Here is a 57671-nt window from a genome sequence, read left to right as displayed (position 1 = left end):
TGCTGCTCGACGTCGTCCACATCGGCGCCGTCGCCGACCCGATGTGGACGCTGTCGTACGAGATGGTGTTCTACCTGCTGGTGACCGCGTTGTTCGCGGGCGGGATGCACCGGCGCAGCGGGACGCTGGCGATCGTTTTCGGGGTGATCGCGGTCGCCGCCGGGCTGGTGCTCTCGGCGCCGCTGCTGCCCGGCCACTGGCCGGCCGTCGCGGCCAGTGTGGTGTTCGTCGCGGGCCTCGCCTGCCTGATCACGGGCCGGTTCCGCACGGTCGCGGCGTACGCGCTGGGCCTGATGGCGCTCGTGCTGCTGCTGTTCGGCAGCTTCGTGCCGTGGTTCGGCGCGGCCATCCTCGCGGTGATGTTCACGGGGACGGCGCTGTACCGGTGGGAGCGGGGCACGGCCGGGCTCGGCCCGGTCGTGGCCGCGGCGGTCCTCGTGGCCGCCGCGCCCGTGTGGTCGGCGCAGGCCGGCTGGTGGTGGGTGCAGCCCGACGTCTGGATCACGACGATCGTGCTCGCCGGGGTGACGTTCGCGATCGGCATGGCGCTGCGCGGCAGGCGCGTCCCCGGCGTGCTGACCTGGCTCGGCCTGATCAGCTATTCGGTGTACCTGCTGCACCATCCGCTGCTGAAGTATCTCAACGCGCTCGTCGGCGACCTGAAGTCGGTGACGGACACCGGCCGGGCGGCCCTCGCGCTCGGCTACCTCGCGGGGATGCTCACGCTGAGCTGGCTGACCTACCGCTTCGTGGAGTCGCCGGCCCAGCGTCTGGGCCGGCGGATCACTCGACGGTCATCGTCATCGAGTCACGCGTCGGGTCGGGATATACCTGTCCCGGGATGAGCTCCTCGCCCTCCAGCAGGGTGGACACGGTGACGAAGTGGTAGCCCTGGGCGGTCAGCTCCTTGAGCACCTTCGGCATCGAGTCCACGGTCTCCTTGACCGTCTCGTGCATCAGGACGACCTCGCCCTCCCCGGCCACCTCCAGGGCCCGTGAGGTGAGGAGGTCCACGTCCCGGTAGTCCTTGATGTAGTCCTTCGTGGCGGACGTGCCCGGGATCTGGACGAGCCCGAACTTGGCGGTGATCTCCTCCACGCCGCCGTTGCGCAGCCCGCCGGGCGCGCGGAAGACCACCGGCGCCTTCCCGGTCGTCTTCGTGATCAGCCGCTGGGTGTCGCCGATCTTCTTGTTGATCTCGGCGTATGTGAGCTCGGTCAGATACCTGCCGTCCCACGAGTGGTTGCCGATCTCGTGGCCGGCCTTGGCGATGGCCTGGGTGAGCTTCGGGTGCTTCTTCACCTCGGAGCCGATGAGGAAGAACGTGGCCTTCGCCTTGTACTTGGCGAGGGTCTTCAGCAGCGCCTGGTTGTACTGGCCCGGACCATCGTCGAAGGTCAGGGCGATGCACTTGTGGGTCGCGCAGAACGGCTCACGGGCCGCGCGAGCATGGGCGGGGGCAGGGAGGGCGGTCGTCGCGAGGGCGCACGCGACCGCGAGAGGGATCAGACGACGTACGGCCATGGGGGGTACTCCTCGGAAATCTACAAGGCGGCATCGTAACGCGTCCGCCGCCACTTCATCCCCTCCAGTCCGGTTCGGGCATGCAAATCCGGCATGGACATCCGGCGTCGAGTCAGGGCCGGGAGCCGGCAAACCTTCGGCCAAGGAAGGGACTAAGGCGACTCCCGCGCGGGTGCGGTTCGCGATGCTGGGCCGGTCGGATGAGGAACCACGCAGCGTGAGGAGGGCGGGTGAGGCGAACCGCCACCCGGTCGGCGTGGGGGACGTGGATCGGCTTCGAATCCTGTCCGTCGCTGCTCGGCCGCCTCGTCGAGGGCTTCTCCGGCCCGTGGACACCGCTGGAGGACCTTCCCGTCCCCGCGCCCGCGCAGGAGACCGCCCCTGTGCGGGAGACCGGTCTTGTGCCGGAGACTGCGCACTCGCGGGAGACCGGTCCCGTGGAGAAGCCCGCGCTTTCGTGGGAGGCCGCAGTGGCGGAGACCGCGTCCGTGCTGGAGACGGGGTGCGTGCTGGAGACCGCGTCTGTGTTGGAGACGGGGTGCGTGGTGCTCGCGGCACGGTCCCCGGCCGACCTTCGTAGGGCCGTACCGCTGAGGGCCCTGCTGCCGCGGGCGCCGCGCGTGCGGATCGCCGTCGCGGACGTGCCGCCCTGGGCGGGCCGGCCGCTCCCGGCCACCGGGCAGGCGTCCTGCTGGCGCCTGCTGACCGGGCTACGGGTCGCCCGCCGCGGGCGCGGCTGGCACCTGGATGCCGCCTTCAGCGAGCCCGTCGCCGCCGGGGAGATCCTGGCCCACGTCGCGTACGGCCTCTTCGGCACGGCCGGGACCACCACGCCCGTGGCCGGGCTGGCGGGTATGGGCGCGGCCGAGTGGCGGCCCGGCGACGCCAACGCCACCCTCGCGCCCGCGGACGGCCCGGTGCCGGACCGCCGCGACGCCCCCGGCTGCGACCTGCGCGTGCGAGCCGGCGCCTCCCGCGTCCCGCCGGTGGACGAGGCCGTCGTCAACCCGATCGGGTTCCGGCCGCACCCGGAGGAGGGGGTCGCGGAACTCGTACCGCACCGGGACGGGTTCGCCCTCACCTGCGGCTCCACGACTCTCGTACGGCTGCCGCCGAGCGGGCGCGTCACGGATGTGGACGTCGCCCGCCTGCGCGACATCCGCGGAGTCGCGGTGCCCACGTCTGCCGGGTTGGCTTCCGCTGGGTCTGCGGCCGCTGGGTTCGCGTCTGCTGCGCCCATGTTTGCCGGGTCCGCGCCGGTCGTGGCGCGTGTCGTGGCCGCGCTGGCGGCCGCCGGGGTCCCGGTGCTGGCCGAGCCCGACCCGGCGCGGGACGAGGCGCTCGGCTCCGCGCTCGCCGCCGTCCTCGCCACCGTGACCACCGAGGCGCTCGCGTGCGACCTGCGCCGCGAGGAAATCAGCATCCGGCTGCGCAGGACCGCGCTGCGCGAGCACGGCTCCGCCGCGTGCTGGCGGCGGCTCGCCGCGGAAGCCGGCCTGTCCGCACCGCCGCCACCACGGGTGTCGATCCTGCTGTGCACCCGCCGCCCGGAGATGCTTCCGTTCGCGTTGGAGCAGATGGAGCGCCAGCGCGGCGTGACGGCCGAACTGATCGTGGGGCTCCACGGCTTCACCGCGCGGGAGGCGCCGCTTCCGCGCACGTCGTTGCCGGTCACCGTGATCGAGGCGCCCGGGACGACGCCGTTCGGCGAGGTCCTGAACCGGATGGCGGCCGCCGCGTCCGGGTCGTACCTCGCGAAGGTGGACGACGACGACTGGTACGGCCCCGACCACCTCGCCGATCTCCTGCTCGCCCGGCTCTACAGCGGAGCCGACCTGGTCGGGTCGGCCGCGGAGTTCGTCTACCTGGAGCAACTCGACGTGACGATCAGGCGGTGCATCGGCACCGAGCGCTTCGCGCCGCTGGTGGCCGGGGGGACGATGCTGGTCACCCGGGCCGCGTTCGAGGCGGCCGGCGGCTTCCGGCCGCTGCCGAGGACGGTCGACGGCCAGCTTCTGCAGGCCGTCGAGACGGCGGGCGGCCGGATCTACCGCACCCACGGGTTCGGCTACCTGCTGCGCCGCCGCAGCGCGTACGGCCACACCTGGCGGCAGCCGGTGCAGTCGTTCCTCGCGTCCTACCAGGAGCAGTGGCGCGGGCTGGTCTTCAACGGTCTGATGAAGGACGGTGCCCCATGGCGGGCGGAGGTGAGGACGTGACGGGGGGCGTGCGCATCCCGCTCAACGACTACGGGGTGCTCGGGCAGCCGCCGGCGCCGGGGGAGTGGACCCCCACGCTCACAGTGAGCGTGGTCATCCCCGCCCACCGCGCGGAGCACACGCTGCCGCTGACGCTGGCGAGCCTGGCCCGGCAGACCTACCCGGCCCACCTGATGGAGGTCGTGGTGGTGGACGACGGCGAGCGGCCCGCGCCGCCACCCTCCGCGTGGCCGGTGCCGGAACGGCTGCGCGTGGTCCGTCCGCGCGCCGGCTCGTGGGGGAGGGCGAGCGCCTGCGCGGCCGGGGCGGAGGCGGCCGAGGGCCAGGTGATCCTCTTTCTCGACGCCGACCTCGTGCTGTTCCCCGAACACGTCGAGGCCCAGATGCGCTGGCACCACCTCGCGGACCACCTGGTCGTGCTCGGGCACCTGAGGTTCGTGCCGGGCCTGGACGAGATCCCGGCGAGCGAGGTGCTCGCCGCCGTCGAGGCGGGCGCGGTGGACAAGCTGTTCGCCGAGGAGGACGCCACCCCGCAGTGGACCGAGGGGCGCTGGGACCAGACCGACGACCTGCGCGCGGCGGGCTTCACCGCGTTCTCCGTCATGGTGGGGGCGACGGCGTCGCTGCCCGCGTCGTTGCTGCGGGCCGCCGGGGGCCTGGACGCGTCGCTCGTCCTCGGCGAGGACACCGAACTGGGCTACCGGCTCGCCCAGGCGGGGGCCGTCTTCGTGCCCGACCGCGGCGCCCGCTGCTGGCATCTCGGCCGCTCGACCGTGATGCGCCGTGAGCCGGAGGTGAAGCGGCACAACTGGCCCTACCTCGCCGAACGCGTGCCCGTCTTCCGCTGGCTGCGCAGGCACCCGCACCGCACCTACCTCGTGCCGTACGTCGAGGTCGTGGTCGACGTGGGGGACGCGTCGTTCGAGGAGGTCAGGGCGACGGTCGACGGCGTGCTCGCGGGGCGCCTGCCGGACGTGCGGGTGACCGTAACCGGGCCGTGGGGGCGGCTCCGCGGCGGACGGCGGGACCCCCTCGGCGATTCGTCGCTCGACCTGCGCCTGATGCTGGCCTGCTACGAGGGCGAGCCCAGGGTCCGGTTCCGCGAGACCGTGCCGGACGACTGCTTCCCGGTGCCGTTCCGATTCCACTGCCCGCCGGGCTGGGTCCCGTCGCGCGGCACCATCGGGGCGGTCGTCAAGCACGCCGACCGGCAGCGGCTGGGGATCGTCTCCCTCGCACTCGACGAACGGGAGGACGGCGAGGTCGTCCACGCCCGGCTGGAGCGGACGGCCGCCGTCACCCGCGCCCGCCGCTGCGCCCGGCCCGGAGACGACCTCGACGACCTGATCCACGAGATGTTCGGCACGGTGTGGGACGCCGGCGACAAGTGGGGACTCCTGCCCGCCGGGAGCGCGGAGAGTGCAGGCAGTGCCGGGGGCGCCGGGGGTGCCGGGGGCGCCGCCCCGCCTGGCCCCGGCCGCGCCTGGACGGGTGGTTCCGGTGCCACGCCGGGCGCCGGGAGCGAGTCCGCCCGTTCCGGGGCACGGCCGTTGCGCCGCACCGCCCGCCTGCTGCGCCGGCGCCTGCGCGCCCTCGTGCGAAAGGACCGCCCGTGCCCCGCATCAGTGTGATCGTCCCGATCTACGACGTGGAACCGTACCTCGCCGCCTGTCTGGCCTCGGTCGCCGCGCAGACCTGGGAGGACGTCGAGGTCGTCATGGTCGACGACGGATCGCCCGACGGCAGCGCCGGCATCGCCGCCGAGTTCGCCGAGAAGGACGCGCGCTTCAGGTTGATCCGCCAGGCCAACGCGGGGCTCGGTGCGGCACGCAACACGGGGGTGCGTCACGCGACCGGGGACCACCTCATGTTCCTCGACAGCGACGACCTGCTGCCCGCGCACGCCCTCGAATACCTCCTGGCCGCCCTGGAGCGGACCGGGTCCGACCTCGCCACCGGCAACGTGCTGCGGCTGGACGGCCGGGGCGCCCGCCAGTCGGCCATGCACCGGCCCGTCTTCGCCGACGCGGCGGACGCCACCCACATCACCCGCAGGCACGCGCTGCTGCGCGACCGCCTGGTCACCAACAAGCTTTGGCGTCGTTCGTTCTGGGACGCCCACGGCTTCGCCTTCCCTGAGGGCGTCCTGTACGAGGACATCGCGGTGGCGCTGCGCGCCCACTTCCTGGCGCGGTCGGCCGACGTGCTGCCCGCCCCGGTCTACCTCTGGCGGCGGCGCGAGGGCGGCGGTCCCTCGGCGACTCCCTCGGTCACCCCTTCGGCCGTTCCTTCGATCGCCCCTTCGATCACGCAGGACAAGACGCGGGCCGGGCATCTGGAGGGCCGGTTCGCCGCCGTCACCGAAGTGCGCCGTTTCCTGAGCGAGCACAACTTCACCGCGCACATCCACGCCTGGGACCACGCCGTTCTCGACGCCGACCTGACGAACTTCCTCGACGTGCTCGACCAGGGGTCCCCCGCCTTCCAGGACCGCTTCCTCGACCTCGCCGGCCGCTATCTCGACGAGGTGGCGTCATGCGTACTCGACGACCTGCCCGCCCTGCGGCGGGTGGAGTGGCACCTGGTGCGGGAACGCCGCCTCGCCGACCTGCTGGACGTCCTCGCCTGGGACCGGGAGGTGGAGCCAGACCGGCGGCTCGTCCGCAGGATGGGAGGCCACCACCTGAACGTCCCCCTCGCGCGCGACTCCCAGCGTGACCCCGAGCGCGACTCTGTACGCGACATCCCGGCCGCCGTCACCAGGGCCAGGGACGAACTCGTCCCCCGGCACCGCATCGACGCGATCCGGTGGGAGGACGGCGTGCTCGTGGTCGAGGGCCGGACGGCTCCGCCGTACCTCCGCCCGACCCGGCGCATCCACCAGCAGGTCTTCGCCGCGCTCGTCCACGAGCGGACCGGACGCCGGATCCGGGTCCCGGCCGCCGTCACCAGGGCCCGGGTGACGGCGAAGGGCGCGGAACGGGACTGGGGCGGCTTCCGGCTCGCGATCGACCCAGGGGTGCTCGCCCGGCCGGGCAGGCTCGGGCGGTGGCACGTCGAGCTTCGAGTCCTCCACCGGGGGGTCGTCCGACGCGGGCGGTTGTCCGATCCGCGCGCCGCCGCCGCGTCCGTGGTGGAGGCGGGCTACCGGAGCGTGGGCCCCGACCACTACGTCGCGCCGCTGCTCGGCGAGACGGGTGACCTGGTCCTGCGCGCCGTTCGGGAGACCGCGCGGGTGGTCACCGGCGAGGTGCGCGACGGCCGCCTGCGACTCGTGGGCCACGTCGTCAACGACCTCGGTCCATGCCCGGTGCTCCAGGTCACCCGGCGTCCCGGCGGGATTCCCCGTACGTACCCCGTGAACGTCGACCGGCGCACGTTCGAGGCCGTGGTCGATCTGCGCGACCTGCTGCCCGCGTCCCGGCACACGGTGCCGGCGGAGGTCGCCGTGCCGTACACGTGCTGGGAGGTCGAGGTGCGGGCCGCGGGCGGGGAGGCGACGCCGGTGACCGTCGCCGACGACGTGCCGCTCGGCCGGTACGGGCTGGGCGGACCGGCCGGCCGGGAGATCGTCGTGTTCCGCGACCGGACCGGCGGCCTGGTCCTGCGCGACCAGCCCATGGCGGCGTACGCCGACCTCGCCGAGTGGCTTCCCGGCGGTGAACTGCTCATCGAGGGTGGTCTCGCCGTGCCGCACGAGGTGTCCGCGCTGGTGGTGACCGCGCTCGACCCCGTCGTCACCGGGTACGGCGAGTGGTCGCTGCCGATCGAGGGCTCCGGCACCCGGTTCCGGGCGCGGCTCACGCCCGAAGAGGTTGCCGGCCCCGCCGGGCGGCTGTCGCTGCCCCGCGGGCGGTATGCGCTCTCGGTGCGCGCCCGTCCGGTCCCGGATCCCCGCGCGCTGGACCCGCGCGCGCCGGGTTCGCAGGCGCCGGGTTCGCAGGCGTCGGCCGGGGCCGCCGGAAGGCCGGAACCACCCGTCCGGCCGGAACCGCTGGGGCCGTTGGAGCCGGTCGTGCCGTTCGCGCCGCTGACACCGATCGTGCCCGTCGAACCGACTGTGCCTCTGGAGCCTCTGGGGGCGATCGAGCGGGCCAAGCCGGTGGACCTGCCGTTGGAGTTCGACACCGACGTGCCGGCGATCCACCAGACGGCCCGCCGTACGTTCGGGATCGTCGTGCCGGGCCCGGGTCGTGCCGTGCTGACGGTGAGCGGCGACCTGACCGCCGACGAGCGCGGAAAGAAGGCCCAGCGGACGCTGCGCACGCGGACATACCCGCAGATGCGGGGACGGCCACTGCGGGACGCCGTCCTGTTCGACGGGGGAGGCGGCACCCGTTTCGGCGGCAGCCCGAGGGCGGTGTGCGAGGAACTGCGCCGCCGGGGGACCGACGTGCCGTTGCTGTGGAACGTGCGGGACGGCCAGGTCGCCCTGCCCGGCGACATCGAACCGGTGCGCACATTGGGGCGGGAGCACTATGAGGCCCTCGCCCGGTGCCGCTACATCGTCACCGACGCGCCGCTGCCACCGTGGTTCGAGCGCAGGCCCGGCCAGGTGGTCGTACAGACCTGGCAGGGGCCTGTGCTCACCTGGCAGTGGCCTGCGCCCACCGAGCCTGTGTCCACCGAGCCTGGGTCTGCCGAGTCTGTGCCCACTGAGCCCGGGCGTACGTCCACGGACGCGGCCGGCGTCCCCGGGGCGGGTCAGTGGACCCATCTCGTGTCCGCGGGCCCGTGGTGGACGCCGCTGCTGCGGCGGACGCCCGGCTTCGAGGGAGAGGTGCCGGAGACCGGCCTGCCGTGCGACGACCTGCTGACCGGCCCCGACGCCCGCGACCGCGCCGCGGAGGTGCGGTGCCGCCTCGGCCTGCCGGAGCACGCCCGCGTGCTGCTGTACGCCGCAGGGGAGCACGACACGCTCGACGCCGGGCGCCTGGCGGCCGGGCTTCCGGAAGGCCACGTCCTGCTAGTCCGCCATCCGGCGGCCGCCGGGCCGGATGCCGTCCGCCTGCGGGACGTCAGCGGCCATCCGGACCCGCACGAGCTGTACCTCGCCGCCGACATCCTGGTCACCGGGGACGTGGCGGCGGTGTTCGACTTCGCCGTGACGGGACGCCCGGTGCTCCTGCATGCCGGGCGGCCGCGGGATCTGTGGCTTCTGCCCGAGGCGCCGGGGCCGGTGCTGCGCGGTGGCGCCGGGGCGGAGGACGCGGTGCTCGACGCGCTCACGCACCTGGACGAGGTGGCGGACAAGCACCGGGACGCGTACGCCGCGTTCCTGGCGAGGTATCGCCCGATGGCCGACGGACAGGCCGCCCGCCGCCTGGTGGACGCCCTGTTCGGCTGACCACCTGTTCGGCTGGCCACCGCGATACGCGTGCCGCTCTTCGACGATCAGGGGTCGAAGACGTCGGTCGCGCCCCTGGCGATCGTGGGGCCGGCTCGCGGGTCAAGAGCGCGTAAAGCGATCGCAAAGCAATGGGGATGGGCCGGGTGGCGTGCCGCCGCGCATCGGCATCCTGACGGCGTGACGGAGCCTCCCAGGCTCTCGGTGGTCGTCCCGCTGCACGGCGGGGAGGAACACGCCGAGGAGTGCCTCAAGTCCCTGCACGCCCAGACTCTCGACGACATCGAGGTGATCCTCGCCGGACGGCTGGAGGGTCTGCGGCCGCCCGGCCCGGGGTTCACGCTGCTCGCGCTCGGCGACGGCGGTGACGATCCCGGCGCGGCCCGGAACGCGGGCGCGGCCTTCGCCACCGGCCGCTACCTCGCCTTCGCCGACCCCGGTTCGGTCGTCCCCGCCGACGCCTACCGCATGCTGGTCGACGCCCTCGACCACACCGGCTCGGACCTCGCCTGCGGCAGGATCCGCCGCTGGAGCCCGTACGCCTCCGGCGGGACCACCACGGAAACGGGACGTACGTCGGGGGCGGGATCGAGAGCCGGGGCGGCGGCGCGGTTGCGTACGCACATCACCCGGCACCCGAAGCTGCTGGACGACCCACGGGCGGGCGGCACGGTGTTCCGCCGGGAGTTCTGGAACAAGCACGGGTTCGCCTTCCCCGCGGGGCTGGGCGAGGACTTCCCGGTGACGATCCCCGCGCACGTGCTGTCCACCTCGGCCGACGTGCTCGGCGACGTGGTCTGCCTCACGCGCGGGTCCCGGCCGCCGGCCGATCCGCTGCGCCGCCTGCGGGCCATGCTGGAGGTGTCGGACCTGCTCGGTCGGCACGCGCCGCGACTGCGTGCGGCCTACGACCTGCGCCTCACCGAGGGGCCCGACCTCGAAGCGGTGCTGGACGCCGTACGCGACCGGGTCCCGGACGGGCTCGCCGAGGCCCTGGGCCGCCTGGACCCCGGCGCGGTCGAACGGCTGCCGGTCCTCGCGCGGCTCCGCATCCACTTCGCGGCGCACGGTATGACCGGCGAGCTGGCGGAGCTGCGGATGTTCGCCGAGTCGGAGATCAGGCACAGGGGAGTGCTCCGGCGCGGGCTGGTCCACCGCCGCTGGTATCTCGACTATCCCTTCCGCCGCGACCCCCGGCTCCCGCGTTCGCTGTTCGACGCGACCCGCGACCTGCGGCTGGTCGCCCGCGCCGACGACGTACGGCCGTCAGGCGGCAAACTCCTGCTGACCGGCCACGCGTACATCGCCCACCTGGACAGCGGACGCGGCCGGTTCGAGGTGTGGCTGCAGCGGGAGGAGGAGCGGATCGCCCTGCCGGTGCGGCGGATCCACAGGCCCGACGTGACCGCCGACTCCCGGCAGTCGGTCGTGTGCCACGACGACTCCGGCTTCGAGGCCGTCATCGCCCTCGACACCCTGCCTCCCGGCCGGTGGGCGCTGCACGCGCGGGTCCGGGCGCGGGGCGTGACCCGGGCGGGCCGGGCGACCGGGGCGCCGGGCGAGCGCGTCTTCGACGTCGCGGGCGTGCGGGTCTCCCTCACGCACGAGCGAGGCCTCACACTCACGGTCGGTGCCGCCGACGGCCCGCTCACCAAATCCGACGTCGGGCACGTCGGCGCTGTGCGCTGGACGGACGCGGGGGAGCTGGTCCTGGAGGGGCCGGGCCGGTTCCCCGGTGACCGGATCGCTTTGGAGCGCGGCGCCGAACGCCACTCCTGGCCGGTCCGTCAGGACGAGAACGGATGGACGGCCGTGATCGGCAGGACGGCCGACGGGCTGCCGCTCGCCGCCGGCACCTGGCGGGTGCTCGCCGGGGACGAGCGCGTCCGGCTCGGCCCGGCCCTGATCGCCGACCCGCCCCGGCCGCATGTCGCCGGGCTGCACGAGGTCTCCTTCCGTACGGCCCGCGACGGCGCGCTCAGCCTCGCGGTGCGGCCGGCTCTCGGCCCGCACGAACGGGGGCCGTACGCCACGCGCAGGCGCCTGGCCGCGGCCCGGTCCCGCACGAGCGGCCGCACCGGGCGACGGACGGCGTTGCGGAACGCGGCCGTCTTCGACAGTTACGGCGGCGGCCAGTATTCGTGCAACCCCCGGGCCGTGTCGGAGGAACTGGCGCGCCGTCACCCCGATGTCGAGATCGTCTGGGTCACCCGGGACGGGCAGTTCACGGTGCCCCCGGGCGTGCGCCTGGTCCTGCACGGCTCACGCGAGCACCAGGAGGCGCTGAGCACCAGCCGCTTCGTCGTGGCCAACCGGCGCACGCAGCCGGGCTGGTATCACAAGCCGCGCGGCCAGACCGTCGTGCAGACGTGGCACGGCACGCCGCTCAAGCGTCTGGGGCTCGACCTGGAGGGCATGCCGTACGCGCGGCAGGCGCCGCGGGCGGAGCTGACGCGGCAGGTGGCGACCTGGGACCTGCTGCTGTCGCCGAGCCCGTTCGCGACCTCCGCGTTGCGCCGCGCGTTCGGCTACGCGGGTGAGGTCCTGGAGTCGGGCTATCCCCGCAACGACGTGCTGTTCGACCCCGCACGCGCCCGGGCGGTACGGCGGCGGCTGGGCGTGCCGGACGACCGGCGGGTCGTCCTCTACGCCCCCACCTGGCGGGACGACGAGCCGGAGGGCGCGGGCCGGCTCGCCCTGGACCTCACCCGGGCGGCCCGGGCGCTGGACGACGACGACCTGCTGCTCGTACGAGCCCACTATCTGGTGGCGCGGCATCTGGCGATCCCCGAGGGACTCGGCCACCGGGTCCGCGACATCTCGAAATTTCCGGATATGGCCGACCTGCTGGCGGCCGCGGACGTGCTGGTCACCGACTACTCGTCGGCGATGTTCGACTTCGCCTGCACCGGGAGGCCGATGGTGTTCTTCGCCCCCGATCTGGAGCGCTACCGGGACGAGGTGCGCGGCTTCTATCTCGACTTCGAGGCCGTGGCCCCCGGGCCGGTCGTCAGGACCGGCGACGACCTGCTCGACGTGCTGCGGTACGGCGACCTCGGGCCCTTCGCGGCGCGTTACGAGGAGTTCGCCCGAAGGTTCTGCCCCTGGGACGACGGGCACGCCTCGGCGCGCGTGGTCACGCGCATGCTGCCGTGAGCGAGCGCGCCGGCGGCCGCGCCGCCGCTCCCGACGCCTCCAGCCCCACACCCCCACGATCAGCGCGGGCGCGGGCGGGCCGGGCGCGGGCGTTCCTCGGGAGGGCCGGCGTGCCGACGGGTGGGGTGGACGCGTTTCGCGCGAGGGCCGATGCGCGGGCGGGCCGGGTACGGACGTTCCTTGTGAGGGCCGGTGCGGTGGCGGGCCGGGTGCGAAGGCCGTCGGCCGTCACCGCCGTTCCGGCCGTGCTCGCGCTTGCCGCCGGGCTGTGGGACCTCGGCGGCCCGCCGCTGTGGCGCGATGAGGCCGCCACCGTGAGCGCGGCCGTACGCACCCTCCCGCAGACGGCCCACCTGCTGCGGTCGGTCGACGCCGTCCACGGCCTCTACTACGCGCTGATGCACATGGTCGCCGGTGTCTTCGGCACGGCCGAGGTGGCGCTGCGGCTGCCGTCGGTCCTCGCGGGGGCGCTGGCCGCCGCCGGGACCGGCGCACTCGGCCGCGCGCTCGGCCATCCCCGGGCGGGCCTGTACGGCGGGACGCTCCTGGCCCTCATGCCCATCTTCTCCAGGTATGTCCAGGAAGCGCGGCCGTACGCGATGACGACGGCCGCGGCCGTCGGTGTGACGCTGCTGCTCCTGCGCGTGCTGCGGTCGCCCACCCCGGCGGCGCTGGCCGGATACGCGGTGGCGCTGACCGTCCTCGCCTACCTCAACCTCTTCGCGTTCCTGGTCGCGGGGGCCCACGGCGTGGTCGTGGTCCTGTCACGGGGGCCGCTCGCGCGCTGGGCCTGTGCGACGGCGGCGTCGTCGGCGGCCGTGGCGCCGCTGGCCTGGCTCGGCTCCGGGCAGGGCGCGCAGGTGAGCTGGATCCGCCGGCCGGAGGCGGCCGACGTCGGACGGCTCGCCGTCCAGATGTTCGGGGATCTCGGTGCGACGACCCCGCCGCGCTGGCCGGGGCTCGCTCCACCGGGGCCGCTCGGCGTCGCCGCGCTCACGGCCCTCGGGGTCGCCCCGCTGGCTTGGGGTCTCGCCCTCCTCGGTCTCCTCCTCGGTCTGGTCAACGGCATCCGCGCCACACGGGCCGCCCGCGCCGCGAGCCCCGCATGCCGGGCCAAGGTGGGGGCGGGCGAGTGGGGCGACCCGTTCGAGGCGGGGTGGCGGGGCGCCGGGGGGCACGCGGCCCTGGTGCGGGTGACCGTGCCGTGGCTGCTCATTCCCGTGGCGGTGCTGTTGGTGGCGTCGTGGGCCGCGCATCCCGTGTACGTCTTCCGGTACGTCCTCTGCTGCGTCCCGGCGGCGGCGCTGCTGGCCGGTGCGGGTCTCGCCGCGCTGCCCACCGGCGTTGCCGTCGCCGCGCTGGCCGCCTGGATCGGGCTGTCGGTGCCGGGGCAGCTCGCCACACGCGGGCCGGACGGCAGGCAGGACGACCCGCGTCCGGTCCTGGCGCTGCTGGCCTCCGCCGCGCGGCCGGGGGACGGGGTGATGTTCGTGCCCGCGAAGGTCCGGAAATACGTCACGGTCTATCCGTCGGTCTTCGGCAGGCTGAGTGACGTCGCGCTGGTGCGGTCACCGGAACGGGACGGCAGCTTCGCGGGCCGCGAGGCCGGCCCCCGAGTGCTGGCCGCCCACCTCGCGGGGCTGCGTACGCTCTGGGTCGTCGGCCACACCGGCAAGGCGGGCCTCACCGGCCGCCGGCTCGACGTGGTGACCCGCGCGTTCGTCCCGGCCGGGCGCTGGACCTCGCGCGGCATGTACGCCGAGAGGTACGAGGCGCGCGGCGACACCCGGGCGAACGCTGCGGGCGCGAGAGGCGCGGCAGGCGGGACAGGAGCATAGGCCAGGCCGAGAGGTGACGGCGGGCGGCGGCAGTGAGTGGCGATGGGGGGTGACGGCAGGGCGCGGCGGGGGCCGCCGGGCTCACCGCTCGAACGGCGCCGGGGTCGGGAAGTAGGCCTCCAGGAACCGCGCGAGCAGCGCGTCCTGCTCGTCGTCGGTCGGCGACGTGTCGTTCAGGCAGAACACGTCGTGCCTGCGCCGGGCGAGCATGCGGCGCAGCCGGGCGGGCGTCTTGGGCAGGGAGAGATCCACGTACGTGTAGTCGACCAGCCCGGGGACGGCCCGCCCGCTGAGATAGCCGTAGTAGTGCGCCAGCGAGGACACCACCGAGATGTCCCGCGACGTGCGGAACCTGCTGCGGGCCGTCGCCTGGAACTCGGCGGCGAAGCGCTCCTCGATCTCGTACATCAGCGACCGGCGCAGCGCGTACGGCACGTGCTTCAGCTTCTGCGTGATCGTCCGGCCGCTGAGGTCCTCCAGGATGCGCCGGTTGTTCATCCCGGCCGCGTGCACCGGGGACTCCTCGGCCTCCGGCACGCCGAAGGGCACGTGGACCGTGCTGGGGAAGAACCGGGTGATCCCGTTGCCCTCGAAGAACGTGCGCGGCGCCAGCGGCCGGCCGAGGAAGAAGTCGTCGTTGAAGTAGAGGAAGTGCTCGCTGAGCCCCTCGATGTGGTGAAGCTGGGTCTCGATGGCGTGCGAGTTGAACACCGGCAGCACCGACGTGTCGGTGAAGATCTCCTTGTGGTCGACCACCGACACCATCGGGTGGGTGGTGTCGAGCCACGGGGGCGTCTGGCCGTCGGTGACGATCCATATCCGGTTGATCCAGGGGGCGTGCATCAGCAGGGAGCGCAGCGAGTAGCGAAGCTCGTCCCGGCTGGTGAACCGCGCCTCGGTGGTCGCCATCTCGCTCAGCGGGCCGCCGACGCGCCGCGCCTCCTCGCGCTGCGCCTCGTCGCGGCGGGCCCGCCAGGCGGGGTCGGCGCCGTCCACCCACGTGTAGACGGCGTCGATCGGGAAGTCGATGTCGTCCAGCAGCCGCCGGAGGAACTCCGGACGGGTCCGGTAGGCGCGGGCGCGGCGGGCCGGGCACGCGAGGGGCAGGAACAGCTCCTCGCCGCCCTCCGCCACCGGGCCGTCGGCCGGGACGCGGTCGCACGCCGGGTTGGGCCGCGGCCCGACCAGGTCGTCGCCCTCGCGGGCCCAGAACTCCAGGTCGAGGCCGCTTTCGGGGCCGAGCGTGAGGGTCCGCGACGGGCTGGCGAAATACATGGCCAGCCGCACGACCCTGGCGTCGCCCAGCAGTGGAGCGGCCCGCCGCACCGGGCGCATCCGCCCCGCGTCGGCCTGGGCCCGCGCCCCCGGCCTGCCGTACGGCTGCCGCGCGGCGAACAGCGGGTGGGCGCCCGCGGCGAGCGCGGTGAGCGCGCGGTCGCGGTCCTCCTCGGGCACCGCGACCACCGGCGGGCGGTCGGGCAGCGGGCGCACGCAGAAGTACGGCACCGCCGCCCCGGCCAGCAGGGCGCAGACCACGTCCAGCGTCTCGCGCTGGGCCTGCAACGGGCTCGCGTCGGCCCGGATGAGCGCGGCCTTGGGTGTGGTGGGCTCCACGGCCGGCAGCCGACCGCGCAACCGCCCCTGCAGCCGCCGGTACAACGTGACAACGGGCATGGCCTCCCCCTCGGACACGGACTGTAATGGATCGGCCACCGGATTGGGGGATGGTTTACCTACTTGGGATGCCGGTCAAGAAGTGGCAACGAGATGCCCTCTCTGTTACAGAAGAGCAGGCGAACGGCTACCGCTTGTAGTCATTGTTGCCTTCATGGGAGGCTTCACGCTGAACGACATCCTCGCGACGCGCAAGCCGAGGGACTCGTGGTGGACCGTCTTCATGGTCGATCCGCTCGCCTGCCGACTCGCGCTGCTCGCGGCCAACCACACCTCCGTCACGCCGAACGGCCTGACCAGGCTGTCGATGCTGGTCGGCTTCGCCTCGGCGGCCGCCTTCGCGGAGGGCATGCTCGTCGCCGGGGCGGCTTTGTTCTACCTGAGCTTCACGGTCGACTGCATGGACGGGAAGATCGCCAGGCTGAAGGGCACGGGGACGCCCTTCGGGCTGTGGCTCGACTACGTCGGCGACCGGGTGCGGGTGGTGTGCTGCGCCTTCGGCTGGGGGTTCGGGGAGTACTCCCGATCGGGGGACCCGGAGTTCGTGCTCGCCGCGGTGGGCGTCGTCGTGCTCGACCTGTTCCGCTACATCAACGGCCCGCAGCTCAAACGGGTGAAGGACGCCACCCGCGCGCTCGTCGAGGCGCGCCTGGACGGGCAGTGCGTGCTCGCCGAGAGCGTCCTGCGCGCCCGGCCGCGCACCGAGCTCGGGCAGGCCGCCGGCGAGGCCGCGGCCGGGGACGGCGCCACGGTCGTCGACCTGCAGAAGGCGTTCCACGCCCGCTTCCCCTGGTACGACCGGCTCCGGGTCTTCCTGGTGCGGCGGCGGGTGCGGACCCACGTGATGAGCGGCATCGAGTTCCACGCCGCGGTCTTCGTGGTGGGCCCGCTGCTCGGGGCCCGGGCCCTGGTGCCGGTCTCCGTCGTGGCCGGGGGGTTGCTGCTGGTCTTCGAGATGAGCCTCGTCTACCGCGTCTGGCTGGCGGCCCGCCAGGTGCCGAGCACCGCCGCGGAGCGCGAGAAGATCATGATCTGACCGGCCCCGGCGGCCGGCTCCACACGTTCGCACGGCACGCGCCGTGGGACCCGCGTCACGGACGCGCCCGGGGGAGGGCGGCGGCCGTACGCCTGGCAACTTCACACGGGGGATTGATCTCATGCATTCGGACAGGCCTGTCTTCGTCGTCGGCTGCCCGCGCTCCGGCACCACCATGCTCCAGCTGATGCTGCACTCGCACCCGCGCATCGCCGTGCCGCCGGAGACGCGGTTCCTCGTCCCGGCCTACTTCTCCCGCCGCGCGTACGGCGACATGCGCCTCGCCGACAACCGGCGTCGGCTGGCGGGCTGGATCGCCGAGGGCCGGACCACCAAGTTCCACGAGCTCGGGCTGAGCCGGCCCGACTTCGTCCAGGCGGCCATGCTCGGCCCGGGCAGCTTCGGCTCGGTCGTCGGCATGGTCTTCAAGTGCTATGCCGAGCGCTTCGGCAAGCCGCGCTGGGGCGACAAGCGGCCCAGCTACTACCGGCACGTCGAGATGCTCATGCGGCTGTTCCCCGACGCGCAGTTCGTCCATCTCGTCAGGGACGGCCGCGACTGCGTGGCCTCGCTGAAGCAGATGCCCTGGTACAAGGAGGACGCCGTGCACGCGATGGCCAACTGGGCCGAGGCGGTCGACTTCGGCCGGCGGAACGCGCGCAAGCTGCCACCGGGCGGCTTCTACGAGCTGCGTTACGAGGACCTCACGGCCGACCCGGAGACCGAGCTCAAGAAGCTGTGCGGGTTCCTCGGCGAGGACTACGACCCGGCGATGTGCGAGCCCCGCCACATCGCAGAGCTGGCCGTTCCCCGGCACAAGGTGTGGCACAGCAACACGCACGAGGAGGTGACCACCGCCCACTCCGGCAAGTGGGCCTCCCGGCTGGAGCCCTGGGAGATCTCGCTGTGCGAGGAGGTGCTGGGCGAGCGGCTCACCGCGTACGGCTACGAGCTGAGTGGCGCGCGCAAGGCCGACCGCGACCACGTCAGCGCGTACAAGGCGGCGGTGGGCAAGCGCCGTGCGGCGCGGCAGCGCAAGTACAACCGCGACCGGCTCACCCGGCTGCGCGAGCCGGGGCCGATCGCCGCCCTGCTGACCGAGGGCCAGCGCCGGCTCGCCGGCCTGCCCCAGCAGCGCACCCCCGAACTGCTCCGCGCCTGATCCCCTGAGGCGACGGCGGGATCACGCGGGCGGGGACGGCGGCGGGGCGACGGAGGCGCGCTCGACGAGGCGGGAGCGCAGCGTGTGCGTCTCCCGGACGGGCTCGCCACCCCGGATGCCGTCGAGGAGCACCTGGGCCGCCTTCGCCCCGAGGTCGTGCACGGGCTGCTCGATCATCGTGAGCGGCGGGTCCATGACCGCCGCCCACGCGCTGTCGTCGAACCCGATCAGGGCGACGTCGCGCGGGTAGGCGAGGCCGGCGGCCCGCAGGGCGCGCAGGGCTCCGGTGACCGCGTCGGTCTCCGTGCAGAACAGCGCGGTGATGCGGTCGGGCAGGGCGACCATGCGGGCGACCTCCTCGGTGACCCGTTCCTCCAGCTTGCGCCCGACCATCACCAGGTCGGGATCGAAGGGGATCCGCGCGTCGTCGAGCGCGTCCAGGTAGCCGCGCAGGCGCTCGCCGTCGGTCCACAGGTTGCGGGACGCCGCCTCCAGCAGTTCGCGGCGGGTCGCGGGAGGCCGGTCCATGGGCGGTCCCCACACGAAGCCGATCCGCCGGTGCCCCGCCGCGATCAGCCGCTCGACCGCCTCGCGCGCCGCGTCGCGGTTGTCGATGACGACCGCGTCGAGGTCGAGCGACGGGACGGCCCGGTCGACGAGGACGACGGGGACGCCGCGGTTCAGCGCCTCCTTGATGTGGCCGACGTCCCGGCCGCCGACGGCGGCGGACGCGATGATCATGCCGTCCACGCGCTTGTCGATCAGCACGTTCGTGGCGGCGATCTCCTCGTCGAGGTCCTCGTACGTGCTCAGCACGATCGTGTCGAAGCCCCCGGCCCGGGAGGCGTCGCAGATGCCGCGCACCACTCCGGCGAAGAAGGGGTTGCCGATGTCGGCGACGATCACCCCGATGGTGTGGCTCACGCCCGTCGACATGCTGCGGGCGAGCGCGTTGGCGCGGTAGCCGAGCTTGTCGGCGGCCGCGAGCACGCGCTTGCGCAACTCGGGGCTGACGTGCCCGTAATTGCCGAGCGTGCGGGCGGCGGTCGCCCGTCCGACGCCGGCCTCGGCGGCCACCTCGGAGATCGTCGGCCTTCCGGCGGCCTGGCCCCGGTCAGTCGGCATGTCCGGCGTCCTCACTTCTCGCGATCACCAGATGGCCACATGGTAGCCACGACGGGCCGCCCGTGGCCGAAGGCGCCTTCGACCAGGCACTGGTCGTGGGCCGAGCGCGCGCCGGCGCGCAGGGCGCTCCCGATCGCGTCCGGTCCCGGCGCCGCCCCCGCCCGCCATCCGGCGCGCAGCAGGTGGGCCACGAACCCGGCGAGGAAGGCGTCGCCGCAGCCCATGGTGTCGACCATCAGGCCGGGCTCGGTGACCCGCCGCGCGGGCGCCGCGAGCGTGACCCGCCCATCGTGGGCGATGGCCCCCTCCTCGCCCCGGGTGGCGAGCGCGAGCCCCGCGCCCCGCCGTACGGCGTCGGCGAGCAGGGCGCGGGTGGCGGCCTCGCCGAGGTGCGAGCACGACAGCAGCACCAGGTCGGCGTGCGGGCAGATCCGGTCGAGGTACGCCGGGGTGCGGAACTCGTCCTCGCTGGACAGGTCGTAGCTCACCAGCGTGTCCAGACCGGCCAGCTTCGGCAGTTCGCTCTCCGCGGCGGAGTACACGCTGGAGTGCACCAGGTCGAAGGAGGCGGCGTACCGCAGGAGGTCGTCGTCGAGGATGATCGGCTCCCTGGTCGTGACGCCGCCGCCGTTGAAGCCGAGGAAGATCCGTTCGCCGTCGTCGACGCGCAGGGTCGAGACGCCGCTCTCCCCGGCCCGTACGACGCAGCGGTCGGTCGCGACGCCCTGCGCGGAGATCGACGCGCGCAGGAAGCCGCCGAGCTCGTCGTCGCCGAACACGCCCAGATAGGCGGCGTCGAGGCCGAGGCGGTGGGCGTAGACGGCCACGTTCACGCTGTTGCCGCCGGGATACTCGATGCCGCGGTCGACGAACCGGTCGACGATGTTGTCGCCGAAGCCGAGGACTCTCATGGACGGGCTCCTGTGGGGCGGGCCCCCGCGCGTGCACGGCGCACGGCGGAGGCCCGGGGTGGGGGAATGACGGTCAGTAGTCCATGACGCGGTAGTAGCGGCGCAGTTCGAGGGAGTGGTCGCGCACCCTCTCCAGGTGCTTGCTCACGCGGCCCGTCGCCACGTCGTGGACCAGCGGGCCGAGCAGCCCGCGGAACTCGGGGCTGATCCCGTCGAGCGGGTAGTCCTTGGTGTCGAAGACCGTGACGTCCTTGGAGATGCGCTTGGCGAAGTTCGCCGCGCGCTCGGTGAGCCCCCGCGCCTCGTCCTCGCCCTGGAAGACGATGACGCTGGTGTCCTCTTCGAGCAGTTCGAGCGAGCCGTGGAAGAACTCGGCGCTGTGCACCCGCGTGGTGCGCAGCCACTGCATCTCCTCCAGGATGCACATGGAGTACAGGTAGGCGTACGCCCACAGGTTGCCGCCGCCGATGAGGAAGTAGTAGCCGGTGTCCTTGTGGTCGTCGGCGAACTTCTCGGCGACCGGCTCGGTCTGCTTCGCCACCTCCAGCAGGATCTGCGGGAGCTTGTCGAGCTCGGCGGCGAGCTTCTCGTAGCCCTCGAACTCGCCCCGCCGGGACAGCAGGCGGGTCATGAGGATCAGCATCTGCGGGTCGAACGGCCACGCCTTGGGCTCGGTGAGCAGCACGGTGTCCACGTTCTTCGCGACGGGCGAGTCGGGGTAACCCGTGATGCCGATCGTGTGGACGCCCTTGGCCTTGCAGTAGTCGATGGCCCGCACGGTGTCGTCGGTCGTGCCGGAGGCCGAGGTGAAGACGGCCACCGAGCGCTCGCCGAGCGACGCCTCGCCCGCGGCGATGAGCTCCGCCGCGATGACCGCGCGCACGTCGAAGGTGGAACGCTGCCGCGCCAGCCGCTCGTAGGGCCACATCTGCGCGTAGGTGCCGCCGGCGCCGACCAGGTAGAGGTTGTCGAATCCCTCGTCCACGAGCCGATCGACGAGTTCCTCGATCTGGGGCCGCAACGCCACCGCGCTCGCCATCTGGGAGAGGAATTCCGGCTCGTTGAATCCGAGCATGCTTTCGCGTCCTTTCGGGATTGCCCGCGGACCGGGGCGCCGTCCTGCCTGATACCGGTCTCACGCAGAGGTGACGCTGGCACACCTGCCGGGCGGGAGTCAACACCGGGAGGGAATTTTGCGGATGCTAACCCTGTGATCTGCTGTTTCATCGAGATTGGGGAGACTGAGGGGTCTGCGGAGAAAAAATCTTCTTGCTTGGGTCTGGTACCGGTATCACATGCTCTGTACAGTCACCCGTCAATGAACGGGTCGTGTCGGCAGCGCGTCCCGGCGGATCTCGGGTGCCCAGGCACCGGCGGTCCCTCCTCTCCCCAAGAGATCCAGACAGGACCTCGAGAAGACCCCCCGAGAGAAAGGAAGCCCATGCGCCCTCGTGCACTGACGGCGTTCGCGGCACTCGCCGGGACGTCGGTGCTCGTCCTGACCGGCTGCACCGGCGGCGGGCAGGCGGACCAGGCTCCCGCGGCGGACGCCGCCGCCAGCCCCGAATACTCGGGCACGCTGAGCATCCTGACGAAGTTCGCCGGAGACCCCACCGGGCCCTACTTCGAGAACCTGGCGGCGGAGTACGAGAAGCTCCATCCCGGCGTGAAGATCCAGCTCATCCAGGAGACCGACCAGAGCATCAAGGACAAGACGAAGACGCTCACGGCCTCGAACGCCCTGCCCGACATCTACTTCACGTGGACCGGCAACTGGGCGGAGAACTTCGTCCGCGGCGGCCGGGCGGCCGACCTCACCGGCGTGATCGGCCCCGACACCGACTGGGGCAAGACCTTCAGCCCCGGCGCCCTGTCGGCCTTCGCCTACGACGGCAAGAACTACGGCATCCCGCTCTACGGCAACGGCAAGTTCATGGGCTACAACAAGGCCGCCTTCGCCAAGGCCGGGGTCCAGGTGCCGAAGACGTTCGAGGAGCTCATCGGAAGCTGCGCGGCGCTCCGCAAGGCCGGGTACGAGCCCGTCTCCTTCGGCAACAAGGACGGCTGGCCGGCCCTGCACTACCTGCAGCAGCTCTTCGCGTACAACGTGCCGACGGCGGCCTTCGAGGCGGACCTCAAGCCGGAGACGGCCAAGCTCGACGACCCCGGCTACACGAAGGCCCTCGGCCAGTTCAAGACCCTGGTCGACACCTGCACCGACACCAAGAGCGGCACCAACGGCGTGCTGTACACCTCCGCGCAGGAGGCGTTCGCCGACGGCAAGTCCGCGATGTACTACCAGGAGATCCTGGAGTTCGACAACGAGACGGCCAAGGGCAAGCTCGACCCCGACGACTTCGGGATCTTCCAGCTCCCGGCGCCGCAGGGCGCGGCCGGCGACCCGTCGATCGTCGAGGGCTCTCCCGAGGGCTATCTCGTCAACGCCGCCTCGCCGCGCGTCCCGCTCGCCATCGACTTCATGAAGTTCGTCACGAGCACGAAGAACGCCCAGGCGCTCTCGTCGCCGCCGTACGGCCAGCCCAGCACGGTCATCGGCGCCGTCACGCCCGAGACCTCCAGCAAGGCGGTCTACGAGGGCATCGAGCTCGTCAACAAGGCGCCGAAGCTGGCCGCGTGGCTCGACACGGTCACCGTCCCCGAGGTCGCCGACACGTGGCTGTCCGGCGGCGAGGCGCTGATCACCGGGAGCAAGACCCCCGAGCAGGTGCTCGACAGCGTGCGCCAGGCCTCGGCCGCGGCGAAGTAGCCGGGAGGGCAGGCCGGTGCGCGCCATGAGCAGACGGGCCGCCGGGCTCGCGTGGGTGGTCCCCGCCCTCGCGATGGTCGGGGTGTTCGTGTACTTCCCGCTGGTGGAGAACTTCGGGTTCAGCACGCTCAAGTGGGACATCTTCAGCGGGAGCCAGAAGTACGTCGGGCTCGCCAACTACGGCAAGCTCGTGGACGACCCGGTCTTCTGGAAGTCGCTCGGCAACAACGTGCTCTACACGGTGGTGTCGATCGCGTTCCAGGTGTTCGGCGCGCTCGTGCTCGCGGCGCTCATCGAGGGCGTGCGCGGCGAGAGGTGGCAGCGCGCCCTGCGGGCCGTCTACTTCATCCCCAGCGCGATCTCGCTGACCGTCGCCGGCCTGCTCTTCTACTTCATCTACGAACCCAACCTCGGGGTGCTCAACCACCTGCTGCATGGGGTGGGCCTCGGCGGGCTCCGGCACTCCTGGCTCGGCGAGGAGGGCACGGCCATGCCGGCGATCATCGCGATGAGCCAGTGGCAGGGCTTCGGCTACTCGACCCTGCTGTTCGCGGTCGCGATCCAGCGCATCCCGCGCGAGATCTACCAGGCCGCGGCGATCGACGGCACCGGGCCCGTCCGCCGCTTCTTCCACGTGACCCTTCCCCTGGTACGCGAGATGACCGGCGTGATGATCATGGTCACGATCTCGGGGGCGTTCCAGGTGTTCAACGAGGTCATGGTCATGACCGGAGGCGGGCCGAACAACTCGACCCAGGTGCTGGGCACCTGGCTGTACCGCAGCGGCTTCGTCCGCAACGACTTCGGCTACGCGGCCGCGATCGCGACGGTCATCTTCGTGGTCACGCTCGCCATCGCCGTCGCACAGCTGTGGGTCGCCCGCAGGAGAAGGGTGGAGTGGTGAGTCGCGTCGGCTTCCTCGGGGTGATCGCCCGCCTGTTGCTGTGGTCGTTCCTGCTCTGCCTCGCGGTGGTGGTGGTCTATCCGCTGCTGTGGATGCTGGTCAACGGGTTCAAGACCAACAGCGAGATCTTCGGCAACCCCTTCGCGCTGCCCTCCCACTGGAGCTTCGACAGCTACCAGAAGGCGTGGAACCGCGGAGTCAGCAACTACCTCACCACCAGCATCCTGGTCACCGTGACGTCGACCGTCACGACGGTCTTCTTCAGCGCGTGGGCGGCGTACGGGCTGACCCGGGTGGCCATCCCGTTCGGCAAGGCGGTCACCGGCGTCATCCTGGGCGGGCTGATGCTCGCCCCGAGCGTGGCGCTGGTCCCGCTGGTCAAGATGTTCCAGTCCATGGGGCTGTACAACAGCTTCTGGGCGCTGCTCATCCTCTACACGGCCTTCCGGGTGCCGTTCACCACGTTCCTCATCCGGGCGTACATGCTGGACCTGCCGCGCGAGGTGGACGAGGCGGCGGAGATGGACGGCTGCGGGCGGTGGACCGCGTTCTGGCGGATCACCCTCCCGATGTGCAAGCCGATCATCGTGTCGACGGTCCTGCTGCACATCCTGTTCGCCTGGAACGAGTATCTCTTCGCGATGGTGTTCACCAGCGGCGCCGGCGTGCAGACTCTTCCCGTCGGCCTGATGAGCCTGATGAGCAAGCACGGCACCGACTTCCCCGTCGTCTTCGCCGGCATGACGATCGCCGCCGTCCCGGTGGTGCTGCTGTTCTTCGCCGGCCAGCGGTACATCGTCAAGGGCCTCGCCGACGGAATCGGAAAATGACCTCGCACCCCTCCCCTGCGACAGGAGCGCCGATGTCCTTCCCGCGGATCACCGGATCGAACTTCTCCTACCAGCACCTGCCGTTCGACCGGTTCCTCGACGACGCCGCCGACCTCGGCCGCGAGGAGGTGGAGCTGTGGGGCGTCGCCCCGCACTTCCACGTGCCGTGGGTGAGCGACGCCGAGGCCCGGGCCGTACGCCGCCGGGCCGCCTCGCGCGGCCTGCGGGTGCGCTGCCTCACGCCCGAGCAGGTGATGTATCCCGTCAACATCGCCTCGCCGGACACCCGGCTGCGCGCGGCGAGCATCGCGATGTTCCGCCGCGCCGCCGAGCTGTGCGCGGAACTCGGCGCCGAACTGCTGCTGCTGACGCCCGGCCGCGGCTTCGAGGGCGAGCCGGTGGAGACCGGCCTGCGCCGGTCCGCCGACGCGCTCGCCGAGATCGCGGCGTACGCCGCCGGGTTCGGGGTGACGTGCGTGCTCGAACCGCTGCAGCGGGTGGAGTCGAACCTTCTCAACGACTCCCGCGCGCTCGCCCGCATGCTGGACGAGGTCGGCGCGCCGAACCTCGGCGCCGTGCTCGACACGGTCGGCATGGCGGTCGCGGGGGAGGGCGTCGACGACTACTTCGACGCGCTCGGCGACCGCGTCCGCCACGTCCACCTCATCGACGGCCGCCCGGCGGGGCACCTCGCCTGGGGCGACGGCGAGCTGCCGCTCGCCGACTACCTCGCCGCCTTCGCGCGCCGGGGGTACGACGGCCACATGACGTTCGAGCTGTTCGGCGACGGCACCTACGCCTTCGCCCCCCGCCCCGTCGTCGAACGCTGCCTCACCGCCGTCCGTGACGCCCTCGCCCCCGGCACGCCCGACCCGCTGCGCACGTAGCGGTGCGCCGGATCACGTCACCCTGCGCCGGGGGAGTGGCAGGCGCGACCGGGTGAACACGGCGCCGCCGAGCGCCGCCAGCAGGGGCAGCCCCACGACGAGCAGGGCGATGAGTGACCACGGGACCGTGAGCAGGAGCGCCGGCGGCCGCGGGTGTACGACCACGGGCACCCCGTCGGGCCGCACCATCATCATCGGCCGGTACAGCCCGGACGGCACCCGGGTGGCGGCGGCGCCGGGCGGCAGACCGGCGAGCACTCCGGCGGTCGTGCCGAGCAGCGCGATCACCAGGGCCTGACCCGCGACGACGGCCCGCTTCGTCCGTGGAGCCGCCCCCACCGCGGCCATCGTCTCCAGGTCGGGCCGCGCCTCGGCGGCGGCCAGCGCGGTCGCGACGAAGGTCATCCCCAGCACGAGCACGGCGGCCGCCACGGCGAGCACGAGCAGGGCCACCGAGTCGTCCACGGGACCGCGCGGCGTCTCCAGCCTGACCATCGCGTGGGGCGTGATCGCCTCTACGGCCGCGGCGATCCGGTCCGCCGTCGCCGGTGACGTCCGGTAGTCCGCGGGGTTCACCGCGAGGAGGGTGGTGACGGTGCCGTAACCCGCCTTCTCGGCGGCCTCGGGCGCGACGACCACACGCGTCCAGCCCTGCCCCGTGGGCGGCACCCCGACGGCCGGCAGGGAGATCGATTCGGGCGGGTCCGGTGGCCCCGCGTACTGCTGCCCCATCACATCCGCTCTGATCCTGCCCTTGCGGACGGTGGCGGGATTGAGCACGACCGCCTTTCCCGCGTGCAGCGCCGCGACCGCCTTCGGGTCCTCGCGGCCGAGCACGTAGCGCAGCAGGCTCTCGTCTCCGGCCAGCAGCCCACCGCTCCCGCTGTCCAGGAAGAAGACCGGCTGTTCCCCTGAGCCGACCGGCCCCGGCAGGCTCACGCCGAGCGGCACGCCGGCCTTCGTCGCGAGCGCCCGTCCTTCGACCAGCGGCACGCCCGCGGGCAGCTCCCGCCGCACGGCGGCGCGGACGCGGTCCCACAGCTGCGGAGTGAGGTCCGCCGCCGAGATCCGGAGTGATCCCACCGGCCCCTGCGGCAGGTCACGCTGGAAGGGGGTGACGGCCGTGGCCCGCCAGGCCACACCTATCGCGGTGAGCACCACGACCGTGGTCATCACCGCGGCGACGGCGGGCACCGTACGGCCCCTGTTGCGTACGGCGTCCCTGACGGCGAAGCGGAGCGGCAGGGGGAGCCGGGCGGCGGCCCGGCCCACGAGGAGGACGAGGGCCGGCACCAGGGCCACCAGCCCGAGCTGGGTGAGCAGCGCCGAGGCGGCGATCAAGTGGACGCCGCGCCGGGCGCTCACCGCCGTCGCCGCGAGGCCCGCCACGACGAGGACCGCTCCGAGCAGCGGCCGGCCCGCGCGGTCGCGGCGCCGCTCGCGCCTGCCGGACAGAACCGCCGCGGCGTCCGTACGGCCCGCGCCGACGGCGGGGGCGAGCGCGGCCAGCACCCCGGCGGCGACCCCGAGCACCGCGACCAGCGCGACCGAGATCCAGGGGACGGTGAACGGGCCCGCCAGGGACTTCATCCACAGTTCGAGGCCGGGCATCGCGAGCGGCACCGCCGCGACGCCGATCACCGCTCCGGCCGTGGCGCCGGCGACGCCGAAGAGCAGCCCGTCGGCCAATGCGATCAGCCGCAGTTGCGCCGGGGAGCCGCCCTGGGCGGCGACGAGCGCGAACTCGCGGGCCCGGCGCCGCCGCCCGACCGCGAAGGCCGGCCCTGCCGCGAGGACGACCTGCAGCAGCGCGATCCCGGTCCACGGAAGCACCGGCAGCGTGGAGGAGTCGATCTTCAGGTTGAACCGCGTCTCCGGCGAGGCGCTGTCGACGACGGCCCGGCTCCTGACCACGAGACCGCGCGCGTTGAGCCGGCGGACGTCCGGCCACGACAGCGGACGAGGCGCGTCCACGAGCCAGCCGTGCGTCACCTGCTGGGGATCGGCGGGCCCGAACGCGGAGTCGGGCAGACTGCCGGGGAAGATCACTATTTCGGGCCTCGCCGGGGCGAACAGGGCGACGCCCACGATCCGGAGCGGATGTCGTTCCTCCGTGGCCAGGAGCGTCACGCCCGGCCTGGTCTGCTCGTCCAGCAGCTGGGCGGAGATGACGGCCTCGCCGGGAGCGGCGGGAAGCCTGCCCCGCACGAGCCGGAAGGTGTCCTGGGACATCGGGTCGCGCAGATCCACCTGCCGGACGAATCCCATCTCGTACCCGCCCGGGGCGAGATAACGGAGGAACTGCTGCGACGCCGGGATCAGGCGGCTGCCGGGGATGAGCCCGGCGATCTCCGCCCGGGTGTACGGCGTCGTCTTCGCGCCGTTCTCCAGGGGATCGGTCTCTCCCCACGCGTTCTGGCTGAGGCCGCTCCACTCGGGGGCGCCCTGCACCACGGCGTCGGCCCGGCCGAGTGGGTACTGGCTGGGTGACATCTCGTACACGGTGGCGAACATGGTCAGCACGAAGGTGACGACGGCGACGGGCAGCGCGAGCATCGCAAGGATCAGCGCGCTGCGCCCCTTCGAACGCCAGGCGGTGCGGCGCGAGATCCGCAGCGCCGCGCGCAGGCCTCTCATCGGGCGCTCACCACGCCCATGCCGTCGGCCCCGTCCGTCCCGCCGGCGTCGGAGGAATCGGTGATCCGGCCGTCCCGGAGGAAGACGACACGGTCGGCCCAGGCGGCGTACCTCGGCTCGTGGGTGACCAGCAGCACGGCGGCCCCCGCGTCGGCGCGCTGCCGGAGCACCTGGATGATCTCGTCACCCGCCCGGGTGTCGAGCGCCCCGGTGGGCTCGTCCGCGAGGATCAGGCGGCGCTCCCCGACCAGCGCCCGGGCGATGGCGGCCCGCTGGCGCTGACCGCCCGACAGGTCGTCGGGATACCGGTCGCCCAGGTCCGTGAGGCCCACCTCGTCCAGCACCCGCAGGGCCGCACGCCGGGCCGTCGCCGTGGACACGCCGTCCAGCTCACGTGGCAGCGCGACGTTCTCGGCCACCGTCAGCGACGGGATGAGGTTGAGATCCTGGAACACGTAGCCTGCGCTCCTGCGGCGCAGTTCCGCGAGCCGCTTGGGCGGCAGATCGCGCAGTTCGCGGCCTTCGAGGAGGACGGACCCCTCGGTCGGCCGGTCGAGCCCTCCCGCCAGGTTGAGCAGGGTGGACTTGCCGGACCCGGACGGGCCCATGACGGCGACCAGCTCACCGGCCCGCACGTCGAGGCTGACGCCCCGCAGGGCGGGTACGGCGTTCGGCCCCTCGCCGTGGACGCGGACGACGCCCGCGAGGCGGACGATCGGCTCGCCGTCCGGGCGGGGTAACTGGTCCGCTGGGGACGCGGACGGCTCACGCTCGGTCACGTGGTCTCCTTGGCTGGGCTGGAGTCGGAGGGGCTGCCGAGGACTGCTTCGCAGTGGTCGAGCCAGCGCTGCTCGGCCTCGGCCTGGAAGATCATCGAATCGAGGACCAGGCGCTGCGCGGCCTCGGCGGACGCGTCGAAGCCCCGCTTGGCCCGCGTGAGCTCCTGCAGGGTCCGCATCGTCGAGGACCGCTGCGCCTGGATGACCGCCGCCACGTCCACGCCGGGGGTGGTGGCGGCCATGGCGAGCTTGACGACGAGTTCGTCGCGGGGCCGGTCGGCCCGGGAGACGGGTTTGGCGAACCACCGGTCGAGTTCGCCGTTGCCGTCGGGGGTGATGGCGTATCGGACGCGGCCCTGCTCGTCCTCCCCGGCGCGGGACACCAGGCCGTCCCGCTCCAGGCGGGACAGCGTCGTGTAGACCTGCCCGATGTTGAGCGGGCAGGTGTCGGCGGTGGACGCCTCGAACTCGGTCTTCAGCTGGTAGCCGTAGCGCGGGCCCTGACTCAGCAGGGCGAGCAGGCCGTGTCGTACGGACATGGATACTCAGTATGCATACTGAGTATGCTTCTGGCGAGCGGATCCCCGAATCGGCCGTGAAATACCTCGACCCCGGGCGGGAAGTCCGGCCCGGGGTCGACGAGGTGAGGTCAGCGGGAAGGGGTCAGCGGCGGATGGCCTTCGCGAGGATCGCGATGAAGGCCGCGAACCCCAGCCCTCCGACGAGCAGGGGAGCCATCACGACCGCGTCGGGATCGGGCCCGGTCAGGTAGCGGATGCCCATGCCGATGAACAGCAGGCCCGAGAGCAGGCACATCCAGCTCGTACGGTGGACCCGGCGCGGGCGCCCGGCACGGGGATCGGTGTGGGGGTCAGGCAGCACGGCGCACCTCCACGTCACCGACGCCCGCCTTGACGTGCAGCTCGATCGTGGGCGCGTCGCCCTTGCCGGGTGTCTCGGGCTCCAGGATGCGATCGAACCGCACGTTCGTGCCGTCCTCGACCTGGTGGTCGATCCGCACCTCGCCCAGCTTCGTGAAGCCGTACACCTCGACCCGCGCGGTGGGCGGGACGATCACCGCGAGCTGGCCCAGCGACACCGAGGCGTCGAACCTCAGCCGGGCGCCGGACTTCAGTGGAATGTCGCTCAGGTCGAGCTTGCCATCGCCGACGCCCAGTTCGTAGGTGCCGGGCGACTGGACGGCGGTGACGGGATGCCAGACGAAACTGCCGACCTTGCGGGGAATGCCGTTGACCGTCGTGCTTCCCACCAGCACGAGCGCCACGATCGTGCCGGCGGCGACCAGCCCGCCGCCCCGTCCGAACCAGGCGGCGACGAGCAGGCCCGCGCCGATCGTGACGAGCACCGCCCCGCCGACGACCGGGAGGCCGACCGTGCCGGTGCCGGTCCGCTGCATGGTGACCATGATCCCTCCAACGATCAGGGCGAGGCATATGGTGAGGCCGCTGACGAACGACCTCGGACGCTTGGGCTTCCTGGGCCGCGGCGGCGGGGCCACGGGCGGCCCGTACGGGTCCGCCGCGTAGGGCGTGCCGAGCGGCCGGTACGGCTCCCGCCTCGTGTACGGGCCGTGGGGGGCGAAGGGCTCGCCCGCGCCGTACCCCTGGCCGCTTCCGAAGCCCTGGCCGGCGGCGCGGCCCGGCGCCTGCCCGGGTGAGCCGAGGTCGCCCCGCGCGCTCGCCCGCGCCTCGCGGGCCAGGTCCGACAGCCGCCGGTACCCGTCCGCGCCCCGAGGCGGCGGCACGGGACCGCCCGCGCCGGAGTCGCGTGGCCCGGAGTCGCGTGGCCCGGCGTTACTCGCGCCGGAGCCGCCGGAGCCGCCGGAGCCCGGAGCGTCCGGCATGGACAGCGGGGTCGTCCCGGCCGGAGGCTCGAAGGCCCGGGTCGGCGGGTCGCCGTCGGCCCGCCCCGCAGAACCCGCGCCGTGCCCGGCGTCCACGTCACTCGCGGGCTCCGGCGCGGTGTCCCGCAGGGGTTCCGACACCGTTTCCCGGGTGGGCTCCGACGCGAACCGCCGGGCGGCGGCGTTCTCGGTGGTGTCCTGCGTGGTGTCCTCGGGGGTCGCGTCGTCCGCGGTCCCGCGGACGGACGGCTCGGGCCCCCGCCCAGGGGCCTGCGGGGCGTACGTTCCCGGCATCGCCGTGGTCTCGGCGGGCTGCGGCGCCGGCCCGTACGGCTGCTGCGCGAAGGGGGCGAACGGTGCGAACCCGGGAGTGGACCTGGTCATGCCGCGCCGGCCGGTCGCCCGTTCCGGCATCGACCTGGCCATGGTGAGCAGGTCGACGCCCCGCGCGTGGGCGGCCATCAGCACGATGGCCAGCAGCGTGCCGACGACGATCGTGCCGCGGTTGATGCCGCCCGAGGCCACATTGATGATCAGCCCGAACGCGAAGACCGCCGCCAGCAACGCGAGCACGGTCTCGGCGTCGAACATCCGCCGGGTCCACTGCTCCAGGTGGCCGGGGCCGCCGTCCGGGCGGCGCATCAGCAGGAACGCCGCGACGTACAGCATGACGCCGATGCCGGAGGCGAGGACCAGCACCGCGAAGCCGACCCGGAAGAGCACCGGGTCCATGCCCGTGTACCTGCCGAGGCCCGCGCACACGCCCGTGATCATGCGTCCGTCCCGGTGGCGGCTCAGCACCCTTTCGGGTTCTGGCTGGCCGGCGGGGTCGGAAGTGGGAGCGGATGGCGCCTCGGTCATGGTCCCATCCTGGCCGTGCCGGCCGTGGCCCTGCCATCGGGGGAACCCCTGAGCCGTCCCCGAGTCCCCAGGGGCCACATCAGGGAGGCATCGCATATGCCGAGCGTGCGGCCCACGTCGGCGACCCTGGCCGTACGGTTGTCGGGCACCGGACGGAAGTGGCGTCAACCACCGGTCGCGGTGACGAACACCCTGCTGTGCCTCTTGTCCGCCGTGATCATGGCGGCGGGGTTGCCGGCGCTTTCCTTCGGATGGACTTCGATCCGCAGGCCCGCCAGCTCATCGCGGCCCCTGGCGACCCCCCACGCCCGAACTCGGCCGGCGGCCTCACGCCGTCGAGTTCCAGCGCCACCGACCGGGTGACGCCCTGGATCCGCAGCGGGACGACCAGCCGCCCGTTCGGTGCGAGCTGCTCCCGCCACGCGGGTGGCACATCCCACGCGCCCGCGGTGACGATGATCCGGTCATAGGGCGCGTGCTCAGGGTGGCCGGCTTCGCCGTCTCCGTGGACGACCCGCACCCGGTCGTAACCCGCCGCGCCCAGACCTCGCCGGGCTCCCGCCGCGATGCCGGCTCCGATGTCGACCGTCGTGACCTGTCCCGTCGGCCCGGCCAGCTCGGCGAGCAGCGCGGCGTTGTAGCCAGTCCCCGCGCCTATTTCCAGGATGCGATGACCGGGCCGGGCGTCCAGTTGCTCCAGCATCGCCCCGACCACCCCGGGGTCGGAGGCAGAGCTGATCGCTCTTCCGTTCTCGTCCCGATGAGTGACCACCGAATCAAGCCCGTATGCCTGTTCCAATGTCACCGACGGCACGAACACGTGGCGGGGCACGGCACGCGTCGCGGCCTCCACGGGCCCGGTGCGTACGTTTCCCCAGTCCCGCAGCTTGTCGACCATGGCGTCACGAAGCACACGGTCCGTGCGCTCTTCCTCACGTACGGCGTCGGTTTCCACCGGGTGGAGCGTACTCAAGCAGGTCTCCTGGTAACTGTGAATCGCCGGTGTCGGCCGCCCCGCGTCCTCGGCGGGCATCGACCCTGAGCCGTCCCCGAGTCCCCAGGGGCCACATCAGGGCATGCCCTGATGCGCGCATGCTCCGTGACGTGTGACGATGCTTTCCGAGATGTCTGAGATGCCTAACGCCGTCGCGGCGTACCCCCGGATGGTCCGGCCCGTGTCGGGCCGGGTGGTCGCGGGCGTCGCCCAGGGCGCCGCCGCCCAGTTGCGCCTCGACCCCGTCGTGCTGCGCCTCGCCTTCGTGCTGCTCACCGTCGTCGACGGGCTGGGCCTCGTGGCGTACGCCGCGCTGTGGATGTTCACCCCCAAGGAGGAGGTGAAGGGCCACGAGCCCGCCCGCGAGTGGGGTCAGCTCGCGGCGTACGGCGTGCTGTGGCTGACGCTGGGGGCCTTCGCCTGGCTGACGGGCGCGTCCAGCGGCGGGTTCGGCACCTGGCCGATCGCCGTGGGCGGCATCGGCGCGCTGATCCTCTGGCAGCAGGCCGACCCGGGCCGGCGGCAGCGTTGGATGTCCGGAGCGGTCAAGCAGGTCAGCACGACCTGGGTCCGCACGGGCATCGGCGCGCTGCTCGTCGTCGTGGGCGCGATCGGCTTCCTCGCCGCGAGCGGCGAGCTGGCCAAGGCCCGGACCGGGCTGGTGTTCACGGCGGTGGTCGTCGGCGGCATGCTCATGATCGCCGCGCCCTGGCTCGCCTCGCTGGTCAAGGAGCTCCAGCGGGAGCGCACCGAGCGCATCAGGCAGGAGGAGCGGGCCGAGGTGGCCGCCCACGTCCACGACTCGGTGCTGCACACGCTGACCCTCATCCAGCGCAACGCCCACGACGCGCGCGAGGTGGCCAGGCTCGCCCGGTCGCAGGAGCGGGAACTGCGCAACTGGCTCTACCAGCCCAAGCAGGACGCCGACGCGACCCTCGCCGCCGCCGTACGCCGGGTCGCGGCCGAGGAGGAGGACGCCCACGGCGTGCAGATCGAGGTCGTCTGCGTGGGCGACTGCGAGCTGACCGAGAACATGGCGGCCCTGCTCCACGCCGCCCGGCAGGCGATGGTCAACGCGTGCAAATACAGTGGGGCTTCGGTCGTCTCCGTCTACGCCGAGGTCGAGCCCGACGAGGTGACGGTGTTCGTCCGGGACCGGGGCAAGGGCTTCGTGCTCGACGACGTCCCCGATGACCGGATGGGCATCCGCCAGTCGATCATCGGCAGGATGGAGCGCAACGGCGGAAGCGCCCGGGTCAGGACCGAGCCCGGCGACGGAACCGAGGTCATGCTGACCATGAAGAGGGACACATGAAGACCGTACGCGTGCTGATCGTCGACGACCACCGGCTGTTCCGGTCCGGCGTACGGGCCGAGCTGGGCCCGTCGATCCAGGTGATCGGAGAGGCCGAGGACGTGGAGTCGGCGGTCTCGGCGATCGCCGAGCTGGAGCCCGACGTGGTGCTGCTCGACGTGCACATGCCGGGCGGCGGCGGCCAGGAGGTGCTGCGGCGGGTGCTCGGCTCGGGATCGCAGGTGCGCTTCCTCGCGCTGTCGGTGTCGGACGCCGCCGAGGACGTGATCGGGGTCATCCGGGGCGGTGCCCGGGGCTACGTGACCAAGACGATCAGCGGCGCCGAGCTGACCGACGCGATCGTCCGGGTGTCGGACGGCGACGCGGTGTTCTCCCCGCGGCTCGCCGGGTTCGTGCTCGACGCGTTCGCCTCGACGGAGGCGCCGCCCATCGACCCCGAGCTCGACTCGCTCACCCAGCGGGAGCGGGAGGTGCTGCGGCTGATCGCGCGCGGCTACGCGTACAAGGAGATCGCCAAGGAGCTGTTCATCTCGGTGAAGACCGTCGAGACCCACGTGTCGAGCGTGCTGCGCAAGCTGCAGCTCTCCAACCGGCACGAGCTCTCGCGGTGGGCCACCGCGAGGCGCCTGGTCTGACCCCTTCTGGGTCGGCCCGTCTGGTGTGATCGCCCCTCGGCGTGCGACGCTTCGGGCATGGGCCGTGACGTACCCTCCGTGTCCTTCACCCGGGAGGACCGCCGTCGCTACCGGGAGAAGGTCAAGCTGTCGCTGGAGGTCCTCGCGGAGATGCTGCGGGGGTCGCGGTTCGAGTTCGAACGGCCGCTGATGGGCCTGGAGATCGAGCTGAACCTGGTCGACGCGCGGGGCGAGCCGGCGATGAAGAACGCCGAGGTCCTGGCCGCCATCGCCGAGCCCGACTGGGCCACCGAGCTGGGCCAGTTCAACGTCGAGATCAACGTGCCGCCGCAGGTGCTGTCCGGCGACGGCAGCCGGCAGCTGGAGGAGTCCGTACGGCGCCGCCTCAACCGCGGGCAGGAACGGGCCGCGCGCGTCGGCGGGCAGCTCATGCTGGTCGGCATCCTCCCGACGCTGCGCGAGTCGGACGTCAGCGAGGGGACGCTGTCGGCCAACCCGCGCTACAAGCTGCTGAACGAGCAGATCTTCGCCGCCCGCGGCGAGGACCTGCACCTCCACATCGAGGGCGTCGACGTGCTCGACACCTACGCCGACAGCATCACCCCAGAGGCGGCGTGCACGAGCGTCCAGCTCCATCTGCAGGTGAGCCCGGAGCAGTTCGCCGACCACTGGAACGCGGCCCAGGCCATCGCGGGCCCGCAGGTGGCGGTGGCGGCCAACTCGCCCTTCCTGTTCGGCAGGGAGCTGTGGCGGGAGACCAGGATCAGCCTGTTCGAGCAGGCCACCGACACCCGCCCCGAGGAGCTGAAGGCGCAGGGCGTGCGGCCCCGCGTGTGGTTCGGGGAGCGGTGGATCACCTCGGTCTTCGACCTGTTCGAGGAGAACGTCCGCTACTTTCCCGCGTTGCTGCCGCTGTGCGAGGAGGAGGATCCGAGGCAGGTCCTGGCCGACGGCGGAGTGCCCGGGCTGCACGAGCTCCGGCTGCACAACGGCACCGTCTACCGCTGGAACCGGCCCGTCTACGACGTGGCCGGCGGCGTCCCGCACCTGCGGGTGGAGAACCGGGTGTTACCGGCCGGGCCGACGGTCGCGGACATCGCCGCCAACGCGGCGTTCTACTACGGGCTCATGCGGGTGCTCCCGTCGGCCGAACGCCCCGTGTGGTCGCGCATGTCCTTCGCCGCGGCCGAGGACAACCTCCGCAACGCGGCGCGGCACGGCCTCGACGCCCGCCTCTACTGGCCGGGCCTGGGGGAGGTGCCCGCCGCCGAGCTGATCCTGCGGAGGCTGCTGCCCCTCGCCTATCACGGGCTGGACCTGTGGGAGGTCGACCCGGTCCAGCGCGACCGGCTGCTCGGCATCATCGAGCGGCGCTGCGTGACCGGCCGTACGGGCGCGGACTGGCAGGTCAGGACGGCCCGGGCTCTCGGCGGGGACCACGAGGCGCTGCGCCGGATGACCCTGCGCTACCTGGAGCACATGCACACCAACGAGCCCGTGCACCTCTGGAGTTTGTGACCACTACCTGTGAGTTTTGGCGAACTTTTCCCGGAATTTGGGGTATTAGCAGTGGAATGACCCGTCGAGCGTTCGCCGCGTTCTTCCTCCTGGTGACCCTGGTCGCGTCCTGCGGCACGCTCGCCGGGTCTCCTCCGCCGGACCGCGCGCAGCAGGGCGACACGGCGTCCCGGGCGACGCCGTGCAGGGGCAACGGCGACGACTTCCCCGGCGACGTGAAGCTCGCCCGGTGCCTCACCGAGTGGTTCTGGGCGGACCGCTTCCGCCAGAGCGGGGAGACCTACCGCCCGATCACGCGCTTCGTCGCGTACGAGGGGAACGGCGGCCCCGACTGCGGCGGGCAGCCGGCAGTGCCGGAGAACGCCTTCTACTGCCCGGACGGGCACTTCGTCGCCTACGACGCCGCCTGGCTGAGGGCGATGTACGACCAGATGGGCGACGGCGCGGTCTACGTGGTGATCCCGCACGAGCTGGGGCACGCCGTCCAGGCCCAGCTCGTGGACGACTTCCGCTACAACGTGGAGCGGGAGCTTCAGGCCGACTGCTACGCGGGGGCCGCGCTGAGCGGCCTCATCCAGGCGCGGGCGCTGAGGGCCGAACAGGGCGACGAGGAAGAACTGCTCGTCAACCTCGAAGCGGCGGGTGATCCCACCGACGCCTGGTGGGCGCCGGACGCCCACGGCACCCCGGAAAAGCGCCAGGGATACTTCGCCCAGGGCTACAACGAGGGCGTGGGGGCCTGCTGACCCCGGCCCCGCACCGTCGCCCGGGCGTTCCGGCATGCCGTACGGGCGCCGCGGTGCGGCGGGCGAGGGCGTGGTAGGTCACGATGTGGCGCGACGAGGCGGCGGTGCACGTGCGAAGGCGGAGCGTACGGCGTGAGATGGACGACGTGAGATGGACGGCGTGAAGCGGACGATCGCGACGGGTCTCGGCGTGCTCGCCGTGGCGAACCTGCTCAACAACCGCGTCGCCCGGCGCTGGGCCCCGCTGACGTCGGCCGCCGCGACCGGCGCGCTCCTGCTGATCGCCCGGCGGGAGGGGCTGAGCTGGTCCGAGCTGGGCTTCCGGGGCGCCCGCGCGGGTGCCGCGACGGGCGGTGCGCTCGCCGCCGCCGTCACCGCCGGGTACGCCGCCGGGGTGGCGCTGCCCCGCACCCGGCCGCTGTTCCTCGACCAGCGGGCGCTGGCGCTGTCGCGCCGCCGGGTGCTGGAAGAGGCCATGATCCAGGTGCCTCTCGGGACCGTGCTGCTGGAGGAGGTCGGTTTCCGAGGCGTGCTTCCGGCCCTGCTCGGCCGGGTCCTGCCCGCGCGTACGGCGGTCGCCGCGTCGGCCGTGCTGTTCGGGCTGTGGCACGTGCTGCCCGCGCTCGACATGGCCCGGGCCAACCCCGCCCTCGGACGCCTGGCGGCGGGTGAGGACCCCGCCCTGGGTGACGCGCGCCCGGGTGGTGTGGGGGAGGAGCCTGCTGGGGGCGTTGGTCGCCGGGGCGGCGTGGAGGCGGGACGGCTGGTGGCGGGGACGGTGGCGTCCACCGCGGTGGCGGGGCTGGTGTTCCACGGGCTCCGCCACCGCGCCGGTCTGCTCGCGCCCGCGATATTGCACGTGGCGACGAACTCCCTCGGCTACGCCGCCGCCCGGGTGGCACGCCGTCTGGACGACCGCCGGGCCGGCCCGGCCGGCCGGGATCAGTCGTCGCCGGGACGAGCGAGCCCGGTCCGGTAGGCGTACGCGACGGCCTGGGCGCGGTCGCGGAGACCTGCCTTGGCGAAGAGGTTGTTGATGTGCGTCTTGACCGTGGCCTCGCTGACGAAGAGCGTGGCGGCGATCTCGGCGTTCGACAGTCCGCGTGCGACGAGCCGCAGGACCTCGGCCTCGCGCCGGGTCAGCCCGTCCGGCGGCGGGCCGGGAGCCGGGTCCCCGGGCGGTGCCGGTTCGGACACTTCGCGGGGCCGCCTTCGGGACGGCGCGGGCGGCGGGGCGGTGGCGTGACCTGTGGCACCACCCGCCATGCCACCCGCGATGTCACCGGTGGGGGCGCCGGGGACGGCGTCGCCGGTGACGGTGCTCAGCAGGCGGCGCTGCACGCCGGGGTCGAGCTGGGCGTCGCCGTTCATGACCGCGGCCACGGCGCGGGCGATCTCCTCGGCGTCCGCGCTCTTGGTGAGGAAGCCGCGTGCCCCGGCCCGCAGCGCGGCGAAGACCGACTCGTCGTCGGTGTACGTCGTGAGCACCACCACCTGGGTGCCGGGGAACTCGGCGCGGATCCTGCGGGTGGCCTCCACCCCGTTCATCCGGGGCATGCGCAGGTCCATGAGCACGACGTCCGGCCGGTGACCGGCGACCATGCGGAGCGCGGTCTCGCCGTCGGAGGCCGATCCCACCACCTCGATCTCCGGCAGCAGGCCCAGCAGCAGAACGAGCCCGTCGCGCACCACGGCCTGGTCGTCGACCACGAGAACGCGGGCGGTCACGCCGGCACCCGCAACCGCACCAGGAAGCCGTCCCCGGTGGCGCCGGCCTCCAGCGTGCCGCCGAGAAGCTCGGCCCGTTCGCGCATGCCCACGAGTCCGTATCCTCCTCCAGGCGTCCCGGGCTCGGCGCTCGGGGGGTTGACGACCTCCAGCTCGCACTCGCCGTCGCGGAAGCTCAGCCGTACGGCGGCGGGGGAGCCGGGCGCGTGCCGCCGCACGTTCGTGACCGCCTCCTGGGCGGTACGGATCACCGCGAGCTCGATCTCGGGCGGCAGGCGTCGTTCGGGGCCGCGGACGTCGAGCCCGCACTCCCTGCCCGTGGAGGAGTGGAAGTCCTCGGCCAGCGCGGCCAGCGCGGCGGGCAGCGGCGGCATGTCGTCCCGCAGCGCCGCCACGGCCCTGCGGGCCTCCTCCAGGCCGTTCTTGGCGAGTTCGCGGGCGCGTTCGACCCGGTCGAGCGCCTCCTGCGACCGGTCGGCCCGCAGCAGCAGCCGGGCGCCCTCCAGGTGCACGATCTGCGCCGACAGGGAGTGGGCGAGGATGTCGTGGATCTCCCGGGCGATCCGGGCGCGTTCGGCCAGCACGGCCTCACCCGCCTGAGCGGCCGTGGCGGCCCTGCGCTCCCTGATCGCGTAGGCGACGGTGAAGACCACGCAGACCGAGACGCACAGGCTGAGGCCGCGGTCTGTTCTGTCGGCGGCGGCCCCCGTCAGCTCCGTGACCGGCAGCATGCCCGAGAAGACCGCCGCCAGGCTCGCCAGAGCCAGCAGCAGGAGCGGCAGCGAGCGGCGGAGCGGGTGCCGCGCGGCCGCCGCCCCGACGCCGAACATGAGCACGCCGACCGCGGGGCCCGCATGGGACACGGCGTCGAGGGCGATGCTCAGCACGATGACGAAGCCGATGAGAACGGCCTCCACGAGCGCCTTGTCCCACCGCCGGGGGAGGGCGACCGGCAGCCGGGAGATGATCGTCAGCGCCAGGGCGACGGAGGCCGCGATCGTCAGCAGGGTGACGCCCAGGCGCTCGCCCGTCAGGCCGAAGCCCGGCCGGGAGGTCGCCTCCCCTGCGACCAGCATCGCGATCACCGCCGCCCGCAGGCACACGCCTGCGACGGCGTTCCTGCGGGCGGAGGCGGAGCGGTCCGGGCCCTGTGCGGGGGCGGGGGCTCGTGCGGGGGTGGGAGGCAGGGAGCCCTCCGGGCTTCGCCGGTCACGGCCGAAGCGGTGCGGACGGTCACGAATGGGCACGTCCCGACGTTAGCGGGCGGCGTACGCGTCCGGGACGGCGGCGCCGGGGAGGGCGTTCGCGCGCCTGGCGACGACCAGGAACTGGACGCCGAGGGTCACCCCGACGAACAGGAGGACGGAGCCCTGCGACGTGGCGACGCCGAGCAGGGCGGTCAGGGCCATCATCGCGATCCGGGCGGCGATGGAGCCCGCCCAGGCGAGCAGCGTCAGGCCTGTGCCCTGGGACCAGGCGACGCCGTGCGGGTCGCGCCACACCCGGGTGGTCGTCGCGCGCAGCGCGCCGAGTCCCGCCGCCACGAGCAGGCCCGAGATGAGCAGGGTGACGGCGAGCACCGGGTGGAGCGGGTCCACCAGCGCCGCGCCGTCGGAGGCGAGACCGCCCAGGATCAACGCCACGGAGATGATCAGGCCGGCCCGCCTGGCGGCCGGTCGCGGCGTCGTCTGCCGGTAGATCACGAAGGCGATGGCGGCGAGGGCGACGACGATGATCTGCGCTTTTTCCATGCGTCAGACCGTACGGAGAGCGGGCCCGGACCGGATCGGCGCCGGGGTGGAGAAGCGGGTGGAGAAGAAGGGAGAGGCGGAGGTGGAGACCGGCCGGATCTCCACCCCCGGGTGGAGATCCGCCGCCCTCCGTCTGCGATGACCCGTCTGCGATGACCCGTCTGCGATGACCCGTCTGCGATGACCCGCGTGTGATGACCTGCTCAGGCGGTGGCGACCCGCTGGAACGCCTCGGCGTACGAGCCCTCGGGGAGGCCCGCGGCGGCCGCGTTGGCGGAGAGCCAGCCCTTGATCATGCTGTCGAGGTCGGGGATGTGCGAGGTCTGGCTCTCGTGGGCGCGCAGGGCGGCGATCTTCCGGTCCACGGTGGAGGTCACGTCGACGTAGTGGTTCGCGGCCATCCCGCCGCTCAGCCAGACCTCGCGCACCGTCCAGGCCTCCAGGCCCTCGTCGGTGAGCAGTTCGGGGAAGGCGTACGGGTTGCGGGCGTCGGGATAGACCGCGTCGAGGGTGGCGCCGCCGACGGCCCGGTGGTCGGGGTGGCTCGGCCCGAGCCGCTCGTAGTTGCGGTCGGGGGACGAGGTGACGACCAGGTCCGGCCGTACCTGGCGGATCACCCGCGTGATGTCGCGGCGCAGGCCGAGCGTCTGCTCGACCATGCCATCTTGGTATCCCAGGAAGCGCAGGTCGCCGACGCCCACGCACTTGGCCGCCGCCGTCTGCTCGGCCCGGCGCAGCGCCGCCATGCCGCCGTTGTCCACGAGACGGTCGAACCCGCCCGCGTCGCCATCGGTGACCAGGCAGTACACCACTTCGGCCCCCGCCTCGGTCAGCCTGGCGATCGTTCCCGCCCCGCCGAAGTCGATGTCGTCGGGGTGCGCGACGACGACCAGCACTTTGCGGATATCCGCCTCGTCCAGCACGGGCAACCTCCTCATGGTCCGGCAATTACCTTAAACGGGACTTGCCGGGTGAGTGGGCTCCGGATGTCGGTGGGCGGTCATACCCTAGGGACGTGTCCATCGGAGCCGCCACCCATCCCTTGCTCGACGGCCTCAACCCGCAGCAGCGGGACGCCGTGACCCACCAGGGCAGCCCCCTGCTGATCGTCGCGGGGGCGGGCTCCGGGAAGACCCGGGTGCTGACCCACCGCATCGCCTACCTGCTGGCGGAACGCGGCGTCCAGCCGGGGGAGATCCTCGCGATCACCTTCACCAACAAGGCCGCCCGCGAGATGAAGGAGCGGGTCGACAAGCTGATCGGCCCGAGGTCCAGGGCGATGTGGGTGATGACGTTCCACAGCGCCTGCGTGCGGATCCTTCGGCGCGAGGCCAAGCGGCTGGGGTTCACCTCCAGCTTCTCGATCTACGACCAGGCCGACTCCCAGCGGCTGATGGCGATGGTCTGCCGCGAGCTCGACCTCGATCCCAAGCGCTACCCGCCGCGGTCGTTCTCGGCCCAGGTCAGCAACTTCAAGAACGAGCTGATCGACTACGAGACGGCGGCCGACCGGGCGTCGACCCACCTGGAGCGCACGCTCGCCGAGGCGTACCGCACCTACCAGCGGCGGCTCACCGAGGCCGGCGCGATGGACTTCGACGACCTGATCATGCTGACGGTCACGTTGTTCCAGCTCTTCCCCGAGGTGGCCGAGCACTACCGGCGCAGGTTCCGGCACGTGATGGTCGACGAGTACCAGGACACCAACCACGCGCAGTACACGCTGATCCGCGAGCTGGTCGGGCGGCCCGAGGTGCGGACCGCCGACGGCGACGTGGTGCGCGAGGGCGTCGAGCCCGCTGAACTGGTCGTGGTGGGCGACGCCGACCAGTCGATCTACGCCTTCCGCGGCGCGACGATCCGCAACATCCTGGAGTTCGAGCGCGACTACCCGGACGCCCGGACGATCCTGCTGGAGCAGAACTACCGCTCCACGCAGACGATCCTGAACGCCGCCAACTCGGTCATCTCGCGCAACGAGGGCCGCAAGCCGAAGAACCTGTGGTCCGACCAGGGCGCGGGATCGAAGATCATCGGCTACGCGGCCGACAACGAGCACGACGAGGCCATGTTCGTCGCGCAGGAGATCGACCGCCTCTGCGACGACCACGACGTCACCCCGGGCGACGTGGCGATCTTCTACCGCACGAACGCCGCGTCCCGCGTCTTCGAGGAGATCTTCATCCGCACCGGCCTGCCGTACAAGGTCGTGGGCGGGGTGCGCTTCTACGAGCGCAAGGAGGTCAAGGACCTGCTCGCCTACCTGCGGGTCCTGGCCAACCCGAACGACACGGTGTCGCTGCGGCGGGTCCTCAACGTGCCCAAGCGCGGCATCGGCGACCGGGCCGAGGCGATGGTCGAGGCGTTCGCGAACCGGGAGCGCATCGGTTTCTGGGACGGGCTGCGCCGGGCCGGTGAGGCTCCGGGACTGGCCACCCGGTCGCTCAACGCGATCAGGGACTTCGTCGCGATGCTGGAGGAGCTCCGGGCCAAGGAGCTCCCGCTGTCCGACCTCGCGGAGGAGGTGCTCCGCGTCACCGGCTACCGCGCGGAGCTGGAGACCTCGGGCGACCCGCAGGACGAGAGCCGCCTGGAGAACCTCAACGAGCTGATCTCGGTGGCCGCCGAGTTCGAGGAGGCCAACCCGGAGGGCACGCTCGTCGACTTCCTGGAGCAGGTCTCGCTGGTCGCCGACGCCGACCAGATCCCGGGCGGGAACGCGGGGGTCGTCCCCCCGGGCGACCGCGCTCCCGAGACCGGCGAGCACGGCGGAGTGGTCACGCTGATGACCCTGCACACCGCCAAGGGCCTGGAGTTCCCGGTGGTGTTCCTCACGGGCATGGAAGACGGCGTCTTCCCCCACATGCGCTCGCTGAGCGACCCGAAGGAGTTGGAGGAGGAGCGCAGGCTGGCGTACGTCGGCATCACCCGCGCCATGCAGCGGCTCTACCTGTCCCGCTCGGCGGTGCGGTCGTCGTGGGGGGCGCCGTCGTTCAACCCGGCCTCGCGCTTCCTGTCGGAGGTGCCGGGAGACCTGGTCGAGTGGCGCGGCGACCCCGGCAAGACCGCCTGGTCGGCCGCGACCTCCCGCCCCTCCGCGCGTACGGCGCCGGCGCCGAAGGCGGGCGGCCGCCAGGTGCCGAGCCTGTCGCCCGGCGACCGCGTCACCCACGACAGCTTCGGGCTGGGCACGGTCGTCAGCGTGGACGGCGTCGCCGAGAAGACCCGAGTGAAGATCGACTTCGGTGGGGACGGCGAGAAGACCCTGCTGCTCGCCTACGCGCCCATCGAGAAGCTCTGAGCGGCGGCGCGGGAGGCCCTGAGCGGCGGGCCGGGTGGCTCTGTGCGGCGGCGCCTGAGGCGCTGAGCTGCGGCCGGGTGGGGAGCCCGGCCGCCGCCGACATCCGTGTGCGGATCAGTCGCCCAGGTCGATGACCTGCGGCAGGTCCGGCACGCTGCCGTCGATGTCCGAGGTCGTGGCGACCTGGCTCTTCGGCGGCGCCTTCACCGTGACCTTCCCGCCCCAGCCGCTGTAGGTGGTCGTGCTGCTCGACTCGATGGTGATGCTTATCTTCTTGCTCTTCACGGTCGTCGTCATCGAGCTGACCACCTTGCGGACGAGCTGGTCGCCGCCGATCCACAGCTTCCAGCTGATCACGCCCTTCGACGCACTGGAGGGCAGCTGCTTGCGCAGCGACGGCACCGCCGAGGCGAGCTGCTTCACCGTGATCGTGCCGCGGTAGAGCGTGGTCCGCGCGCCGTTGACGACACCGCCCGCGCCCTTGGCCTTGGTGGTCGCGAGGACGGCCTGAAGGGCGCGCGGGTCGAGCGGGTTGACGTAGCCGCCGATGCCGGTCAGCGCCGCGTCCGGGTCCTGCCCGGGCAGGCGCAGCCACGACTTGCCGTCGGGGAGCAGGTCGGCGTAGACGCCTCCGGAGACGTACGACGTCCGGCCGACGGTGATGGTCCTCATCGGGTCGTTGATGCCCTTGAGCTCGTCGTCGTCGCCCAGTCCGCCACCGTAGTTGATTTTGGTGGTGAGGTCGGAGGACGAGACTCCGGACCGGCCGAATCCGAAGACGCCCTTCGAGCCGGACTTGATGTTGATGAAGCCGCCGAAGCTCATGTTGGCGGACGAGACAACGCGTACGCCGCGGCCCGGGACGAATTGCTTCTTGAGCGCCGCCAGCGGGTTCGCGGGCCGCGCCTGGCTTCCCGCGGTGGTCTGTGCCTGGGCGGGGGCGGCGACGGCGGGCGCGACGAGCGCGGCCGTCGCGGCGCACGCCAGCGCCATTACTGCTCGCTTCACGTGGGGTTCCTCCCGTAAGTGCCCTTGATCATCAAGAGCGCCCCGGGAATCTTTGCCGTTCATGATCACGGAAAAGTCACGGAAATCTAGATTTCCTGTGAAATAGCAGATGAAAGGCGCTATGCGGGTTGATTATCAATTCGCGCGAATAGTTCGCATGCGAAAGGAACGCATGGAGGGAGGACGGCGGAGGGGCCGTACGGACCATGACCCCGGGAGAACGGCAGGGGCTCGTCGACGGCCTGCGCGCGCTGCTGCGCGCGGCGGGGGCGGACGGCTGAGCCGCTCCCCAGCGGGCGCGGCGAGCGGGCGCGGGGGAGGGTTCGCCGTCCCGGCGGTTACGCTTCGGGCAGCGGCACCATCTGGGAGGTCTTCATGGCAGGCAGGATTCGGGTCGTCGTCGCCAAGCCGGGGCTCGACGGACACGACCGCGGCGTCAAGGTCGTGGCGCGGGCGCTGCGGGACGCGGGCATGGAGGTCGTCTACACCGGGCTGCACCAGACGCCGGAGCAGATCGTCCGCACGGCGATCCAGGAGGACGCGGCGGCCATCGGGCTGTCCATCCTGTCGGGCGCCCACATGACGCTGTTCGCCCGGCTCTTCGAGGTGCTGCGCGAGGAGGACGCCGAGGACATCGTCGTGTTCGGCGGCGGCATCATCCCCGAGGCCGACATCCCCGAACTGGAGCGGATGGGGGTGGCGCGGATATTCACGCCGGGCTCCACGACGCAGGAGATCGTGGACTGGGTCCGTTCTGCGGTTCCCGCCACCGTTTAGGCATTTTGCCCAACCTTGCCGTAATCGAGGGTTGAAGGCAAGGCTCCGGGTGACCCGATGACAAGGCCATGCTCGCGCGGGGACTAGGCTTCTTGCGCGGAATAGCCGGGCGGGACGACGGCGCCCGGCCTCGGACATCAAAAGGGACGGACCCTCGTGGACCTGTTCGAACATCAGGCGAAGGAGCTCTTCGCGGAGTACGGCATCGCGGTGCCGCGCGGAATCGTGGCGCACACCGCGGATGAGGCGCGCGCGGCTGCCGAGCAGCTCACCGGACGCGTTGTCGTCAAGGCCCAGGTCAAGACCGGCGGGCGCGGCAAGGCCGGCGGCGTGAAGGTGGCCGACGACGCCGCCGACGCGTACGACAAGGCGACGCGGATCCTCGGCATGGACATCAAGGGCCACACGGTCCACAAGGTCCTGATCGAGGAGGCCAGCCAGATCGCGGAGGAGTACTACTTCTCCTTCCTCCTCGACCGTGCCAACCGTACGTTCCTCGCGATCTGCTCCGCCTCCGGCGGCATGGACATCGAGGAGGTCGCGCACACCGCGCCGGAGAAGGTGGCGAAGGTGCCGGTCAGCCCGCTGACGGGCATCGACCGCGCCAGGGCCCGCGAGATCGCGGTGGCCGGCGGCCTCCCGCAGCAGGCGCTGGACGGCGCCGCCGAGCTGATCGAGAAGCTCTGGGCCGTCTTCGTGGACGAAGACGCCTCCCTCGTCGAGGTCAACCCCATGATCCTGTCGGCCGACGGCCAGGTGAAGGCGCTCGACGGCAAGGTCACCCTCGACGACAACGCGGACTTCCGCCAGGCGGAGCACGTGACGTACGTCGACAAGGCCGCGGAGGACCCGCTGGAGGCCCGGGCCAAGGAGAAGCACCTCAACTACGTGAAGCTGGACGGCGACGTCGGCATCATCGGCAACGGCGCCGGCCTGGTCATGTCCACGCTGGACGTCGTGGCGTACGCGGGCGAGGAGTTCCCCGGGCGGCCCAAGCCGGCCAACTTCCTCGACATCGGCGGCGGGGCCTCGGCCGAGGTCATGGCGAACGGACTGGAGATCATCCTGTCCGACCCGTCGGTGAAGTCGGTCTTCGTGAACGTCTTCGGCGGCATCACCGCCTGCGACGCGGTCGCCAACGGCATCGTCTCGGCATTCAAGCTGCTGGAGAGCCGTGGCGAGGAAGTGACCCACCCGCTGGTCGTCCGTCTGGACGGCAACAACGCCGCTCTCGGGCGGCAGATCCTGGCCGACGCCGCGCTCCCGCGCGTCGAGCTGGTCGACACGATGGACGAAGCGGCCAAGCGCGCCGCCGAGCTCGCCGCGGTAGGTGCGTAATGGCTATCTGGCTCACCGAGAACAGCAAGATCATCGTTCAGGGCATGACCGGCGGTGAGGGCACCAAGCACACCCGCCGCATGCTCGCCGCCGGCGTGAACGTCGTGGGCGGCGTCAACGCCCGCAAGGCCGGCGTCACGCACGAGGGCCTGCCGGTCTTTGGCACCGTCAAGGAGGCCATGGAGCAGACGGGCGCCGACGTCTCCGTCGTCTTCGTGCCCCCGGCGCACACCAAGGCGGCCGTCCGCGAGGCCATCGACGCCGAGATCCCGCTCTGCGTGGTCATCACCGAGGGCGTGCCGGTCCACGACACCACCGAGTTCTGGGCGTACGCCGTCTCCAAGGGCAACAAGACCCGCATCATCGGGCCGAACTGCCCCGGCATCGCCTCGCCCGGCGCGTCCAACGCCGGGATCATCCCGGCCGACATCACCACCAAGGGCCGCGTCGGCCTGGTGTCGAAGTCGGGCACGCTGACCTACCAGCTCATGTACGAGCTGCGCGACATCGGCTTCTCCACCTGCGTCGGCATCGGCGGCGACCCGGTGATCGGCACGACGCACATCGACGCGCTCCAGGCGTTCCAGGACGACCCGGAGACCGACGCGATCGTGATGATCGGCGAGATCGGCGGCGACGCCGAGGAGCGGGCCGCGGCCTACATCGACGAGCACGTCACCAAGCCGGTCGTCGCCTACGTCGCCGGGTTCACCGCGCCCGAGGGCAAGACCATGGGCCACGCCGGCGCGATCGTGTCCGGCTCCGCCGGCACCGCCCAGGCCAAGAAGGAAGCCCTGGAGAAGGTCGGCGTCCGCGTCGGCCGCACTCCCAGCGAGACCGCCCGCCTCATGCGCGAGCTCATGTCCTGACGATCGGGCAGTGGCTCCGGAGCAGCGGCCCCGGAGTCGTGCCGGACAGGCCGCCGGTGGTCCCGCGGGTCTCCGGCGGTCCGGCCGTTCTCCCGGCGGTTTCGCCGTTCGTGACCTCGCGCTCCCTGGGCGGCGTGAGGTCACGATGCGTATCACGGCCGCGGGCGGTGACTGCAAGATCATCCCATTTCGAGCAGGGATGAACGGCGTGGCGACGTGGCGTGCGGGGGCCGCGCTGGGATTATGAGGTAGCGTGACGGGACTTCTCGATCAATTCAGGACCGGTCCCCGCGCCGTCCTCGGCCGCGTGGGCCCCGGCGACGACGAGGAGAGCCGCCGTCCGCTTCCCGTCTCCGGCATGCTGGCCGCGTTCTGGACGCTCGGCGTCGGCCTCGCCGTGCTCACCACGCTCACGCTCGTCGGCTGGATGGCCGCCCCCCGGGGGCCCTTCGGCGAGGGCCTGCCCGGCGTGTTCCGCACCGCCTGCCAGCTCTGGCTGGCCGCCCACCACGCCGGGTTCGCGATCCCCGGCGGCCGGGTGGGCCTGCTGCCCATCGGGCTCATGATCCTGCCCGGCGCGCTGCTCTACCGGGCGGGCCTGTGGATGGCCCGCGACGCCGACCTGCGGGTGAGGATGCCGGCCCGGCTGCCGAAGGGCACCCCCCGCGACGTCGAGAACGCCCGCCGCCGCGCCCAGCTCGCGCTCATCGCCCAGGCCGGCATCTCGCTGGCCGCGCCGTACGCGCTGCTCGCCGGGGTGATCGCGCTGGTGTCACGCAACGAGATCATGCAGCCGTTCCCGGGCGAGGCGCTCGTCAGCCACCTGCTGCTGGCCTTCGTCACGGGGTCGGTGGCCACCGCCCGCACGATCGGGCCGTGGCGGTCGATGCTGCGCCTGCTGCCCGAGCGGCCGCGCTCACTCGTCGCCGGTACGGCCGTCGCGACCGCGCTGCTCCTCACGGCCGGGGCGGTGCTCGTCCTCGTGACCGTGGCGGTCAACTTCACCCGGATCCAGCAGATGTCGGAGATCCTCAGCCCCGGCCTGGTCGGCGGCCTGCTGCTCCTGCTCCTGGAGGTGCTCTACTTCTTCAACGCCGTGATCTGGGGAATGGCGTACATCGCGGGACCGGGCTTCGCGGTGGGCGCGGGAACGCTGGTCGCGCCCACCGGGGTCAAGCTGAGCGCGGTCCCCATGCTGCCGCTGCTCGGCGCGCTGCCGCCGTCCGGCACCGCGCCCCCGTGGGTCATGTCGGTGATCGCGGTGCCCTTCGCCGCGGGGGCGGTCGCGGGCGTGGTGACGGCCCGCGTGGCGCCGACTCCCTCGATCGAGGCCGCGCCGCTGTGGGGCTTCGTCTGCGGGATCACCAGCGGGCTCGCGGCGGGGACGCTCGCGGCGCTGTCGGGCGGCCCGCTCGGCGGGGCCGGGCTGGCCGCCGTGGGGCCCTCCCCCTGGGAGGTGGCGCTGTCGGTCGCGCTGGAGGTCGGCGTGGCCGCCGGGATCTCGGCCGGCATCGCCAACTGGTGGCTGATCTCCCGGCGGCCGGCGACCCCGCCGGAGCCGGTCAGGAAGGCCGGGGCCGTGATCGCCAAGGCGGCCGGGAAGGTGCGGCCGGCCCGGGGCGCCCATCTGCCGGGGCACTGGCTGGACGCCACCGAGGCGGAGACCCAGCCGATCCCGGTGATCAGGGACGACTGGACCGACGAGCACGCCGCGGCGACGGCGGAGACGTTCGACGCCATGACCGCCCGGCGGAGCCGGTCGCAGCCGCCGCGCAAACCCCCCGCGGCCGCCGCCCCGAAGCCGCGTACGGACATCGTCGACGAGACCGACGACCGCGGGGGCCACGTCATCTACGTCGACCCCTACGCCTGGGACCGCGACTGAGGCCTCACCGGCCCACCGATCGCCCGGGTTCGGGGACGGTCGCGGCGAGGCGGTCCCGCAGGCGGGTGAGGCGGCCGATCTCGTCGTTCAGGGCGGCGATGCGGCGCTGGACGACCCCCGTGCCGCCCGTGCAGCCGGGGGAGCCGTACGGCGGGAGGGCGTCGCCCTCCAGCAGGTCCAGGCGGTCGGCGCAGCCGGCGACGTCCTCGACGGTCAGGCCGAGGGCGAGCAACTGGCGCACCAGACGGACGCGGGCGATCTCACGCGGGCCGTACTCCCGCTGACCCGACGCGGTGCGCGGCGGGAGGAGCAGCCCGCGCTGCTCGTAGAAGCGCAGGGCGCGCGGAGTGGTCCCCGTCGCCGCCGCGGCGTCGCCGATCCGCATGCCCATCCCGCCTCCACCGTCACGCCGTGTCGCCCGGTTCGTCGCGATCGCACCTCTACGGTCGCATGATCAGAGCCGCGTTGTCATGGCTCCACGACGACCGTGCCGACGTGCCGGCCGTCGAAGAGCCCGCGCAGGGCCAGCGGCGCGCGGTCGAGGCCCGAGATCCGCGTGTGCGGGAAGGAGATGGATCCCGAGCGGAGCCAGGCGCCGAAGCGTTCCGTCCACTCCGCGGCGGTCGCCGCGTCGACGCCGGTCAGGCCCCGGAGGGTGATGTTCCGCAGGATGAGCTGGAAGGTGTCCAGCTCCACCGGGGCGGTCGCGCCGGTGGACGCCGCCGACAGCTGGGTGGCCAGCGTGCCGACCAGGACGATGCGGGCGCCGGGCCGTGCCGCGTCGACCGCCGCGCGGAGCTGTTCGCCGCCGACGTTGTCGACGACCACGTCGACGCCCTCGGGCGCGGCTTCGGCCAGCCGCGCGCCGATCGGGCCGCCGTCGCGGAGCACGACCGCGTCGTAGCCGAGCTCGGCGGTCATGCGCTCGGCCTTCGCGGCCGAACCGGTGCTGCCGATCACGCGCGCCGCGCCCAGCAGGCGGGCGATCTGACCCGCGAGCGACCCGACGCCTCCGGCGCCCCCGCTGACGAAAACCGTCTCTCCCGGGCGCAGGCCCGCGATCCGCGTCAGGGCCGCGTACGCCGTGGCCCCCGGGGCGAGGTGCGCGGCGGGATCGGGCAGGGAGCCGGCCAGCGGCTCGGACGCGGGGACCACGGCGTACTCGCGCCAGCCCTGGAAGTGCGAGACCAGGTCGCCCGGCCGCAGGCGCACGCCCTCCCCGGCCGTGACGACCTCGCCGACGGCCGGGCCGAACAACGTGTCGCCGGGCCGCAGGGGCGGAAAGGGCGCGCCCGGCACGCCCCCGGCCATCAAAGTGCGCAACGCCGGAAAGACCTGGAACCAGCGGTTGCGCACCAAGACCTCACCGGCCACCGGCACGGGCGGTGGGACCTCCACGACGGCCAGGTGCTCGGGGCCGGGCAGACCGGCCGGAACCTCGGCGAGCCGGATCTCCCGTACGGTGCCGGGCGGTGTCTCGGGCATGCGTCTCTCCTCGCGCGACGACGTGAGCGGCCGTGCGGACCCGCCCGCACGCCGCCGCGACGGTAAACCCTGACCCGTACGTCAAGGGCAAACCGGAGGAGTGCCGGTCACGCGGGGGCGTCAGGCGGGGGCGGGCACCGAGGCGGGCCAGGCCATGCCGAGCTTGTCCTCGAAGGCCCGCATGAGCTGGTCGGAGCACTGCTGCTGAGCGGCCACCGTGCCCGCGCCCTTGCGGCACTCGGTGTAGGCGTTGAGCTCCGCCGAGAAGTAGAGCTGGAAGGCCGTCGTGACGGCGCCCAGGACGAACGCGAGCGTCGACAGCACCACGGCTCCCGTCGCCATGCCGATGCCCTGCCGCGCGCGGTTCAGCAGGCGAAGATCGCGGACGGCCACGACGAACGCGAAAACCGACAGCGCCAGCCCCGCGGGCGGCAGCAGCAGGGTGAAGACCAGCGCCGTGACGGCCAGGGCCAGCGCCCTGCGCCCTCCTGTCGTGGGGGCCGAAGTCTCAAGGGATGTTGTCACGGTCTCCTCGCCTCGCGTTCGCATAGCCCGTCGTGAATCCAGATGGCCGGCGCCCGATACGCTTTAGCTGCGTCGAGGGCCTGCCCTCCACGCGCGACCATCTCTAAGGAACCATCTCCCGGTAATCACCTGCAAAACGAAGCCAGCTCACGAAGGAGTTCCGCCCTGTCCTTCCGGCTTTTGGTCCTCGTCTCGGGATCGGGGACCAACCTGCAAGCGCTGCTCGACGCCGCCTCCGACGACGCGTACGGCGCGACGGTGGTCGCCGTCGGAGCCGACCGCGACGACATCGAGGGCCTGGCGCGGGCCGAGCGCACGGGCGTCCCCACGTTCGTCGAGAGGGTAGGCGACTACCCCGACCGGGACAAATGGGACGAGAGGCTGGCGGTGCGCATCGCCGGGCACCGGCCCGACCTCGTGGTCTCCGCCGGGTTCATGAAGATCCTCGGCCCTCGCGTGCTGGCCGCGTTCCCGGTCGTCAACACCCATCCGGCGCTGCTGCCGGCCTTCCCCGGCGCGCACGCGGTGCGCGACGCGCTCGCGTACGGCGTCCGCGTCACCGGCTGCACCGTGCATCTGGTCGACGCGGGCGTGGACACCGGCCCGGTGATCGCCCAGGAGGCGGTGCCGGTGCTGGAGGGCGACGACGAGAAGTCGCTGCACGAGCGGATCAAGACCGTCGAGCGCGCGCTTCTGGTCGAGATGGTCGGCCGGATGGCCCGCGAGGGCTGGACCACGACCGGGCGCACCGTACGCCTGGGCACGACATCAGGAAGGACCACGAAGTGACCCGCATCGCCATCCGCCGTGCGCTCATCACCGTTTACGACAAGACGGGTCTGGAAGACCTGGCGCGGGGGCTTGAGGCCGCGGGCGTGGAGATCGTGTCGACCGGCGGCACCGCCGCCGCGATCGCCTCCTACGGCGTGCCCGTCACGAGGGTGGAGTCGCTCACCGGCTTCCCCGAGTGCCTGGACGGCCGGGTCAAGACCCTCCACCCGCGGGTGCACGCCGGGCTGCTCGCCGACGGCGGCAACCCCTCGCACGTGAAGCAGCTGGAGGAGCTGGAGATCGAGCAGTTCCAGCTCGCGGTGGTGAACCTCTATCCGTTCGCCGCCACGGTCGCCTCCGGCGCCTCGGACGCCGAGTGCGTCGAGCAGATCGACATCGGCGGCCCCGCGATGATCCGGGCCGCCGCCAAGAACCACGGCACGGTGGCCGTGGTCGTCGACCCCAGGGCTTACGGCGACGTGCTGGCCGCGGCCGCGGAGGGAGGCTTCACGCTGACCGAGCGCAGGAGGCTCGCCGCCACGGCCTACGCGCACACCGCCGCGTACGACGTCGCGGTGGCGTCGTGGTTCGGCAACGTGTACGCCCCCGAGGGCGAGTGGCCGTCGTTCATGGGCGCGGCGTGGAAGCGCAAGGCGGCCCTGCGGTACGGCGAGAACCCGCACCAGGGAGCGGCGCTCTACACCGGCGGCACGGACGGCCTGGCCAACGCCGAGCAGCTCCACGGCAAGGAGATGTCCTACAACAACTACGTGGACGCCGACGCCGCCTGGCGGGCCGCCTGGGACTTCGCCGAGCCGTGCGTCGCCATCATCAAGCACGCCAACCCCTGCGGCATCGCCGTGGGCGCGGACGTGGCCGAGGCGCACCGCAAGGCGCACGAGTGCGACCCGGTCTCGGCGTACGGCGGGGTGATCGCGGTGAACCGCGAGGTGACCCGCGCGCTGGCCGAGCAGATCGCGCCGATCTTCACGGAGGTCGTGGTGGCGCCGTCGTTCGCGGCGGACGCGCTGGAGGTCCTGCGGGAGAAGAAGAACATCCGGCTGCTCGCCTGCCCGTCGGGACCGGCGAACGCCGCGGAGTTCCGCCGCGTCGACGGCGGCCTCCTCGTGCAGACGGTCGACCGGGTGGACGCCCCCGGCGACGACCCGTCCGGCTGGGAGCTCAGGGCCGGCGAGCCGGCCTCGCCCGAGGTGCTGGCCGATCTCGCCTTCGCCTGGCGGGCCTGCCGTTCGGTGAAGTCCAACGCGATCCTCCTCGCGTCCGGCGGCGCGACCGTCGGCGTCGGGATGGGCCAGGTCAACCGGGTCGACTCGGCCCGGCTGGCGGTATCGCGGGCCGGTGAGCGCGCGGCCGGATCGGTCGGGGCGTCCGACGCGTACTTCCCCTTCCCCGACGGCCTGCAGGTGCTGACCGAGGCGGGAGTGAAGGCGATCGTGGAGCCGGGCGGATCGATCCGCGACGACCAGGTCGTCGAGGCCGCCAAGGAGGCGGGCATCACGCTCTACTTCACCGGCACCCGCCACTTCTTCCACTGACAGAAGCATGGGCAGCCGTGGGAGTGACGCGATCGAAGGGCACTCGACGGACAGATAGGGCGGAAACGGCACGATCACCCTTGTGGTGCGGTTAGCCTGAAACGCCCCACTCGTCCTCCCCCGGAGTCCCTTCATGCCCGTTGATATGCTCACGACCTCTTTCACCCTGATGAACGGCGTGTGGAACAGCCCCCTCGCGCTGCTTCCCATCGCGGCCCTGGCCGCGTACCTCGGGTGGAAGGGCGTGGAGTTCATCCCTCTCACCCGCCGGATCATCGAGCGCCGCGAGGGGGCTCAGTAAGACCACCTGAGAAGGACTGGGGAGTGCGATGACCGCGCGGCTTCTGGACGGCAAGGCGACCGCCGCCACGATCAAGGGCGAGCTGGCGGAGCGGGTGAAGGCCCTGGCGAACCGGGGCATCACCCCCGGTCTGGGCACCATCCTGGTCGGTGACGACCCGGGCAGCCAGATCTACGTCGCGGGCAAGCACCGCGACTGCGCGGAGGTCGGCATCACCTCCATCCGGAAGGACCTTCCGGACACCGCCACCCAGGCCGACGTGGAGGCCGCGGTCGACGAGCTGAACGCCGATCCGGCCTGCACGGGCTACATCGTCCAGCTTCCGCTGCCGCGGCACCTGGACACCCAGGCGCTCATCGAGCGGATGGACCCGGCCAAGGACGCGGACGGCCTCCACCCGGTCAACCTGGGCAGGCTCGTCCACATGGTCGACGCCCCGCTGCCGTGCACCCCGCGCGGCATCGTGGTGCTGCTCCAGCGGTACGGCGTGCCGATCAAGGGCGCCGAGGTCGTCGTCGTCGGCCGGGGCATCACCGTGGGCCGGCCGCTCGGCCTGCTGCTCACCCGGCGCGCGGAGAACGCCACCGTGACTCTCTGCCACACCGGCACCCAGGACCTGGCGTCCCACGTGCGCCGGGCGGACATCGTCGTCGCCGCGGCCGGGGTGCCCCACCTCGTCACCGCGGAGATGGTCAAGCCGGGCGCGGCCGTGCTCGACGTGGGCGTGTCCCGGGTCGACGGGAAGATCGCCGGTGACGTGGCCCCCGACGTACGCGAGGTCGCGGGTTTCGTCGCCCCCAACCCCGGCGGGGTGGGGCCGATGACCCGGGCCATGCTGCTGGCCAACGTCGTCGAGGCCGCCGAGCGGCACTGAGGCGCGGTCCGGGCGGGGTAAGCACCCGGGCAAGGATCGGAATCACGTCGCTGCGAGCGCGATAACATCACTTATCCTCACATATCGTGAGTGTTCGGACGCACTCCGTACGGGCGAGGATCGCGCGTCCCTGGGTGCCCGCGGCGGCGGGCCGGGCCGCGCTGCTGATCGGGGCGCTGGACATCGTCAACGGCGTCGCCCCGCGCTTCCGTACGAGCAGGATCAGCGAGATCGCGGGCATCCTGCCGGGCAGCGTCACCACGCTGGCCGAGACGGCCTCTCTCCTGGTCGGAATCCTGCTGATCATGCTGGCCCACGCCCTCAGGCGGCGGAAGACGCGGGCCTGGCGGGCGGTGGTGGTGCTGCTGCCCCTGGGCGCCGTCCTGGAGGCGCTGCGCTGGCGGCACCCCCTCGCCGCTTCGGTCTCGCTGCTGCTGTTCGGGGTGCTGCTGCTGAGCAGGGCGGAGTTCTACGCCCTGCCCGACCCGCGCTCCCGCTGGCGCGCCCTGGGGAACCTGGTCGTGCTCGGCGTGTTCGACCTCGTGATCGGATGGGTGCTGGTCGCCGCGCACACCCGTGACGTCGCGGGCCGGCTCGGTCCGGGGGAGCGGTTGCGGCAGGTCGTCCTCGGTCTCGCGGGCGTGGAAGGTCCCGTCGGTTACGCCTCGGCGCACGCCGGTGCCCTGGTGTCGTCCTCGCTCGCCGGCCTCGGCGCCCTCACCGCCGTCACGACCATCCACCTCGCGCTGCGGCCGGAGCGCCCGGCAGCGGCGCTCACCCCCGGCGACGAGCGGCGTCTCAGAGCCATGCTCGACCAGTGGGGCGGGCAGGACTCGCTCGGCTACTTCGCGCTCCGCAGGGACAAGAGCGTGATCTTCTCGCCCAGTGGCAAGGCGGCGGTGACGTACCGCGTCGTGGCCGGGGTGATGCTGGCCAGCGGCGACCCGCTCGGTGACGCCGAGGCCTGGCCGGGGGCCATCCGCCGCTTCCTTGAGGAGGCCGGGCGGCACGCCTGGATCCCGGCCGTGATCGGCTGCGGCGAGAGCGGCGGCGAGGCGTGGACCAGGGAGGGCGGTCTCGACGCGCTGGAACTCGGCGACGAGGCGGTGGTCGAGGTGGCCGGATTCACCCTGGAGGGCCGGGCCATGCGCAACGTGCGGCAGATGGTCCGCCGGGTGGAGCGTCTCGGCTACACCTGCCATGTGCGGCGGGTCGGCGACCTGACCGAGGCCGAGCGGGACCGCATCCACGCCGCGGCGGTCTCCTGGCGTGGCACCACGGCCGAGCGCGGCTTCTCGATGGCGCTGGGCCGGTTCGGCGATCCCGCCGACGCCGGATGCGTGGTGGTCACGGCCCACGGCCCGGAGCAGGCGTCGTCCCCCGCCGCCGGGTCCGGGAGCGGGGAGGCGGCGGGGGAGATCCGGGCCGTCCTGCACTTCGTCCCATGGGGGCGCGACGGGCTGTCGCTCGACCTCATGCGCCGCGACCGCCGGGCCGATCCCGGCCTGAACGAGTTCCTGATCGCGAAGGCCCTGGAGGCCGCGCCGGAACTCGGGGTGACCAGGGTGTCCCTCAACTTCGCGGTGTTCCGGGCGGCGCTGGACCGGGGGGAGCGCCTGGGCGCGGGACCGGTGTCGCGGGCCTGGCGCGGTGTCCTCGTCTTCCTGTCCCGCTGGTTCCAGATCGACTCGCTGTACCGGTTCAACGCCAAGTTCCGGCCGGCGTGGGAGCCGCGGTTCCTGGTCTTTCCCGCGTCGCGCGACCTGCCGCGCATCGGCGTCGCGGCGCTCATGGCCGAGGCGTTCCTGACCCCGCCACGCCTCCGCCGGGGGGTCAGCCCATGCTCTTGGCGCCGTCCAGGGATTCGCGGATGATGTCGGCGTGGCCCGCGTGCTGGGCGGTCTCGGCCATGATGTGCATCAGCACCCGGCGGGCCGACCACCGCGCGCCGGGCTCATGCCACGGGGCCTTCGGCAGCGGCTGGGTGGCGTCCAGGTCGGCCAGGGTGGCGACCAGCTCGTCGGTCCGGCGCGCGGCCTCGGCGTAGTCGGCAAGCACACCGGCCAGCGTCTCGCCGGGCAGCAGCCGGAACTCGTCGGCTCTCCGGGCCCAGTCGGCCTCGGTCATGGCGGTGAAGTCACCCATGACCGACGGGCCGTCCAGGATGAAGGCCGCCCACATCCGTTCTACCGCGGTGACGTGCTTGATCAGCCCGCCCAGGCACAGCTCGCCGGCGGTGGTGCGCAGCCCGGCCTGCTCGTCGGTGAGATCGCGGGTGGTGAAGCGCAGGAAGTGCCGCTGCTTGGCCAGCATCGCCAGCAGGTCGGCTCGCTCGCCGGTGGCGACGGGTCCGTCCGTGAGGTCACCGGTGGTCGTCTCGCCGAGGGTCGTGGTCTCGCTCATCATCTCCGCCTTCGCTGTCCTGCATCGCCGGTCAGAACCCACGCTAGGCGGCACAGCGGTCACTTTCTGACCTGAATTCCAGGAGAATCGCGCCATGGCGAACACCAGCGACCGGACGCTGCGGCTGCTGTCCCTGCTGCAGAACCACCGGCACTGGCCGGGCGCCGAACTGGCCGAGCGGCTGGGAATCTCGGCCCGCACCCTGCGCCGGGACATCGACCGGCTGCGGGAGCTGGGATATCCGGTCGAGGCGCAGCGCGGCGTGGACGGCGGCTACCAGCTCGCCCCGGGCGCGGCGCTGCCGCCTCTGGTCATCGACGACGACGAGGCGGTGGCCCTGGCCCTGGGACTGCAGGCCGCCGCCCAGGGG

The 57671-nt window shown here is 72.7% G+C and carries 49 protein-coding genes (2 of these 49 only partly in view); 29 read left to right on the top strand and 20 right to left on the bottom strand.

The genetic code is table 11. The features are described from left to right. On the top strand, positions 1-845 hold the 3' portion of the coding sequence (locus F5972_RS02805; protein ID WP_225311112.1) for an acyltransferase family protein. Its footprint begins 442 nt before the window's first position; 845 of the gene's 1287 nt are visible here — the last part of the coding sequence; its start codon lies off the left edge, out of view; the stop codon is at positions 843-845. On the opposite strand, the gene F5972_RS02800 is transcribed toward F5972_RS02805, so the two are convergent. After that, entirely contained in the window at positions 784-1524 is a 741-nt protein-coding gene (locus F5972_RS02800) for a polysaccharide deacetylase family protein (RefSeq protein ID WP_150930746.1), read from the bottom strand. The genes F5972_RS02805 and F5972_RS02800 overlap by 62 nt on opposite strands. A gap of 230 nt (positions 1525-1754) precedes the next feature. On the opposite strand from F5972_RS02800, the gene F5972_RS02795 reads away from it, so the two are divergent. The 5 genes from F5972_RS02795 (at position 1755) to F5972_RS02775 (ending at position 14084) form a co-directional block, all read left to right on the top strand. After that, entirely contained in the window at positions 1755-3743 is a 1989-nt protein-coding gene (locus F5972_RS02795) for a glycosyltransferase (protein WP_150930744.1), read from the top strand. After that, positions 3740-5374: a glycosyltransferase gene (locus tag F5972_RS02790; RefSeq protein ID WP_191909911.1), complete on the top strand. Its 1635-nt coding sequence runs from the start codon at positions 3740-3742 to the stop codon at positions 5372-5374. Before F5972_RS02795 ends, F5972_RS02790 begins: the two co-directional genes overlap by 4 nt. After that, entirely contained in the window at positions 5356-9090 is a 3735-nt protein-coding gene (locus F5972_RS02785) for a bifunctional glycosyltransferase/CDP-glycerol:glycerophosphate glycerophosphotransferase (RefSeq protein WP_150930740.1), read from the top strand. Before F5972_RS02790 ends, F5972_RS02785 begins: the two co-directional genes overlap by 19 nt. A gap of 180 nt (positions 9091-9270) precedes the next feature. Next, on the top strand, positions 9271-12246 hold the full coding sequence (locus tag F5972_RS02780; RefSeq protein WP_150930738.1) for a bifunctional glycosyltransferase/CDP-glycerol:glycerophosphate glycerophosphotransferase: 2976 nt from the start codon (positions 9271-9273) through the stop codon (positions 12244-12246). After that, positions 12243-14084, top strand: coding sequence for a glycosyltransferase family 39 protein (locus F5972_RS02775; protein WP_150930736.1), 1842 nt, complete (start codon positions 12243-12245; stop codon positions 14082-14084). Before F5972_RS02780 ends, F5972_RS02775 begins: the two co-directional genes overlap by 4 nt. Positions 14085-14165: 81 nt before the next feature. On the opposite strand, the gene F5972_RS02770 is transcribed toward F5972_RS02775, so the two are convergent. Then, on the bottom strand, positions 14166-15758 hold the full coding sequence (locus F5972_RS02770; RefSeq protein WP_150930734.1) for a stealth family protein: 1593 nt from the start codon (positions 15756-15758) through the stop codon (positions 14166-14168). Between the two features lie 154 nt (positions 15759-15912). Between F5972_RS02770 and F5972_RS02765 the strand changes: the two genes are divergently transcribed. Further along, positions 15913-16794, top strand: coding sequence for a CDP-alcohol phosphatidyltransferase family protein (locus F5972_RS02765; protein WP_150930732.1), 882 nt, complete (start codon positions 15913-15915; stop codon positions 16792-16794). Between the two features lie 121 nt (positions 16795-16915). Then, positions 16916-17956, top strand: a complete 1041-nt coding sequence (locus F5972_RS02760; protein ID WP_150930730.1) for a sulfotransferase family protein — start codon at positions 16916-16918, stop codon at positions 17954-17956. Between the two features lie 21 nt (positions 17957-17977). Here F5972_RS02760 and F5972_RS02755 read toward each other — a convergent pair whose 3' ends face one another. From F5972_RS02755 to F5972_RS02745, 3 genes are all read right to left on the bottom strand, one after another. Continuing rightward, positions 17978-19081 carry a LacI family DNA-binding transcriptional regulator gene (locus F5972_RS02755; RefSeq protein WP_150930728.1) on the bottom strand — a complete coding sequence of 368 codons (1104 nt, stop codon included), beginning with the start codon at positions 19079-19081 and terminating at the stop codon, positions 17978-17980. Between the two features lie 11 nt (positions 19082-19092). Continuing rightward, a complete protein-coding gene (locus F5972_RS02750) occupies positions 19093-19992 on the bottom strand; it encodes a PfkB family carbohydrate kinase (protein WP_150930726.1) in 900 nt (299 codons plus the stop codon). A 73-nt stretch (positions 19993-20065) separates the two neighbouring features. Continuing rightward, positions 20066-21067 carry an SIS domain-containing protein gene (locus F5972_RS02745; RefSeq protein ID WP_150930724.1) on the bottom strand — a complete coding sequence of 334 codons (1002 nt, stop codon included), beginning with the start codon at positions 21065-21067 and terminating at the stop codon, positions 20066-20068. A gap of 366 nt (positions 21068-21433) precedes the next feature. On the opposite strand from F5972_RS02745, the gene F5972_RS02740 reads away from it, so the two are divergent. From F5972_RS02740 to F5972_RS02725, 4 genes are read left to right on the top strand one after another with little or no spacing between them, the layout of a single operon-like run. After that, entirely contained in the window at positions 21434-22759 is a 1326-nt protein-coding gene (locus F5972_RS02740; RefSeq protein WP_150930722.1) for an ABC transporter substrate-binding protein, read from the top strand. A 25-nt stretch (positions 22760-22784) separates the two neighbouring features. Further along, on the top strand, positions 22785-23663 hold the full coding sequence (locus F5972_RS02735; protein ID WP_150930720.1) for a carbohydrate ABC transporter permease: 879 nt from the start codon (positions 22785-22787) through the stop codon (positions 23661-23663). Next, a complete protein-coding gene (locus F5972_RS02730; protein WP_225311111.1) occupies positions 23660-24493 on the top strand; it encodes a carbohydrate ABC transporter permease in 834 nt (277 codons plus the stop codon). The genes F5972_RS02735 and F5972_RS02730 overlap by 4 nt, the downstream gene beginning before the upstream one ends. Before the next feature lie 32 nt (positions 24494-24525). Continuing rightward, positions 24526-25380, top strand: coding sequence for a sugar phosphate isomerase/epimerase family protein (locus F5972_RS02725; protein ID WP_150930716.1), 855 nt, complete (start codon positions 24526-24528; stop codon positions 25378-25380). A 12-nt stretch (positions 25381-25392) separates the two neighbouring features. On the opposite strand, the gene F5972_RS02720 is transcribed toward F5972_RS02725, so the two are convergent. The 6 genes from F5972_RS02720 to F5972_RS02695 form a co-directional block, all read right to left on the bottom strand. Beyond that, positions 25393-28017, bottom strand: coding sequence for an FtsX-like permease family protein (locus F5972_RS02720; RefSeq protein ID WP_150930715.1), 2625 nt, complete (start codon positions 28015-28017; stop codon positions 25393-25395). Next, entirely contained in the window at positions 28014-28733 is a 720-nt protein-coding gene (locus tag F5972_RS02715; protein WP_225311150.1) for an ABC transporter ATP-binding protein, read from the bottom strand. The genes F5972_RS02720 and F5972_RS02715 overlap by 4 nt, the downstream gene beginning before the upstream one ends. Positions 28734-28792: 59 nt before the next feature. Further along, a complete protein-coding gene (locus F5972_RS02710) occupies positions 28793-29335 on the bottom strand; it encodes a PadR family transcriptional regulator (RefSeq protein ID WP_150930711.1) in 543 nt (180 codons plus the stop codon). A gap of 124 nt (positions 29336-29459) precedes the next feature. Continuing rightward, positions 29460-29678, bottom strand: coding sequence for a hypothetical protein (locus F5972_RS02705; protein WP_150930709.1), 219 nt, complete (start codon positions 29676-29678; stop codon positions 29460-29462). Then, entirely contained in the window at positions 29668-31521 is a 1854-nt protein-coding gene (locus F5972_RS02700) for a PspC domain-containing protein (RefSeq protein WP_191909910.1), read from the bottom strand. Before F5972_RS02700 ends, F5972_RS02705 begins: the two co-directional genes overlap by 11 nt. A gap of 217 nt (positions 31522-31738) precedes the next feature. Continuing rightward, positions 31739-32494 (bottom strand): methyltransferase domain-containing protein, encoded by a 756-nt coding sequence (locus tag F5972_RS02695; protein WP_225311110.1) that lies wholly within the window; start codon positions 32492-32494, stop codon positions 31739-31741. Positions 32495-32654: 160 nt separating this feature from the next. Between F5972_RS02695 and F5972_RS02690 the strand changes: the two genes are divergently transcribed. The 5 genes from F5972_RS02690 to F5972_RS02670 all read left to right on the top strand — a co-directional run bounded on the left by F5972_RS02690 (position 32655) and on the right by F5972_RS02670 (position 37708). Continuing rightward, on the top strand, positions 32655-33830 hold the full coding sequence (locus tag F5972_RS02690; protein WP_404803030.1) for an ATP-binding protein: 1176 nt from the start codon (positions 32655-32657) through the stop codon (positions 33828-33830). Continuing rightward, on the top strand, positions 33827-34465 hold the full coding sequence (locus F5972_RS02685; RefSeq protein ID WP_150930703.1) for a response regulator: 639 nt from the start codon (positions 33827-33829) through the stop codon (positions 34463-34465). The genes F5972_RS02690 and F5972_RS02685 overlap by 4 nt, the downstream gene beginning before the upstream one ends. 57 nt (positions 34466-34522) lie before the next feature. Continuing rightward, a complete protein-coding gene (locus F5972_RS02680; RefSeq protein ID WP_150930701.1) occupies positions 34523-35983 on the top strand; it encodes a glutamate--cysteine ligase family protein in 1461 nt (486 codons plus the stop codon). A 56-nt stretch (positions 35984-36039) separates the two neighbouring features. Then, entirely contained in the window at positions 36040-36729 is a 690-nt protein-coding gene (locus F5972_RS02675) for a neutral zinc metallopeptidase (RefSeq protein ID WP_150930699.1), read from the top strand. Between the two features lie 151 nt (positions 36730-36880). Beyond that, positions 36881-37708: a CPBP family intramembrane glutamic endopeptidase gene (locus F5972_RS02670; protein ID WP_191909909.1), complete on the top strand. Its 828-nt coding sequence runs from the start codon at positions 36881-36883 to the stop codon at positions 37706-37708. Here F5972_RS02670 and F5972_RS02665 read toward each other — a convergent pair. The 3 genes from F5972_RS02665 to F5972_RS02655 are packed head-to-tail and all read right to left on the bottom strand — an operon-like array spanning position 37672 to position 40208. After that, positions 37672-38457, bottom strand: coding sequence for a response regulator transcription factor (locus F5972_RS02665; RefSeq protein ID WP_150930697.1), 786 nt, complete (start codon positions 38455-38457; stop codon positions 37672-37674). The genes F5972_RS02670 and F5972_RS02665 overlap by 37 nt on opposite strands. Continuing rightward, positions 38454-39704: a sensor histidine kinase gene (locus tag F5972_RS02660; RefSeq protein ID WP_150930695.1), complete on the bottom strand. Its 1251-nt coding sequence runs from the start codon at positions 39702-39704 to the stop codon at positions 38454-38456. The genes F5972_RS02665 and F5972_RS02660 overlap by 4 nt, the downstream gene beginning before the upstream one ends. 9 nt (positions 39705-39713) lie before the next feature. Then, positions 39714-40208: a hypothetical protein gene (locus tag F5972_RS02655; RefSeq protein WP_150930693.1), complete on the bottom strand. Its 495-nt coding sequence runs from the start codon at positions 40206-40208 to the stop codon at positions 39714-39716. Between F5972_RS02655 and F5972_RS36880 the strand changes: the two genes are divergently transcribed. Continuing rightward, the gene (locus F5972_RS36880; RefSeq protein ID WP_191909908.1) at positions 40207-40350 is read left to right on the top strand and encodes a hypothetical protein; all 144 of its coding nucleotides are present in this window, start codon (positions 40207-40209) and stop codon (positions 40348-40350) included. The two genes, F5972_RS02655 and F5972_RS36880, sit on opposite strands and share 2 nt — an antisense overlap. A gap of 61 nt (positions 40351-40411) precedes the next feature. On the opposite strand, the gene F5972_RS02650 is transcribed toward F5972_RS36880, so the two are convergent. Next, a complete protein-coding gene (locus F5972_RS02650; RefSeq protein WP_225311109.1) occupies positions 40412-41146 on the bottom strand; it encodes a PIG-L deacetylase family protein in 735 nt (244 codons plus the stop codon). A gap of 77 nt (positions 41147-41223) precedes the next feature. Between F5972_RS02650 and pcrA the strand changes: the two genes are divergently transcribed. Then, positions 41224-43509: a DNA helicase PcrA gene (pcrA, locus tag F5972_RS02645; RefSeq protein WP_449843632.1), complete on the top strand. Its 2286-nt coding sequence runs from the start codon at positions 41224-41226 to the stop codon at positions 43507-43509. Positions 43510-43623: 114 nt separating this feature from the next. On the opposite strand, the gene F5972_RS02640 is transcribed toward pcrA, so the two are convergent. Continuing rightward, positions 43624-44517, bottom strand: coding sequence for a hypothetical protein (locus F5972_RS02640; protein WP_150930691.1), 894 nt, complete (start codon positions 44515-44517; stop codon positions 43624-43626). A 375-nt stretch (positions 44518-44892) separates the two neighbouring features. On the opposite strand from F5972_RS02640, the gene F5972_RS02635 reads away from it, so the two are divergent. The 4 genes from F5972_RS02635 to F5972_RS02620 all read left to right on the top strand — a co-directional run bounded on the left by F5972_RS02635 (position 44893) and on the right by F5972_RS02620 (position 49386). Continuing rightward, entirely contained in the window at positions 44893-45294 is a 402-nt protein-coding gene (locus F5972_RS02635; protein WP_111698412.1) for a cobalamin B12-binding domain-containing protein, read from the top strand. A 156-nt stretch (positions 45295-45450) separates the two neighbouring features. Next, positions 45451-46632 (top strand): ADP-forming succinate--CoA ligase subunit beta, encoded by a 1182-nt coding sequence (gene sucC / locus F5972_RS02630; protein WP_150930689.1) that lies wholly within the window; start codon positions 45451-45453, stop codon positions 46630-46632. Beyond that, positions 46632-47501, top strand: coding sequence for a succinate--CoA ligase subunit alpha (sucD, locus tag F5972_RS02625; protein ID WP_111698408.1), 870 nt, complete (start codon positions 46632-46634; stop codon positions 47499-47501). Before sucC ends, sucD begins: the two co-directional genes overlap by 1 nt. 253 nt (positions 47502-47754) lie before the next feature. Next, positions 47755-49386 carry a cell division protein PerM gene (locus F5972_RS02620; protein WP_150930687.1) on the top strand — a complete coding sequence of 544 codons (1632 nt, stop codon included), beginning with the start codon at positions 47755-47757 and terminating at the stop codon, positions 49384-49386. Positions 49387-49390: 4 nt separating this feature from the next. Here F5972_RS02620 and F5972_RS02615 read toward each other — a convergent pair whose 3' ends face one another. The 3 genes from F5972_RS02615 to F5972_RS02605 all read right to left on the bottom strand — a co-directional run bounded on the left by F5972_RS02615 (position 49391) and on the right by F5972_RS02605 (position 51396). Further along, the gene (locus tag F5972_RS02615; RefSeq protein ID WP_225311108.1) at positions 49391-49777 is read right to left on the bottom strand and encodes a MerR family transcriptional regulator; all 387 of its coding nucleotides are present in this window, start codon (positions 49775-49777) and stop codon (positions 49391-49393) included. Positions 49778-49854: 77 nt separating this feature from the next. Further along, the gene (locus tag F5972_RS02610; RefSeq protein WP_150930685.1) at positions 49855-50871 is read right to left on the bottom strand and encodes an MDR family NADP-dependent oxidoreductase; all 1017 of its coding nucleotides are present in this window, start codon (positions 50869-50871) and stop codon (positions 49855-49857) included. A 120-nt stretch (positions 50872-50991) separates the two neighbouring features. Beyond that, positions 50992-51396 carry a hypothetical protein gene (locus tag F5972_RS02605; RefSeq protein WP_150930683.1) on the bottom strand — a complete coding sequence of 135 codons (405 nt, stop codon included), beginning with the start codon at positions 51394-51396 and terminating at the stop codon, positions 50992-50994. A 165-nt stretch (positions 51397-51561) separates the two neighbouring features. Here F5972_RS02605 and purN point away from each other — a divergent pair, with 165 nt between their 5' ends. The 5 genes from purN to F5972_RS02585 all read left to right on the top strand — a co-directional run bounded on the left by purN (position 51562) and on the right by F5972_RS02585 (position 56772). Further along, entirely contained in the window at positions 51562-52185 is a 624-nt protein-coding gene (gene purN, locus F5972_RS02600; RefSeq protein WP_225311149.1) for a phosphoribosylglycinamide formyltransferase, read from the top strand. Next, entirely contained in the window at positions 52182-53723 is a 1542-nt protein-coding gene (purH, locus tag F5972_RS02595) for a bifunctional phosphoribosylaminoimidazolecarboxamide formyltransferase/IMP cyclohydrolase (RefSeq protein WP_150930678.1), read from the top strand. The genes purN and purH overlap by 4 nt, the downstream gene beginning before the upstream one ends. Positions 53724-53868: 145 nt before the next feature. Then, positions 53869-54024 carry a hypothetical protein gene (locus tag F5972_RS36875; RefSeq protein WP_191909940.1) on the top strand — a complete coding sequence of 52 codons (156 nt, stop codon included), beginning with the start codon at positions 53869-53871 and terminating at the stop codon, positions 54022-54024. Between the two features lie 28 nt (positions 54025-54052). Continuing rightward, positions 54053-54898: a bifunctional methylenetetrahydrofolate dehydrogenase/methenyltetrahydrofolate cyclohydrolase gene (locus tag F5972_RS02590; protein WP_150930676.1), complete on the top strand. Its 846-nt coding sequence runs from the start codon at positions 54053-54055 to the stop codon at positions 54896-54898. Between the two features lie 86 nt (positions 54899-54984). Beyond that, positions 54985-56772: a phosphatidylglycerol lysyltransferase domain-containing protein gene (locus F5972_RS02585; RefSeq protein ID WP_225311107.1), complete on the top strand. Its 1788-nt coding sequence runs from the start codon at positions 54985-54987 to the stop codon at positions 56770-56772. On the opposite strand, the gene F5972_RS02580 is transcribed toward F5972_RS02585, so the two are convergent. Further along, a complete protein-coding gene (locus F5972_RS02580) occupies positions 56732-57301 on the bottom strand; it encodes a DinB family protein (RefSeq protein WP_150930672.1) in 570 nt (189 codons plus the stop codon). The genes F5972_RS02585 and F5972_RS02580 overlap by 41 nt on opposite strands. A gap of 94 nt (positions 57302-57395) precedes the next feature. On the opposite strand from F5972_RS02580, the gene F5972_RS02575 reads away from it, so the two are divergent. Continuing rightward, positions 57396-57671: the start of a helix-turn-helix transcriptional regulator gene (locus F5972_RS02575; protein WP_150930671.1), read on the top strand. 699 nt of this gene lie beyond the right edge of the window; the window shows 276 of its 975 coding nt (coding positions 1-276); it begins with the start codon at positions 57396-57398; its stop codon lies beyond the right edge, outside the window.

It is taken from the genome of Microbispora cellulosiformans, from assembly GCF_008728085.1.
GTDB lineage: Bacteria > Actinomycetota > Actinomycetes > Streptosporangiales > Streptosporangiaceae > Microbispora > Microbispora amethystogenes.
The sequence above is the reverse complement of the archived record's forward strand: the minus strand, read 5'-3'. Positions and strand labels throughout refer to the sequence as shown.

Bases quoted from the DNA above. Each gene is read 5' to 3' on its own strand.
- F5972_RS02800 (WP_150930746.1), bottom strand. From the start codon at position 1,524: ATGGCCGTACGTCGTCTGATCCCTCTCGCGGTCGCGTGCGCCCTCGCG.
- F5972_RS02770 (WP_150930734.1), bottom strand. From the start codon at position 15,758: ATGCCCGTTGTCACGTTGTACCGGCGGCTGCAGGGGCGGTTGCGCGGT.
- F5972_RS02765 (WP_150930732.1), top strand. From the start codon at position 15,913: ATGGGAGGCTTCACGCTGAACGACATCCTCGCGACGCGCAAGCCGAGG.
- F5972_RS02760 (WP_150930730.1), top strand. From the start codon at position 16,916: ATGCATTCGGACAGGCCTGTCTTCGTCGTCGGCTGCCCGCGCTCCGGC.
- F5972_RS02755 (WP_150930728.1), bottom strand. From the start codon at position 19,081: ATGCCGACTGACCGGGGCCAGGCCGCCGGAAGGCCGACGATCTCCGAG.
- F5972_RS02750 (WP_150930726.1), bottom strand. From the start codon at position 19,992: ATGAGAGTCCTCGGCTTCGGCGACAACATCGTCGACCGGTTCGTCGAC.
- F5972_RS02745 (WP_150930724.1), bottom strand. From the start codon at position 21,067: ATGCTCGGATTCAACGAGCCGGAATTCCTCTCCCAGATGGCGAGCGCG.
- F5972_RS02740 (WP_150930722.1), top strand. From the start codon at position 21,434: ATGCGCCCTCGTGCACTGACGGCGTTCGCGGCACTCGCCGGGACGTCG.
- F5972_RS02735 (WP_150930720.1), top strand. From the start codon at position 22,785: ATGAGCAGACGGGCCGCCGGGCTCGCGTGGGTGGTCCCCGCCCTCGCG.
- F5972_RS02725 (WP_150930716.1), top strand. From the start codon at position 24,526: ATGTCCTTCCCGCGGATCACCGGATCGAACTTCTCCTACCAGCACCTG.
- F5972_RS02720 (WP_150930715.1), bottom strand. From the start codon at position 28,017: ATGAGAGGCCTGCGCGCGGCGCTGCGGATCTCGCGCCGCACCGCCTGG.
- F5972_RS02710 (WP_150930711.1), bottom strand. From the start codon at position 29,335: ATGTCCGTACGACACGGCCTGCTCGCCCTGCTGAGTCAGGGCCCGCGC.
- F5972_RS02700 (WP_191909910.1), bottom strand. From the start codon at position 31,521: ATGACCGAGGCGCCATCCGCTCCCACTTCCGACCCCGCCGGCCAGCCA.
- F5972_RS02690 (WP_404803030.1), top strand. From the start codon at position 32,655: ATGCCTAACGCCGTCGCGGCGTACCCCCGGATGGTCCGGCCCGTGTCG.
- F5972_RS02685 (WP_150930703.1), top strand. From the start codon at position 33,827: ATGAAGACCGTACGCGTGCTGATCGTCGACGACCACCGGCTGTTCCGG.
- F5972_RS02680 (WP_150930701.1), top strand. From the start codon at position 34,523: ATGGGCCGTGACGTACCCTCCGTGTCCTTCACCCGGGAGGACCGCCGT.
- F5972_RS02675 (WP_150930699.1), top strand. From the start codon at position 36,040: ATGACCCGTCGAGCGTTCGCCGCGTTCTTCCTCCTGGTGACCCTGGTC.
- F5972_RS02670 (WP_191909909.1), top strand. From the start codon at position 36,881: ATGGACGGCGTGAAGCGGACGATCGCGACGGGTCTCGGCGTGCTCGCC.
- F5972_RS36880 (WP_191909908.1), top strand. From the start codon at position 40,207: ATGCGTCAGACCGTACGGAGAGCGGGCCCGGACCGGATCGGCGCCGGG.
- F5972_RS02655 (WP_150930693.1), bottom strand. From the start codon at position 40,208: ATGGAAAAAGCGCAGATCATCGTCGTCGCCCTCGCCGCCATCGCCTTC.
- F5972_RS02650 (WP_225311109.1), bottom strand. From the start codon at position 41,146: ATGAGGAGGTTGCCCGTGCTGGACGAGGCGGATATCCGCAAAGTGCTG.
- F5972_RS02635 (WP_111698412.1), top strand. From the start codon at position 44,893: ATGGCAGGCAGGATTCGGGTCGTCGTCGCCAAGCCGGGGCTCGACGGA.
- sucD (WP_111698408.1), top strand. From the start codon at position 46,632: ATGGCTATCTGGCTCACCGAGAACAGCAAGATCATCGTTCAGGGCATG.
- F5972_RS02615 (WP_225311108.1), bottom strand. From the start codon at position 49,777: ATGGGCATGCGGATCGGCGACGCCGCGGCGGCGACGGGGACCACTCCG.
- F5972_RS02610 (WP_150930685.1), bottom strand. From the start codon at position 50,871: ATGCCCGAGACACCGCCCGGCACCGTACGGGAGATCCGGCTCGCCGAG.
- F5972_RS36875 (WP_191909940.1), top strand. From the start codon at position 53,869: ATGCTCACGACCTCTTTCACCCTGATGAACGGCGTGTGGAACAGCCCC.
- F5972_RS02590 (WP_150930676.1), top strand. From the start codon at position 54,053: ATGACCGCGCGGCTTCTGGACGGCAAGGCGACCGCCGCCACGATCAAG.
- F5972_RS02580 (WP_150930672.1), bottom strand. From the start codon at position 57,301: ATGAGCGAGACCACGACCCTCGGCGAGACGACCACCGGTGACCTCACG.